Below are 55,406 nucleotides of genomic sequence, written 5' to 3'. Positions count from 1 at the left end.
GTTGAGGCGGCGTTGCAGCTTGCGGATCTCGACGCGCATCGCGATGCGGAGCTTCGCATCGAGGTTCGACAGCGGTTCGTCGAACAGGAACACCTTTGGCTGCCGGACGATGGCGCGGCCCATCGCGACGCGCTGGCGCTGGCCGCCGGATAGCTGCCTCGGCTTCCGCTCCAGCATCGGGGCGAGCTCGAGGATGCGCGCAGCCTCCCCGACGCGGGTCTTGATCTCGGCCTCCGCCATGCCGCGATTGCGCAGGCCGTAGGCCATGTTGTTGTAGACGCTCATATGCGGATAGAGCGCGTAGTTCTGGAACACCATCGCGATGTCGCGATCGGCCGGCTCGATCTGGTTGACGACGCGGCCGCCGATATCGATCTCGCCGCCGGTAATGGTCTCGAGCCCCGCGACCATGCGCAAGAGCGTGGACTTGCCGCAGCCGGAGGGGCCGACCAGCACGCAGAACTGGCCGTCGCCGACATCGACGTCGACGCCCTTGATGGCCTCGAAGCCGCCGGGATAGGTCTTGCGGACGTTGCGCAGCGTGACGTTTGCCATCAGGTTTGCTCTTGGGATCTACTTTTCCGTCTCTACCAGTCCGCGCACGAACAGCTTCTGCATCGCGACGACGACGAACACCGGCGGCAACATCGCGAGCACCGCGGTTGCCATCACGACGGGCCACTCGGTCAGCGCGTCGGTGGTGGTGATCATCTTGCGGATGCCGACCTGGATGGTCTGCATGTCGTCGCGCGTGGTGATCAGCAGCGGCCAGAGATACTGGTTCCAGCCGAGGATGAAGAGGATCACGAACAGCGCCGCCATGTTGGTGCGCGACAGCGGCAACAGCGTATCCCAGAAGAAGCGGAACGGGCCGGCGCCGTCGATGCGCGAGGCCTCCAGCAATTCATCCGGCACGGTCATGAAGAACTGCCGGAACAGCAGCGTCGCGGTGGCGGAGGCGATCAGCGGCAGCGACAGGCCGGCGTAGCTGTCGAGCATATGCAGATCGGCGACGATCTTGTAGGTCGGATAGATGCGCACCTCGACCGGCAGCATCAGGGTGATGAAGATGATCCAGAAGATCGGCATCCGGAACGGAAAGCGGAAATAGACGATCGCGTAGGCCGAAATGATCGAGATCGCGATTTTGCCGACCGCAATCATCAGCGCCATGATCAGCGAGTTGAGCATCATGTTGCCGACCGGCTCGCGGGTCGAGCCGCTCGTGCCGACAAAGATGGTCTGGTAGTAGGTCTCGAAGAAATGCCCGCCCGGCAGCAGCGACATCTGCCCGTTGGCGATGACCGCATTGTCCTGGGTCGAGGCGACGATCGCGAGGTAGACCGGGAATGCGACGATCGCGATCCCGATCCACAGGATGACGTGGGCGACGTAGCGGCGGATGCCCTCTTCCTCGACCATCAGTAGGTCACCTTGCGTTCGACGAAGCGGAACTGGATCGCCGTCAGCACGATCACGATCGCCATGAGGATGACCGACTGCGCCGCCGAGCTGCCGAGATTGCCGCCGAGCAGGCCGTCGGTATAGACCTTGTACACCAGCGTCTCGGTCGCCTTGCCGGGACCGCCGCGCGTCATCGTGTCGATGATGCCGAAGGTGTCGAAGAAGGCGTAGACGATGTTGACGACCAGGAGGAAGAAGATGGTCGGCGACAGCAGCGGGAAGGTCACGGTCCAGAACCGCCGCATCGGGCGGGCGCCGTCGATCGCGGCCGCCTCGAGCACGCTCTTCGGAATGCTTTGCAGGCCGGCGAGGAAGAACAGGAAGTTGTAGGAGATCTGCTTCCAGGCCGCGGCCAGGATGATCAATAGCGCCGCCTGGTCGCCGTCGAGCAGCGGATTCCAGTCGATGCCGAGGCCGCGCAGGTAGCGCGACAGCACGCCGAGCGAGGGGTGCAGCATGAAGATCCAGAGCACGCCGACGACCGGCGGCGCCACCGCATAGGGCCAGATCAGGAGCGTGCGGTAGAGCGTGCCGCCGCGCAGCGGCTTGTCGGCCATGACCGCGAGCAGCAGCGCGAAAGACAGCGACGAGAAGGCGATCGCAAAGGAGAACGCGAACGTCCGGACGATCGCGTCGAAATAGGCAGCTTCCTTGAGCAGCTCGAGGTAGTTCTCGAACCAGACGAAACTGGTCGAAAGGCCGAAGGCGTCCTGCAGCAGGTAGGACTGGATCACCGCCTGCGCGGCCGGCCAGTAGAAGAATATCAGGACGACCGCGAGCTGCGGAGCAACCAGCGCATAAGGCAACAGCTTTGATTGGAAAATCGACTGCTTTTGCATGGTCGCTTGAAAATGGCAGGCCGCATGATGCGGCCTGCCGGGGGCGTTAGTCTAGCTTATCATCTCAGCGTACGGCGGCTTTTTCAAACTGCCGCAGCATCGTGTTGCCGCGCTCGACGGCTGAGTCCAGCGCCTGCTTGGCGGTCTTCTTGCCGGCCAGCGCCTGCTCGATCTCCTCCGACCAGAGGTCGCGGAGCTGCACCATGTTGCCGAGGCGCAGGCCGCGGGAATTCGCGGTCGGCTCCTTGTTGGTCAATTCGAGCAGCGGCGTCTCGAGATAGGGCTGGTCCTTGTAGAAGCCCTCGGCCTTGGCCTTCTCATAGGCGGCCTTGGTGATCGGCAGGTAGCCCGACGCCTTGTGGATCCAGACCTGGCGGTCGGTGTCCGAGAGGAAGGTCAGGAATTTGGCCACGCCCTTGTATTCCTCGGCCGACTTGCCGCCCATGATCCAGAGCGAGGCGCCGCCGATGATCGAGTTCTGCGGCGCGCCCTTGACGTCGGGATAATAGGGCATCGGCACGGCGGTGAAGTTGAACTTGGCCTGTGCCTTGACGTTGCCGAAGAAAGCCGACGAGGTCAGGTAGATCGGGCATTCGCCTGACGTGAAGCGGCCCTCGCCGGTGTTGGTGCGGCCGGCATAGTCGTAGGTCTTGTCCTTCTGCAGCTCGACCAGGTTCTCGAGGTGCTTGAGCTGCAGCGGGCCGTTGAACTCGAGCACGGTGTCGAAGCCGTCGAGGCCGTTGGCCTTGCTCGACAGCGGCACGTTGTGCCAGGCGGAGAGTTGCTCGAGATTGACCCAGGTGACCCACGAGCCCGAGAAGCCGCAGGTGGCGTGGCCGGCAGCCTTCAATTTCTTGGCGGCGTCGAACACTTGCGGCCAGGTCTTCGGAATCTCGACATTGGCCTTCTTGAGCTCGTCGAGGTTGATCCACATCACCGTGGACGAGGAGTTGAAGGGGAACGAGAGCATCTCGCCCTTCGAGGTTGAGTAGTAGCCGGTGATCGCCGACAGGTACGCCTTCGGATCGAACTTCTCGCCGGTCTCGGCCATCAGCTTGTAGACCGGTTTGACGGCGCCGGTGGCGGCCATCATGGTCGCGGTGCCGACCTCGAACACCTGCATGATGTGCGGGGCATTGCCGGCGCGGAAAGCGGCGATGCCGGCGTTCATGGTGTCGGGATAGCTGCCCTTGTAGGTCGGGATGACCTTGTAGTCGCCCTGCGCGGCGTTGAAGTCGTTGGCCAGTTTGACGATGACGTCGTTGTTGGCGCCGGTCATCGCGTGCCACCACTGGATTTCCGTCACGGCGAGCGCCGGGGAGGCGCTGAACGCCATCGTGACCGCCAATGCAGCAGCCGCACCGAATTGTCGAAGTGCCATCAAGAAAACCTCCCTTGGGCCGTCAAAAATGTGCGCCTGCGCTAGCAGCGCCACATGACGTTCACATGACTTGTGTAAGCGGCCCAAACGAAAGCGGCAAGCGCAACAACATGGAAGCAGGAAAATAGGCGAAGACGCGCGGGCAAGCCGGGCCCGTTCGCGGCGCACCGGCGTGCCCACGCCGCAGTGCGGCATAGCTTGATGCGTCCGGGTTTGGCCTCAGCGCTTGCGCTGAGGCCCGCAGACCACACCCTTGTCAACCAGGGCGTCGATTTCGCTCTTCGAGTAGCCGAACTCGCCCAGCACCTCCGCGGAGTGCTGGCTGAATTTCGGCGGCACCCGCCGCAGGCTCGGCTTGGTGCGGTCGAGCCGGATCGGCGAGGCGACGCCCTTGTACCAATCCCTCTCGATGACGTCGCCGCGATGGATGGTGTGCGGATTGGTCAGCGCCTGGTCGATCTTCTGCACCGGGCCGGCGGGCAGGCCGGCCGCGAGCAGCCGATTGCACAGCGGCTCGGCCTCGAACTGGCTGAACACCGCAGCAAGCTCGGCGCGCAGCGCGTCGCGATTGGCGATGCGGTCCTTGTTGCGGGCAAAGCGCGGATCGGTGCCGAGCTCCGGCTTGCCGATCTCCTTGGCCAGCTTGCGGAAGGCGCCGTCATTGCCGACGCCGATGAAGATGTTGTCGGTCTTGGTCGGGAAGATCGCATAAGGCACGAGGTTGGGATGCTCGTTGCCGGTGAGCGACGGCGGCTTGCCATGCATGAAATAGTTCGCGGTGTGCGGATGCATGATCGCAAGCCCGGTCTCGTATAGCGTGGTTTCGAGAAATTGGCCGAGCCCGGAGCGCTGCCGCTCCGACAGCGCCATCAGGATGCCGATCGCGGCATAGAGGCCGGTCGTGATGTCGACCAGCGGCACGCCGATACGCATCGGACCGCTCTCCGGCGAGCCGGTCGCGGCGATCATGCCGGTCATCGCCTGGATGATCGCGTCATAGCCGGGATTGCCGCCGCGCGGACCGTCGGCGCCGAAGCCGGAAATCCGGCAATGCACGAGGCGCGGGAATTTCGCGCGCAGCACGTCGTTGCCGATGCCCCATTTGTCGAGCGTGCCCGGCTTGAAATTCTCGATCAGCACGTCGGCGGTCTCGAGCATCTTCATCAGCACCGCGCGGCCGCCCTCGGAGGCGAGGTCGAGGCCGATCGAACGCTTGTTGCGGTTGATGCCGACGAAATAGGCCGCGTCCTCCTCGTGGAAGGGAGGGCCCCAGTCGCGCACTTCGTCGCCCGCGGGCGGCTCGACCTTGATCACGTCAGCGCCGTGGTCGGCGAGGATCTGCGTGCAATAGGGGCCGCCGAGCACGCGCGTGAGATCGATCACGCGCAGTCCGCTCATCGCGCCCGTAGCCGCTGGGGTATTCATGGAGGCAACCTTCGCTCAGATGGATCGTTGGATGGGCCCCCAGAGCTAACGGTGTTCGGGCGAGGCAGCAATGGCGTGGCACGCACGGCCGCATGCCGCCAGAACGCAAACGGCCCGCCGTGACGGCGGGCCATTCCGTGTCGCGGATTTTCTTAAAGCGTTGGATCAGACGACGCTCAGCTTGACGTCAACATTGCCGCGGGTCGCGTTGGAGTAGGGACACACCTGGTGGGCCTTCTCCACCAGCGCCTCCGCTTCGGCGCGGGGCACGCCGGGGAGCGAGACGGCGAGGTCGACCGTGAGGCCGAAGCCGCCGGCCGAGCGCGGGCCGATGCCGACCGTCGATGTCACCGAGGCGTCGGCGGGAACCTTGGGGCCGCCCTGGGAGGCCACGAACTTCATGGCGCCGATGAAGCAGGCGGCATAGCCGGCCGCGAACAGCTGCTCGGGGTTGTTGCCGGCGCCGCCGCCGCCACCGAGCTCCTTCGGAGTGGTGAGCTTGACGTCGAGCGCGCCGTCGAGGGTCGCCGCATGGCCGTCGCGGCCGCCGGTTGCCTTGGCGCTGGTCTTGTAGAGCACGTTCACAGACATGGTGGTCTCCCTTGGGCTTGGTTTCGATGGATTATGTATTGCATGCAATTAGATTGTGCGCAATATAAATTATCCGGCCTCACATTTAATTGTTCGCAATTGAATCCGCGGTCCCATGGCCCCACAATGACCCGCGAATGTGTCAGGTTTGACGAGATGACGATGGTCAGGAAACAAACGGCGGCCGATCAGGCGCTGCGGCTGGATAACCAGATTTGCTTTGCGGTCTATTCGACCGCGCACGCGTTCAACCGCGTCTACAAGCCGCTGCTCGACCGGCTCGGCCTGACATATCCGCAATATCTCGTCATGCTGACGCTGTGGGAACGCGACGGCGTCGCGGTCAAGGACATCGGCGAGCGGCTGTTCCTCGACTCAGGCACGCTGACGCCGCTGCTCAAGCGACTGGAGGCGGCGGAATTGATCAAGCGGACCCGCAGCACCGCGGACGAGCGCCAGGTGCTGATCGCGCTGACGCCGCAGGGCCACGCGCTGCGCGAAAAGGCCAAGGCCGTGCCGCAGTCGATCCTCGCCGCATCGGCCTGCTCGGTCGGCGAATTGCTGGGGATGAAGAACGAGATCGTCGCGCTGCGCGACCGGTTGAATGCGGTGTTGGGGGAGTAGGGCTTCGCTCCTCAGAAGTGCTTCTTCGAGAACGCGCGCCCCGAGCCAGACTTCAGATATTTCTCAAAAGCGACGGCGCGTGCTTCGTCGTCGAATGCAAAGTAGGTCCGGATCCGCCAAGGTCTGTACTTGGACGTGTGCGGCACCTCGCCCGCATTGTGCTTCGCCAGGCGGGCTCGCAGGTCGTCAGTAATCCCAACATAGAAATGCTCGGAATCGAGACTTTCGAGAATGTAGACATATTTCATGGAGTGCCCTCCCGGAGGGAGGATACCCGATCGCCGTGTGGAAGTCAGAGAGGGCTTGCCTCAGCCCGCCGTCGCCCTTCGGGCTATGGCGGGGCAGCCTTCGCTCACTTCGCTACGAGGGACTTCCCGGGCTTGCCCAGCCGAAGCTCGCGAAGCGAGCGAAGGCTGGTGGAGCCAGGCGGGATCGAACCGCCGACCTCTTGCATGCCATGCAAGCGCTCTCCCAGCTGAGCTATGGCCCCTTAAGTCTTCAGTCTGGGCGCGATTATTCTATCCCGCCCAGCCCCCGAGTCCTAGGCGACTCGTGGGGCAGCACCCTTCACCACAGATCGGCGACGATCTCAAGTCTCTTCGTCGCCTCCGACGTCACCAATGATGTCGGTGACGTCCTCATCGCCCTCTTCCTCATCGGCAATGAAGGTCGAATCGTCGTCGTCATCGTCGTCGATGGTCTCATCGACCTCGATATCGTCCTCGGATTCGGGAACCTGGGCCTTGACCTTCCCGGTGTTCTCCTCGGCATCGGCCTCCTCGAGCGAGACCAATTCTTCGGCTTCCGCGGGCTCCGGCATGTCGGCGGCGGTCGACGGCGAACTCACGGTCGCGCCACGGCCCCGCGGCGGGGCTACCGGCGCGATCGGCACGACCTCGCCGGTGTAGGGCGAGATCACCGGATTCTTGTTCAGATCGTAGAACTTCTTGCCCGTAGTCGGGCAAATGCGTTTGGTTCCGAGGTCGGACTTGGCCACGTGGTGATCCCAGAATTTTCCTGAAAAACGGTGCTTCACTTGGCTAGTTGAGCGGCCGCTGTCAATAGCGGTTTTAAGCGCATTTGACGGGCGCGTGACGCGGTGTTGCCTATGTGATACCTGCCGCGGCGCGAGAGGACACAATCTTGACCCATTCAGACGGCCTTGCCGACACCCCAACCCCGCTGGAAGCCCGCGCGAGCGGCCCTTTGGCCGGCAAAGTCCGCGCTCCCGGCGACAAGTCGATTTCCCACCGCGCCCTGATCCTGGGAGCGCTGGCGGTCGGCGAAACCCGCATTTCCGGCCTCCTCGAGGGCGAGGACGTGCTCAATACCGCCAAATCCATGCGCGCTTTGGGTGCCAAGGTGGAGCGGACCGCCCCGTTTGCCTGGACAGTTTCGGGCGTCGGCGTCGGCGGCTTCGCCGAGCCCGCCCAGCCGCTCGATTTTGGCAATTCCGGCACCGGCTGCCGGCTGGTGATGGGAGCGGTCGCCGGATGCCCGATCACGGCGGTATTTGACGGCGACGCCTCGCTGCGCTCGCGGCCGATGCGCCGGATCCTCGACCCCCTCGAACTGATGGGCGCGCGGGTCCAGGACATCCGCGAGGGCGGCCGCCTGCCGCTGACATTGAGCGGCGCCCGTTATCCGGTGCCGATCGTCTACAAGACGCCGGTTGCCTCGGCGCAGATCAAGTCCGCGGTGCTGCTCGCGGGGCTCTCCGCCCCCGGCATCACCACCGTGATCGAGCAGGAGGCAAGCCGCGACCATACCGAGCTGATGCTCAAACATTTCGGCGCAGAGATTTCGTCAGTGCAGGAAGGCAGCCACGGCCGCCGGATCACGCTCAACGGCGAGCCCGAACTGCACGGCGCCGAAGTCGTGGTGCCCGCCGATCCCTCCTCGGCGTCATTTCCCATCGTGGCGGCGCTGATCGTCGAGGGCTCCGATGTCGTGTTCTCCGACGTGATGACCAACCCGCTGCGCACCGGCCTCTTCACCACGCTGCGCGAGATGGGCGCCTTCATCGAGGAGAGCGAGGTCCGCGGCGATACCGGCGAGCCGATGGCGCGCCTGCGCGTGCGCGCCTCGAAGCTGCGCGGTGTCGAGGTGCCGCCGGAGCGCGCGCCGTCGATGATCGACGAATATCTCGTGCTGGCGGTCGCCGCGAGCTTTGCCGAGGGCACCACGATCATGCGCGGCCTCAAGGAGCTGCGCGTCAAGGAATCCGATCGGCTGGAAGCGACCGCGGACATGCTGCGCGTCAACGGTGTCAAGGTCGAGGTCGCGGGCGATGACCTGATCGTCGAGGGCCACGGCCATGTGCCCGGCGGCGGCCTCGTCGCCACCCATATGGACCATCGCATCGCGATGTCGGCGCTGGTGATGGGCCTGGCCTCGGACAAGCCGGTCAAGGTCGACGACACCGCTTTCATCGCCACCAGTTTTCCGGATTTCATCCCGATGATGCGCGGGCTCGGAGCGGAGTTCTCATGATCATCGCCATCGACGGTCCCGCCGCCTCAGGCAAGGGCACGCTCGGCAAGCGGCTCGCCCATCACTACGGCTATCGCCATCTCGACACCGGCGTGATCTACCGCGCGGTGGCCTATGCACTGATGGAAGCCGGTGCCGACCTCAACAATGAGGCGTTGGCAGTCGCCGCGGCGCTCGAGCTCGATCCCGAGAAATTCGGCAATCCGGTGCTGAAGACGCAGAAGGTCGGCGAGGGCGCATCCGTCGTCTCCGCGTTTCCCAGCGTGCGCGAGGCGCTGGTCAATTTCCAGCGCCAGTTCGCCGCCGATCCGCCCGGTGCGGTGCTCGACGGCCGCGACATCGGCACGGTGATCTGCCCGCATGCCGACGTGAAGATCTTCGTCGTTGCCGATCCCAGGGTGCGGGCGCGGCGGCGGACGCTGGAGGCACGCTCGCGCGGCGAGAATGCCGACGAGGAAGCGGTGCTCGCCGACATCCTCAAGCGCGACGAGCGCGACAAGAACCGGCCGATCGCGCCACTGCGCGCCGCTCCGGACGCCCATACGCTGGACAATTCCAATCTCGATATCGAGGCCGGCGTGCGCGCCGCGATCGCGATCGTCGAGCAGGTTCGCGCCAGGCGCTGATCGAGCGCGGGCAGGGAAAACAACCAGGACAAGAAAAAGCGCGATGACGAGGTCATCGCGCGCCGAATCCGGTCCGGACCCGTTCGATCAGTTCTTCGACCAGTAACGGTCGAACGGCAGTTCCTGCTCGGCCATGGTCAAAAGCGGCTGCGCCGCCTGGGCCGATGCGGGGTGCCCGGTCGAGACCGCGCCGGGCATCGCGGCAACGGCATTTCCGAGCGTCAGGACGGCAATCGCCGCCAGCACCATAAAGTTTTTCATTGGTAGTCCCCCCTGTTTTTGAACGGTGCCATTGTATGGGGCGTCGCTTAAGGGCGGGTTCCGAGGGCGGTCTCCTGCGGGCATTTCGCGCGACGCGGTCAACAACACGTTGAGATGCCGGATTTGCGGCGCCGTCGACGGCGCGATTAGCCTTAAGCGCCCGTAAATCGGGCATTTCTGCTTGCCCAAAATGGGCCCGGGAGCTATATCAGCGCCGTCCGGGCCGCCATCGATCATGTCGTGGCTGTCCGAGCGGGCCGGCGACGGGTTTGACTGCTTTCAAACGAAACCGACGCCGTATCTGGAGGAACGCCCGCTCCCGGTCTTGACGTCGATATTCTCGTTTCAGGTCCCGGATAAAATCAAACGTACCGAACGTGCAGTCATGCTGCCGGTCCGCTGTTGCGCCTCCCGCAACGAGCGGTCGTCAGGGTTTGCGGAACTCTGACACTTCACGCGCGGTGCGCCCATCAACCCGAACGGCCGGCAAGATCCCGCACCTGGAGAACAAATGGCTTCGAATACTGCTGCTTCCTATAATCCGACCCGCGACGATTTCGCCGCGATGCTTGATGAGTCCTTTGCCGGCGGCAACCTGCAGGAAAGCTCGGTCATCAAGGGCAAGGTGGTTGCTATTGAGAAGGACATGGCCGTCATCGACGTCGGCCTGAAGACCGAAGGCCGCGTCGCGTTGCGCGAATTCGCCGGCCCCGGCCGTGAAAGCGATCTGAAGGTCGGCGACACCGTCGAGGTGTTCCTCGACCGCATCGAGAATGCGCTCGGCGAAGCCGTGCTGTCGCGCGACAAGGCGCGCCGCGAGGAGAGCTGGGGCAAGCTCGAGAAGGCCTTCCAGAACAACGAAAAGGTCAACGGCGTCATCTTCAACCAGGTCAAGGGCGGCTTCACCGTCGACCTCGACGGTGCGGTGGCCTTCCTGCCGCGCTCGCAGGTCGACATCCGTCCGATCCGCGACGTCGCGCCGCTGATGAACAACTCGCAGCCGTTCCAGATCCTCAAGATGGACCGCCGCCGCGGCAACATCGTGGTGTCGCGCCGCACGGTTCTCGAAGAGACCCGCGCCGAGCAGCGCCAGGAGCTGGTGCAGAACCTCGAAGAGGGTCAGGTGATCGACGGCGTGGTCAAGAACATCACCGATTACGGTGCGTTCGTTGATCTCGGCGGCATCGACGGCCTGCTGCACGTCACCGATATCGCCTGGCGCCGCGTCAACCATCCGACCGAGGTGCTGACCATCGGCCAGACGGTGAAGGTCAAGATCATCAAGATCAACCACGAGACCCACCGCATCTCGCTCGGCATGAAGCAGCTCTTGGATGATCCGTGGCAGGGCATCGAAGCCAAGTACCCGCTGGGTGCCCGCTTCACCGGCCGCGTCACCAACATCACCGACTACGGTGCGTTCGTCGAGCTCGAGCCGGGCATCGAAGGCCTGATCCACGTCTCCGAGATGTCGTGGACCAAGAAGAACATGCACCCCGGCAAGATCGTTTCGACTTCGCAGGAAGTCGAAGTGCAGGTGCTCGAGGTGGATTCGGTCAAGCGCCGCATCTCGCTCGGCCTCAAGCAGACCATGCGCAATCCCTGGGAAGTCTTCGTCGAGAAGTTCCCGGTCGGTTCGGTGGTCGAGGGCGAGGTCAAGAACAAGACCGAGTTCGGTCTGTTCCTCGGTCTCGAGGGCGACGTCGACGGCATGGTCCATCTCTCCGACCTCGACTGGAAGCTGCCGGGCGAGCAGGTCATCGACAACTTCAAGAAGGGCGACATGGTCAAGGCCGTGGTGCTCGATGTCGATGTCGAGAAGGAGCGCATTTCGCTCGGCGTCAAGCAGCTCGAAGGCGACCCCTTCGCCGAGCCGGGCGACGTCAAGAAGGGTGCGGTCGTGACCTGCGAAGTGCTCGAAGTGAAGGAAGCCGGCATCGAGGTGAAGATCTCGGGCACCGACTTCACCACCTTCATCAAGCGGTCCGAACTCGCCCGCGATCGCAACGACCAGCGCACCGAACGCTTTGCCGTCGGCGAGAAGGTCGATGCCCGCGTGATCCAGTTCGACAAGAAGGCCCGCAAGGTGCAGGTCTCGATCAAGGCGCTGGAAGTCGCCGAAGAGAAGGAAGCCATCGCGCAGTACGGCTCCTCCGATTCGGGTGCGACGCTCGGTGACATCCTCGGCACCGCGCTCAAGAACCGCGGCGAGAACAAGTAAGCGTTCGCTCAATACACGCGATCAATCAGGCCCCGGCGCAAGCCGGGGCCTATTTTATTGGGCGCATGTAGCCCGGATGGAGCGAAGCGAAATCCGGGGGTCTGCATCCGCGGTTCATACTGCCCCGGATTGCGCGGAGCCTGTCATCGGGCGCGCATTCGCGCGACCCGTTGGCTCCATCCGGGCTACGAAAATGCGAGCCTTGTTTTCTTCATATTGCGTCGCAATTGATGTATTTGACTAAGCCAATAGTGACGCTGCGATTGCAAAACGCCGGGCGCGCATTTCAGGAGAAATTCGATGTCGCTGGATTCAGACGTGATCGTCGATCGCCGCAGGATTCGCCGCAAGCTGACGTTCTGGCGTGTCACCGCCGCCGTCGTTGCGATCGCCGCCATTGTCGGCGTCGGCGTGATCGCGGCTGGCGGGCGCGGCTCGCTCGCCACCTCCGGCTCGATCGCGCGCGTCACGATCGAAGGCCTGATCCGCAGCGACCAGACGCGCGTCGAGGCGCTGGAGCGGCTCGAGAAGTCGCAGGCCGCCGCCGTCGTCCTGCACATCAATTCGCCCGGCGGCACCACGGCGGGCTCCGAGCAGCTCTATGAATCGCTGGTGCGGCTGAAGGCCAAGAAGCCGCTCGTGGTCGTGGTCGAGGGATTGGCAGCTTCGGGCGGTTACATCACCGCGATCGCCTCCGATCACATCGTCGCCCAGCAGAGCTCGCTGGTCGGCTCGATCGGCGTCCTGTTCCAGTTTCCCAACGTCTCCGAGCTGATGAAGACCGTCGGCGTGAAAATGGAAGAAATCAAATCTTCGCCGCTGAAGGCCGCACCGAACGGCTTTGAGCCGACGAGCCCCGAAGCGCGCGCCGCGATCGACTCGCTGGTGAAGGACTCCTATGCCTGGTTCCGCGGCCTGGTGAAGGAGCGGCGCGGCATGGACGACGCGCTCCTGGACAAGGTCGCTGATGGCCGCGTCTTTACCGGCCGGCAGGCGGTCGATCTCAAGCTGATCGATCAGCTCGGCGACGAGAAGACCGCGATTGCGTGGCTGGTCGCCGAGAAGAAGGTCAAGGCCGACCTTCCGGTGCGCGATTACAAGCTCAATCCGCGCTTCAGCGACCTGACCTTCCTGCGTACGGCGACATCTGTGACGCTCGACGCGTTCGGCCTTGGTGCGATCGCTCGGCGGATCGAGCAGGGCGGTATGGTCCAGGCGGTCGACCGCTTCGGGCTCGACGGCATGCTGGCCTTGTGGACCCCCGCCGGAACCAATTGAGCGGTGCAAAGCGTGTCTTTTGGGCGCTTCCCGCTTTGCGGGAGTTGCCGAATGCCCCGTTCGGGCTATTTGTCACGCGCTTTCGCGACGCCCAAAATTGATTTAGCGTCTTGACAGTGCAAGCCATTTTCACGGAAATGGACTTCCGCAAGATCCCGGATCCCACTCTCGATGATCAAATCCGAACTTGTTCAGCGCATCGCCGAGCACAACCCGCACCTTTACCAGCGGGATGTCGAAAACATTGTAAACGCGATTCTCGATGAAATCGTCGCCGCCTTGGCGCGCGGCGATCGCGTCGAACTGCGTGGTTTTGGTGCGTTCTCGGTAAAGCACCGGCCGGCCCGTGCTGGCCGCAATCCCCGCACCGGCGAGCATGTGCCGGTCGATCAGAAGAGCGTGCCGTTCTTCAAGACCGGCAAGGAAATGCGTGAGCGCCTCAACCGCGACGGCGCCGAGGCGGATGCGCCCAAGGTCGACGCGCCAAAGGCCGACGCGTAAGCGCTGCGTCCACCGTTGCCGTGCTGCGGGTCATGCGCCCGCTCTAGCTCCATCGCTATGAGAGATGGTCATGCGAAAGTTCTTCACGGCGCTGGTCGTCATCCCGCTGGGGCTGATCTTCATCATTTTCGCGGTCGCCAACCGTCACTGGGTGACGGTCTCGTTTGATCCCTTCAATTCCGTGACGCCGACGGTCGCGGTCACGCTGCCGCTGTTCGTCGTCATCATCGCGGTGGCGATCCTGGGCGTCATCGCCGGCGGGATCGCGACCTGGTTCCGGCAGCGGCACTGGCGCCGTGCAAGCAGGCAGGGCGAGGCCGAGGTCCGCCGGCTGCGGGCCGAGGTGGACGAGCTCAGGGCTGCCGCCGCCACCTCCCGGGGCGACGCGCAGCGCCTTCCGGCGCCGGGCCGGCCTGGTTTTTACGGGGCTGCCGGGCGAGACAAGCATGGCGCGACGTTGTAGAACCCGCCCCGTCGGACCGGAGTTGCCCGGTTTCGGCTGTCCGAAACCCGTGTTGAGAGACCATGTCCCTGCTCGTCAAAATCTGCGGCCTGTCCACGCGCGAGACGCTCGACGTCGCGCTCGAGGCCGGCGCTGACATGGTCGGGTTCGTGTTCTTCTCTCCGTCGCCACGCCACATCAGCCTCGAGACCGCCCGTGAGCTCGGCAAGCAGGCCAAGGGCCGCGCCGTGAAGGTCGCGCTGACCGTCGACGCCGACGACGCGACCCTCGAAAACATCGTCGAGACGTTGCGGCCGGATATCCTGCAATTGCACGGCAAGGAGACCACCGCGCGGCTGCGCGACATCAAGCAGAAGTTCGGCCTGCCGCTGATGAAGGCGCTGCCGGTCGAGACCGCAGCCGACCTCGCGCCGCTGCCGGGCTATGCCACCGTCGCCGATCGCATCCTGTTCGACGCCCGTGCGCCGAAGGAGGCCACGCGGCCGGGCGGCCTTGGCGCGCCATTCGATTGGCACGTGCTGGAAAATCTCGACCTTGCTTTGCCGTACATGGTCTCCGGCGGGCTCAGCGCCGACAACGTCGTGGAAGCCGTCCGCGTCACCCGCGCCGGCGGCGTCGATGTCTCGTCGGGCGTCGAGCGCACGCCCGGCGTCAAGGATCCCGAGCTGATCCGCGCCTTCATCCGCGCCGCGCGCGCAACCCAAGAACTGATGGTTCGATGAATCAAAATCTGCCCAATTCCTTCCGCAGCGGGCCCGACGAGCGCGGGCATTTCGGCATTTTCGGCGGACGCTTCGTCGCGGAAACGCTGATGCCGCTGATCCTCGACCTGGAGAAGGCCTATGCCGAGGCCAAGGCCGATCCGGCGTTCCAGGCCGAGATGGACGGCCATCTCAAGGACTATGTCGGCCGTCCCTCGCCGCTCTATTTCGCCGAGCGTCTGACCGAGCATCTCGGTGGTGCGAAGATCTACTTCAAGCGCGAGGAGCTCAACCACACCGGCTCGCACAAGGTGAACAACGTGCTCGGCCAGATCATGGTCGCGCGCCGCATGGGCAAGAAGCGGATCATCGCCGAGACCGGCGCCGGCCAGCACGGCGTTGCAACCGCGACGCTGTGCGCGCGGTTCGGGCTCGAATGCGTGGTCTATATGGGCGCGGTGGACGTCGAGCGGCAGCAGCCCAACGTGATCCGCATGGAGATGCTGGGCGCCAAGGTGGTCCCGGTGCAGTCGGGAGCGCGAACGCTGAAGGATGCGATGAACGACGCGCTGCGCGACTGGGTCACCAACGTGCACAACACGTTCTATTGCATCGGCACGGTTGCCGGTCCTCACCCCTATCCAATGATGGTGCGCGACTTCCAGTCGATCATCGGCCACGAGACGCGCAAGCAGATGGAGGAGGCCGAGGGCCGGCTGCCGGATTCGCTGGTCGCCTGTATCGGCGGCGGCTCCAACGCCATGGGCCTGTTCCACCCGTTCCTGGACGATCCCTCGGTCGAGATCTTCGGCGTCGAGGCGGCCGGCCACGGATTGACCCAATTGCATGCGGCGTCGATCGCCGGCGGCCGCCCCGGCGTGCTGCACGGCAACCGCACCTATCTGCTGATGGACGAGGACGGCCAGATCACAGAAGCGCATTCGATCTCGGCGGGCCTCGATTATCCCGGCATCGGGCCAGAGCATTCCTGGCTGCATGAGGTCGGCCGCGTGACTTATCTGTCGGCGACCGACGATGAGGCGCTTGCGGCATTCCAGCTCCTGTCGCGGCTCGAAGGCATCATCCCGGCGCTGGAGCCTGCGCATGCCATCGCCAAGGTGATGGAGCTCGCGCCGAAGCGGCCTCGGGATCACCTGATGGTGGTCAACCTCTCCGGCCGCGGCGACAAGGACGTGCCGCAGGTCGGCGACATCTTGAAGGGCAAGAAGAAGTGACCACCCGTATCGACGCACGTTTCGCCGAGCTGCAAAAGCAGGGGCGCTCCGCCTTCGTCACTTTCGTGATGGCCGGCGATCCCGACCCGAAGACCTCGCTCGACATCGTCAAGGCGCTGCCGAAGGCCGGTGCCGACATCATCGAGATCGGCATGCCCTTCACCGATCCGATGGCCGATGGCCCGTCGATCCAGGCCGCCGGCCTGCGCGCGCTCAAGGGTGGCATGACCCTCAGGAAGACGCTGGAGATGGTGCGCGGCTTCCGCAAGGATGACGACGCCACGCCGCTGGTGCTGATGGGCTACTACAACCCGATCTACATCTATGGCGTCGACAAGTTCCTCTCCGATGCGAAGGCCGCCGGCGTCGATGGCCTGATCATCGTCGACCTGCCGCCGGAGGAAGACACCGAGCTCTGCATCCCCGCGTTGAAGGCCGGACTGAACTTCATCCGCCTGGCAACGCCGACGACCGACGACAAGCGGCTGCCCGCGGTGCTCGCGAACACCTCGGGCTTTGTCTATTACGTCTCGATCACCGGCATCACGGGAGCGGCGGCGGCCGACGCCAAGTCGGTCGCTGAGGCGGTGGCCCGGATCAAGCGCCACACCGCATTGCCGGTCTGTGTCGGCTTCGGCATCCGCACGCCGGAGACGGCGCGGGCGATCGCCGAGAATGCCAATGGCGCCGTGGTCGGCACCGCGCTGGTTGATGCCCTCAAGGGCAGCCTCGACGCCGATGGCCGTGCCACGGCCAGGACCGTGACCGCGGTGGCGGACCTCGTCGCCTCGCTGGCCCAGGGCGTCCGGGGCGCCAGGCAGGCCGCTGAATAAGCCACAATTTGCGGCAACATGGCCGCCGACGGCGGCTTGTCGGGTATCGCCCGGCCCGCCATATATCCACCTGATGCGGCACCGATCCGCATGTCGGAGCGAACCATGAACTGGCTCACCAACGTTGTCCGGCCGAAGATCCGCAACATCCTGCGCCGCGAGACGCCGGAGAACCTCTGGATCAAGTGCCCCGACTCCGGGCAGCTCGTGTTCTACAAGGATGTCGAGGCCAACCAGTTCGTCATCCCCGGCTCCAACTACCACATGCGCATGGGCGCGGTGGCGCGGCTGAAGTCGATCTTCGACAATGAGACCTGGTTCGACGTCGCGCTGCCCGACGTCACCGCCGATCCACTGAAATTCCGTGACGAGCGCAAATATGTCGACCGCATCAAGGATGCGCGGACCAAGACCGGGCTGAACGATGCGGTCAAGGTCGGCTACGGCAAGCTCGAAGGCGCCGGCGTCGTGGTCGCGGTGCAGGATTTCGATTTCATGGGCGGCTCGCTCGGCATGGCCGCGGGCGAAGCGATCGTGCGCGGATTGGAGCTCGCGGTTGAGAAGAAGTCGCCCTTCATCGTGTTCGCGGCGTCCGGCGGCGCGCGGATGCAGGAAGGTATCCTGTCGCTGATGCAGATGCCGCGCACCACCGTCGGCGTGCAGATGCTGCGCGAGGCCAGGCAGCCCTATATCGTCGTGCTGACCAATCCGACCACCGGCGGCGTCACCGCCTCCTATGCGATGCTGGGCGACGTGCATATCGCCGAGCCGGGCGCGCTGATCGGCTTTGCCGGCGCGCGCGTGATCGAGCAGACGATTCGCGAGAAACTGCCCGAGGGCTTCCAGCGCGCCGAATATTTGAAAGAGCACGGCATGGTCGACATGGTCGTGCATCGCCACGACATGCGCCCGACGTTGGCACGGCTGTGCCGCCTGCTGACCAAGTCGCCGGCGCTCGATACCGCGTCCAAATCCGCCGCAGGCGTCGCGAGCCCGGCCCAGATCGTCACGGCTCCGGAAACGGTGCCGGCCGCGCCGCACGCGTGAACGCATCAGCCGCCAGTCCACAACCCTCGTTCGAGGCGTTGATCGCGCGGCTGTCGGCGCTGCATCCTGAGCGTATCGACCTCAGCCTCGACCGCATGCACGGGCTGATGAAGCGGCTCGGCCATCCCGAGCGCAAGCTACCGCCTGTCATCCACGTCGCCGGCACCAACGGCAAGGGCTCGACGATCGCCTATTTGCGCGCGATCCTGGAAGCTGCCGGCCTGCGCGTGCATGTCTTCACCTCGCCCTATCTGGTGCGGCTCAATGAGTGCTACCGGTTGGGGGCCGTCGGCGGCGGCAAGCTCGTCGGCGACGACGAACTGCGCGCAACCCTCGAACATTGCGAACAGGTCAATGCAGGGAACCCCGTCACCATCTTCGAGATGGAGACCGCGGCGGCGTTCTGCCTGTTCTCAAAACATCCGGCCGACGTCGCGCTGCTCGAGGTCGGGCTCGGCGGCCGGCTCGATTCGACCAATGTGGTCGAAACTCCGCTCGCCTCCGTGATCGCGCCGATCAGCATGGATCACATGGAATTCCTCGGCGATACGCTGGCCTCGATCGCCGCCGAAAAGGCCGCGATCATCAAGCGCAAGGTGCCGGTGATCTCTGCCGAGCAGGCGCCGGACGCGATGGCCGTGGTCGAGGCCGCGGCCCACCGCTTGCGCGCGCCGCTGCATGCCGCGGGCCAGCAATGGCATGTCAGCGTCGAGCGCGGCCGACTGGTCTATCAGGACGAGCGCGGCCTGATGGATCTCGCCGCGCCAAAGCTGTTCGGCCGTCACCAGTTCGACAATGCCGGGCTGGCGATCGCGACATTGCGCGCCATCGATGCGTTCAAGCTCAACATGTCAGCCTATGAGGCCGGCATCGTCGGCGCCGAATGGCCGGCGCGGATGCAGCGGCTGGCGTCGGGCGCGCTGGTCTGCCAGGGGCCGCAGGGCTCTGAGGTCTGGCTCGATGGCGGGCACAATGCGGAAGGCGGCCGCGTCGCGGCAGCCGCGCTCGGCGACCTCGAGGAGCGCGTGTCGCGGCCACTCGTCGTCATCGCCGGCATGATGGGAAACAAGGATGCCGGCGCCTTCCTCGCCAATTTCGCCGGGCTGACCCGCCACATCATCGCGGTCCCCGTGCCCGGCCGTGACAACGGCATGCCGCCGGATCGACTGGCCGATGCCGCGCGTGCGCTCGGCATGCGCGTCGAGATCGCAAGCGGCGTCGACGCCGCGCTGCAGCGGCTCGCCACGCTCGCCTACGAGATTCCGCCGCGTATCCTGATCACCGGGTCGCTCTATCTCGCCGGCCCCGTGCTCGCCGCCAACGGCACGCCGCCTGCATGATCAATCTCGTGTCCCGGGTAGGTACGAGGAGCAACTGAGATCATGCGTTTTGCCGCGATCGCCGACGTCCACGGCAACTATCTCGCACTCGATGCCGTGATCGCCGACATCCGCGCGCAGGGCATTGCCGACATCGTCGATCTCGGCGACATGGCGAGCGGTCCGCTCGACGCGCGGCGCACGATGGATGCGCTGATGGCGCTCGATGCCGTGCACGTGCTCGGCAATCACGACCGCTACCTGATCGACCGTCCGCCGGAGAAGATGGGGTCGTGGGACCGGCCGGCGCATGCGCAGCTCGACGCGCGGCATCTCGACTGGCTGCGCACGCTGCCGGCGACGCGTGTGTATCGCGACGAGGTCTTCCTCTGCCACGCGACACCCAAGGATGACGAGACCTACTGGCTGGAAACCGTGCTGCCGAGCGGCGAGGTCTGCATGGCTTCGCTTGAGACGATCGAGGCGAAAGCCGCAGGTGTCACGCACCCGCTGATCCTCTGCGCCCACAGCCACATCACGCGCGCGGTGCGGCTTCGCGACGGCCGGTTGATCGTCAATCCCGGCAGCGTCGGCTCGCCCGGCTATCGCGACGTCCATCCCTATCCGCACGTCGTCGAGGCAGGCTCGCCCGACGCGCGCTATGCGATCCTCGAACGGATCGACCGCGCCTGGCACGTCACATTCCGCCACGTGCCATACGACCACGCGGCAATGGCGGCGCTGGCGCGGCAGAACGGCAAGCCGGAGCTGGCATCGGCGCTGGCGACGGGGTGGATCAGGTAGGCTCGTCGCTTGTAGCCCGGATGCAGCGAAGCGAAATCCGGGGCAATCTGTCCGCGGCAGCAGCTTCCCGGATTTCGCTGCGCTCCATCAGGGCTACGGATCAAAACAAAACGGCCGGCGATGTGCCGGCCGTTTCGCAAATCAGCAAATTTGAAGCGGATCAGACCGCAGCGGAAATCCACTGCTGCAGTTTGGCCTTCGGCGCGGCGCCGACCTGACGCGACGCCATCTCGCCGCCCTTGAAGATCATCAGGGTCGGGATCGACATCACGCCATATTTAGACGCGGTCTTCGGGCTCTCGTCGACGTTGAGCTTCACGATCTTGACCTTGTCGCCCATCGCGCCGGAAATCTCGTCAAGGGCCGGGGCGATCATGCGGCAGGGACCGCACCACTCGGCCCAGAAGTCGACGACCACCGGCCCGGTCGCCTTGAGCACTTCGGCTTCGAAATCGGCGTCAGAAACCTTGCCAACGGCCATGGGATACCTCGTTCGGTTGAAACAAAGGGACGCCTGAGAATCGCGCCCCGGGAGCATGGGGCAAACCTATGAACGCGGTCTTGCCGGGTCAAGCTTGGTCACGCTGACATGATCTTATGCCAGGGTGGCGTCCAGCGCGGGGGCGGAAATCTCCATCATTTCAGGTGTTTCCGTCCATAGCAGCGCGGCGCGGACCGGCAGCTGGGGATAAAGCTTCGACAGCACCGCCCGGTACAGCGCGAGCTGCCGGACATAACCCTTCGGCGCATCGGCGGCGGTTTGGGGCGGGGCGTGGTTGGTCTTGAAATCGACGATCAGGACCTCCGTGGGCGTCACCACGAGACGGTCGATCTGGCCCGAGACCAGTGCCTTCGGCTGGCCCGGCAGGGCCAGGCGTCCGACGATCGAGACTTCGGCCCGGCTGCCCGGCGCAAACACCGCCGCGAAGCGCGCATCCGCGATCAGGCGGAGCACCTGTTGGGCCAGCGCTGCGCGCTCCTCCTCGCTCCAGCCGTCGGCATTGCGGGCGAGGTAGAACAGCGCAGCATCGCGGCGCCGCTCGGCGGCGACATCGGGGAGCGACTGCAGCAGGCGGTGCACCAGCGTGCCGCGTTGCAGGGCACGAGCGCGCAGCGTGACGGATTCGCCGGTCCGCACGTGATGGCGGTCGTCATCGGCAGGATCCGACGGACGTAGCAGGCCCGCCGCGGACGCTTCCGGCGCGGCTGGCACGCGCAGCCACGTCGGCAGCGCGATGGCTGGCGCCGTCGCCGCCGCCGCCGGGGCGCCCGTGACGGCAGCGCCGTCCTCGGGACGCGAATATCGCTTGATCTTGCCGGCCGGCGTCTCCAGCCCCTCGAGCTTGAGCCCGGAATTGGCGAGGCCTTTTGTGATCAGGTCGTACCAGGAGGATTTTCGCACCGTGTTCATGTTGCCGGGCATGCAGCCGCCGACAACCAGGCGATCGGCCGCGCGGGTCATCGCGACATAGAGCAGGCGGCGATATTCATCCTCAGTGTCGCCGAGCATCGCCTTGCGCGCGTCGGCGACGACGGGTGGGTCCTCCGCCTTCTTGCCTGCCCACACCATGACGCCGGGGGCATGTGGCGCGGCATTGCCCTGCGGCAGATGGATCAGCCGCAGGCGCTGCGTGTCCGATGGCGAGGTCGTGGTATCGACCATGAAGACGACAGACGATTCCAGTCCCTTGGCACCGTGCACGGTCATGACGCGGACCTCGTCGCGCGAGATCTCCATGTCGCGCTTCACCTCGGTGTCGGCGGCGCGCAGCCAGGCGACAAAGCCCTGCAGCGAGGCCGGCGCCTTGCGCTCGTAGCTCAGCGCGAGCTCGAGGAATTCGTCGAGCGCGTCATTGGCCTCGTGCCCGAGCCGCCGCAGGATGCGGGCGCGGCCGCCGTCGCCGCCGAGCAGCCAGGCGTAGAAGGCGAACGGCGTCTCGCTGGCAAAGCGTCGTTCGCATTGCGCGAGGCGGCCGAGCGCGGCGGCGAGGCGCTCGTCGGTTGCTGCCTGCGCGCTGAGCGCCTCGCGCAGTGATCCCCGGCGCTGCCAGGCGAGCTTGAACAAATCGTCGTCGGTGAGGCCGAACAGCGGGCTCTTCAAGGCCACCGCAAGCGCGAGGTCGTCCTGCGGCAGCAGCAATGCGTCGGCGAGGTTCATCAGGTCGATGATCGCGATGTGCTCGGTGAGCTTGAGCCGGTCGGCGCCGGCGACCGGAATGCCGGCATGCTTCAGCGCCTGGATCACCGCATCGAACGCGTTGCCGCGCCGTCGCACCAGGATCAGCATGTCGCCATAGCGCAGCGGCCGCCGCGCCCCGGCGCTGCCGGTCATGGTGCCGCTGTCGACCAGCCGCTTGATCTCGGCCTGGATCCGCTTTGCCAGCTTCACTTCCGGGCTTGTCACCGACACGCCGTCGAACGGCGCGCGCCAGCCCTCGATGTCCTGCCGGTCGTCGGCAACCGCGAGATCCCACAGCTCGATCAGGCTGGGACCTGCGTCGGCCATCGCATTGTGGATCGGGTAGCCGTTCTCGACCGCATGGATGCTGCGAAAGATCTCCTGCTCGCGGAACACATGGTCGACCGAGTGCAGGATCGTGGATCCCGAGCGGAACGAATAGGTGAAGGACACAGGATCGAACTTCAGCCCGGCATCCTCGAACCGCCGCTTCAGCTCGCGGCGGCGCAGGTCGAATTCGCGCGGCGCCGCGCCCTGGAACGAGAAGATCGACTGCTTCTCGTCGCCAACCGCGAACACGGTGCGCACCAGGCCGTCGCGCGCGCCGGCGCCGGATGTGAACTCCGAGATGATATGCGCGACGATGTCCCACTGCCGTGGGCTCGTGTCCTGCGCCTCGTCGATCAGCACATGGTCGACGCCGCGGTCGAGCTTGTAGTGAACCCAGCCGGAGGAGACACGGTCGAGCATCTCGAGCGTCTTGTCGATCAGGTCGTCATAGTCGAGCAGGCCCCGCTCGAGCTTTTCGCGGCGGTAATGCGCCGCAGCCGCCGTCGCGATATGGAGCAACGCCTCGGTGCGGTCGCGCACCGTCACCGCGCGGCGACGCTCGATCAGGGGCAGGATGCGGCGGATTTCCGCCTCGAACAGGCGGCCGATCGTGGGATTGCTGTCGCAGAATTTCTTCGTCACCACCGACTTGCGCGGCGTGCGTTCGGCGTTGGTCAGGAACACGGCAAGATAGGCGTCGAGCTGCGCGGCGCCGGTGAACGCCACCGCTTCGCGCAACCTTGCCGCCTGGTCCTGGTCCGACTTGCTGCCGGTGTCGAGGACCTCGGCGATCTCCTCCCAGCCCGCGCGCCTGAGATAGGGGCCATCGACGATCTCGCGCTCGACGTCCTCGATGCGATCGTCGGGAGATACCCCGAGCGCGGCCGACAGTTGCGCGGCGGCGGCGGCCGCGTTGCCGGCGGTATCGGTCCAGGCCATGAAGTGATCGCGGCTCAGGCAGGCCTCGCGCACCACTTCCTTGAAGGTGACGTCGGCGGCGTTTGCCATCGCCGTCCTCAGCGCGCGGCCGATTGCACTATCGGGAATGCGCGAGGCTTCGAGGAACACCGCGAGATTGGCGCGCTCCATCATCTCGTTCTGGTCGCGGTCATCGAGCACGGCAAAGCGCGCCGGCACGTTGGCCTCGAACGGGAACTGCTGCAAGAGCCGCGTGCACAGCGCGTGGATGGTCTGCACCTTCAGCCCGCCCGGCGTCTCCAGCGCGCAGGCGAACAGCGTTCGCGCATCGCGCCTGAGCCGCGCAGTCGGATGCGGGATGCCGGCCTCGCGGATCGCGGCATCGAGCGCGGCATCATCCAGTGTCACCCAGTGCCCGAGCGTCGTGAACACGCGCTCGGCCATGTTGGCGGCAGCCGCCTTGGTGAAGGTGATGCAGAGGATCTTCTCCGGCGGCACGCCCTCGAGCAGCAGGCGGATCACCCGTTGCACAAGGACGTGCGTCTTGCCCGAGCCGGCATTGGCCGAAACAAAGGTCGACGCCTTCGGATCGGACGCGCGCGCCTGCGCGTCGCGCACCGCAAGCGGGATGGGACGGGGCGCCTTCACCATTCCTCGATCCCCAGGCCGCCGGCCGCGGACCATTCCTTGATGCGGGCCAGGTCGTCATAGGTGCCGTAGCGGTTCGCCCACATCGACAGGTTCAGCGAGGTGTAGGCCTGCTTCTCGTCGTCGAAGGCGCGGATTAGGGCCTCGAGCTTGCGCAGCGCGCCGTCGGCGGCTTCATCGGGCGGCTGCGGCGTATCGTTCGGGCGGATCTTCAATTCCAGCGAACGCTCTTCGCCGGGCGGGTTGTTGCCGCTGAGCCTGACATAGACGAGCTCGCCGACCGAGGAATCAGCGGAGATGTCGGCAAAGCCGCCCTCGCGCAGGATCGCGGCCTCCAGCGTGAGCTGCGGCGACAGGCCCATGCGCACCTGTTTTCCGGTCGGCGGCTGCCCGGTCTTGTAATCGAGCAGCGCAAAGCTGCCGTCGCGGCGCCGCTCGATGCGGTCGGCGCGCGCAGAGAGGACGAAGGTGCGCTCATTGTCGAGAGGAATGCCGATCTCGCCCCTGATCTCGGCCTTGATTCCGTCGATGTTGCCGCGCCGCGCCGTCTCCCATTCCGCAAACCACGTCGCGATCCGCTGGAAGCGCGGCCACCACAGCGCGCGCGCCTCCGGGCGCTCCATCAGCGGCGCGAAATGCTTGGCGCCGATCTCGCGCAGCGTGCGCATGGTGTCGTCGGGCAGCGCATCGGCATAGGCTTGCGTGAATTCGCCGAGCGCCTCGTGGATCGCCGAGCCGCGATCGGCCGCCGACAGCGGCATGTCGACGGGATCGAGCGGATCGAGCCTCAGGATGTAGCGGGCGTAGATCGTGTAGGGATCGCGCAGCCAGTCCTCGATCGCGGTCACCGACATCTTCAGCGGCCGTGTCGCGCGCGGCGGGCGCGGCTCCGGCTGATCGATCGGCTTGACCTCGTTTGGCCGGTCGAGCTCGGCGGCATACTGCACGTAGATGTCGCCCGCCGTTTTCGCGACCTTCCAGCGCGCGTCGCCCGCGACCGCTTCCAGCCGATGCAGGAAGCGCGAGGCGACTGCCGGCGCGCCGCCGACCTTGGCCGCGTGGGTCAGGATCACCTCGTCATGGCCGAGCAGCTGCGCGAAGTCGTGCGCGGAGAGGCCGATGCGCCGCTCGGGAAGATCGAGCCCGAGCTCATGCCGCATCGGCCGGCTCAGCCAGGGATCGATCCGCGGCGCCGGCGGCCACACGCCCTCGACCAGGCCGCCGAGGATGACGCGATCGGATTCGGTCAGCCGCGCCTCGAGCTGGCCGAAGATGTTGAGTTGCGCGTGGGAGGATTCCGGCCGCCGCACCATGCGGTCGGCGAACGCGGCCTGAAACACCTCGGGATAGTCGGCAAGCGGCGTCATCAGCCCGCTCGGCTGCTGTTTTGCAAGGAGATCATCGAAGGCGGATGCCAGCGCGGCACCCGCGCGCTCCTCGAACACGACGGCGATGCCATGCTGGTCTGAAGACAGCGCCAGCAGCGCGTCGCGATGGCGCGAAGCCAGTTCAGCGAAATCATACGGTTTTGATGACGCCATGCTTTCGAGCGGCGCCAATGCGGCCTGCAGCTTCGCGATCAGGGCCTGCGCCCCGTTGAGGTCGTTCTCCCGCAAGCGCGCGCGCTGCTCCTGCGCATGCAGCGAGGAGGTTTCGCCGCTGTTGAGCTTCACGAGCTCGGCACGGAAGCGCTCGAAATCCCGCGCCAGCCCACCGGTGCCGGCCTGCGGCCGCGTGCCGCGCAACAGCGCAATTTCGAGCACTTCGATCGCGCGTTTCAATGCGCCTTGCGCGCCGCCGAGCCGGAACAGCGGATGTTTCAGCAGCGCCAGCAATGTCGGCGGCTCCAATCCATTGGCGGCCGCCTCCGCGGTCAGCCGGGCGAACACACCGGCCGGCGTCTCGATCAACGCGTCACCGCCGGAATCGTCGAATTCGAGATTCCAGCGCGTCAGCGAGGCCATCACGCGGCGCGCCAGCGCGCGGTCCGGCGTCACCAACGCGGCCGACTTACCGAGATGCCGCGCCTCGCGCATCGCGACCGCGATCGCGAGCGCCTCCATTTCGGGATTGGGCGCCTCGACCACGGCAAGGTTGGTCATGCCAGCGGAAATACGTTCGATGATTTCCGGCCGCTCCAGCCGGTCGTGCCACTGCGCGGTCGCAGTCGACGGCCGCATCGTTTCCGACACCAGCACGTCGCGGCCGTGCGGCGCCGCTTCGGCGAGGCTCTCCACATCGCCACGCCTGATGCCGAAGCGGTCGAGCAAAGCGTGCATCGCGAATTGCGGATGGTTCGACGAAGGCGGCGTGGTGAACCGACCCTCCGCATTGCGTTCGCCGCCAATCGTCCGCCAGGATTCCTCGTCGAGATCGGTGTCGAGCCCGGGCAGCACCACCGCGCCGTTTCGAAGCTTCGCCACCGCGTGCAGGAATTTTGCGGTTGCCGGCATCGAGCCGGTCGAACCGGCCGCGATCACGGGACCTGCGTGATGCGCGGTCAGCCGCGTTGCTTCGGCCTCGATCAGGAGGTCGCGCCGCGCCGCCGGCTCGATCCGGCCGATCTCCTTCAAGTAGTTCGGCCACGCGTCGCGCGCGATGCGCAGGAATTCGAGCGAATGCTGCCAGTATTTGTCGAGCTGGTCCGGCACCAGCCGGTCGAGTGCGCGCCAGTCGACGCCGCGCGTGACCATGTCGTCCATCAGCCGCGCGAGGTCGCCGGCCAACTGCAGCGTGGAGGCCGGGCCACCGACCACCAGCGGCGACGACACCGGCGTCTTCGCCCAGGCCGCCACCAGATGCGCGAGCGTCAGCCGCCGCTCGAGCTCGCCGAGTTTCGGCGGAATATCGAGCGGGACCACACCGCCATACTCGTCCGACGGGTCGGCGAAGGCGAGCTCGTCCTCATCGATGTCGCCGAGCGCGACAATGCGCGGCAGCACCGCGGCATCGGCATCGAGCACGTCGAGGAATATCTCGCGCGCCAGCCGCCCGGCGCGCCGGGTCGGCAGATAAAGCGTCGCATTGGCGAGATTGGCCGGCTCCTTGCGCGCCTCGAATCCTTCGACCAGCCGGCCGTCGACCAACGCGGAGATGACGGTGCGCAGGAACGGCGCAGAGACGGGAACGCTGAAAACGCGCATGGGCTGCCTGATTCGGAATCAGGCGCCACTATAAGGAGCGGCGACCGCCATTAGCCACCCCTGTCATCGTCAGCCGGCTCGGCGTTGTCGCTTGCATGGCCGCCTGCGCCGGTCAGCCGACCAGCGCAGCGGCTGACGGCATCCAGAAACCATCGCAGCGCAGGATCGTCGGCCGCGCGTCTTGTATGGACGAGGTCAATTGCGAAGGCGGGGATGTCGAAGGGCGGCGGGACGACGGCAATTGCGGCGATGTCGGTGAAACGCCGGGCCACGCGTTCGGCCAGCGTGGCGACGAGGTCGGTGCCGGCCACCACGAAAGGAACAGCCACGACATGCGCAAGCGTCATCGCAACCCGTCGCTTCAGCCCATGGCGGGCCAGAAGGCCGTCGATCACGCTCGGCAGGCCGTCGCCGCCGGCCGCCGAGAACAAGGCGTGCGGCAAGGCCGCGTAGTCCTTGAGGTTCAGACCCGCAGAGCCCCGCGCACGGGTCGCGTCGCGGATGCAGACAAAACGCTCAACGAATAGCCGATGCCGAAGGCAGCGCGGCGAATCCGCCAGATGGCCGCCGATCAGCGCGTCGAGCTCGGCGCGCTCCAGCTTCGCCAGAGCAGATGTCGCATCGGTGAGCGGACGCACGGCGAGGTCGATACCCGGAGCTTCCCGGCGCAACAGACGGGTCAGCTCCGGCACAACGACGAGATCGCCGTAATCGGTCGTGGCAATCGTGATGCGCCGTTGCGCGGTGGACGGATCAAAGCCCTTGTCGGGCGCGAGCACGCCCCGGATCTGCCGCAACGCATCCCCGATGGGTCCTGCGAGTGCCAGCGCCTTTTCGGTCGGCTGCATGCCGGCGCCGGCGCGCAGGAACAGCTCGTCCGCAAACAGCGCCCGCAATCTCCGCAACGCGCTGCTCATCGAAGGCTGGGCCAGGCCGATGCGCTCGGCCGCGCGCGTGACGTGGCGCTCCTCCATCAAGGCCTCGAAGGCGACCAGCAGGTTGAGATCGACGGCGGATAAATTCATAGTAGCAATAATGCTTATAGTAATAATCGATTTCAACAATGAATTGGTCGTCCCTATGCTTTGCCGCAGGACATAACGACGGGGCGGAGTGGCATGGGCCGATTCCTCGCAAGGCTGATGCCGCACGGGCCGACATTGCTGATCATCGGGGTCTTCGCCGGGCTGGCTTTCCCGGCCCTGGCGGACGCCGTGCGCCCGCTGATGGCGGCCACGATCTTCGTTCTCGTGCTCGGGACCTTCCTTCGGGTCGATGGCGGAGCCTTCCGACAGGCGTTGCGGCGGCCGCTGGTGTCGCTGCTGTTGCCCACGCTCGCCATGGTGGCCTGTCCGCTGCTGGTCGGCCTCGCGGCGCAAGGCAGCGGATCTCGGGCGGAGTTGACGATCGCGCTGGTGCTTTCGGTTTGCGCTCCGCCCTCGAGCGGCACGGCGGCGGTCGCGCGAATGCTGCGGCTCGATGCGACCATCCCGCTTGCCGTTACGCTGCTGTCGATGGCGCTGGCGCCGATCACGGTGCCGCTGATCGCGGCATGGTTCGCAGGCCTCGCGCTCGACCCGCTTGTTCTGGCGGCAAGGCTAGCGCTGCTGGTCGGCGGCGCGGGCGCGACGGCATTGCTGCTTCGTCGCTACGCCAGCGAACGATTGGTGCAGCATTCGCGCGCCATTGACGCCGCGGTGCTCGCCGCGCTGTTGCTCTTTGCCATTTCGACGATGGCCGGGGTGCGTGCGCAGATCGAAGCGCAGCCTGTGGCCGCGCTCACCTGCATCGGCCTTGCTTTCGCCTGCAATCTCGGCCTGCAAGTATTCGGCGCGTTGCTGATGCCGGGCGGGTTGACCGAGCGGCTGTCGACCGGTCTCACTCTCGGCAACCGCAATGTCGGGCTGGTCTGGTCGGCGATGGGCACGGCAGTGTCGCCAATGACGGTCCTGTTCTTCGCGGCGACGCAATTCCCGATCTACATGACACCGCGCTTGATCGAGATGCTGGTTCGGCGCATGCGAAAGGAGAATTCCGCACCATGAGCGCCATGATCCTGACCGAAGAGCTTGCCGTCCGTTTTGCCCGCGTCGCGCTCGGCCATGTCGGGCGCGAATACCCCAACAAGCCGGACCATGTGCTGGCCGGGCCGCAGGACGCGCGCACGCCGCGCGAACTGCATCCCGTCTTCTACGGCAGCTATGACTGGCATTCCTGCGTCCACAGCTACTGGATGCTCGCCCGTTTGCTGCGTCGTTATCCGCGATGCGAAGTGGCGGATGATATCCGTGCCCTGTTCGACGCGCAGTTCGTTGCAGAGAAAATCGCGGTCGAATGCGCCTATCTGGCGGCCCCGACGGCGCGCGGCTTCAAGCGGCCCTATGGCTGGGGTTGGCTGTTGAAGCTCGCAGCGGAACTCTCTCAGCTCGAGGAGCCACGCTGGCGCGCGCAACTAGCCCCGCTCGCCGAGATGTTCGCGCAACGCTTTCGCGACTTCCTGCCGCTCGCCAGCTATCCGGTGCGCGTCGGCACCCATTTCAATACGGCCTTTGGGCTTCGCATGGCCGCGGATTACGCCACAGCGACGCGGGACGGCGAGTTCGGCATCTTGTTGCGGGACACGGCACTGCGCTGGTACGGCGCGGATGAGGATTGCCCCGCCTGGGGCGAACCAAGCGGCGACGACTTCCAGTCTTCCGCGCTGATCGAGGCGGAGTGCATGCGTCACCTGCTGACGCCTGATGCGTTCCTGCCCTGGTTCGATCGCTTCCTGCCCCGGCTTTCGCGGTGCGAACCCGCGACGCTGTTCCGGCCCGCCACCGTCACCGATCGCACCGACGGCAAGATCGCGCATCTCGATGGGCTCAATCTCAGCCGCGCCTGGTGCTGGCGAGCCTTGGCCGAAGCGTTGCCGGAGGACGATGCCCGCCGCCCGATCCTGCAGGAGGCCGCGCGGCGCCATCTCGATGTCGGCCTGCCCCACATTGCCGGCGACTATATGGGCGAGCACTGGCTGGCGAGCTTCGCCGTTCTCGCCATCGACGATGATCGTTGATCTCTAGGCCACGCTCTCGAGGAAAGCCTCTTCCGCGGCCTGGACCGCGTCGGGAGTTCCGACATGCATCCAGACGCCATCGAGGCGCAGGCCGAACAGCCGCTCCTGCTCGTTGGCGCGGTCGAACATCTTGGTCAGCGAGAACTCGCCTTTCGGCGCATCGGCAAACTGCGCCGGCGACATGATGGCCGCGCCCGCATAGACGAACGGCACCACCTGGTGCTCGCGCCGCTTGCGCAGCGCGCCATCAGGCATCATCGCGTAGTCGCCGCGGCCGCCATAGCCGATGCTCGATGTGGTCGGTGCCATCAACAGCAGGATATCCATCCGCGCGGGATCGAAGGTCTCGGCGAGCCGCGTCAGGTTGGAGCGCACGCCGTCGATCCACATCGTGTCGGCGTTGAGATGGAAGAACGGCGCGTCGCCGAGCAGCGGCAGCGCCTTCACGACCGCGCCGCCGGTGCCGAGCACCTGGTCGCGCTCGTCGGAGATGATCACGCGCGGGCGGCTGCGGGTCTTGACGTGTTCGATGATCTGGTCGCCGAGGTAGTGCACGTTGACCACAGCTTCGGTGACACCGGCGCCGGCGAGCTTGTCGAGCACGTGGTCGAGCAGCGGCTGGCCCGCGACGCTGACCAGCGGCTTCGGCATCGTGTTGGTCAGGGGGCGCATGCGGACGCCGAGGCCTGCGGCGAGCACCATGGCTTTGTGGGGGGTAACGGGCATTTTCCGGACGGTCTCGGTCATCATCTCTCCGCGCCGCCGATCATACCACGGCGATTCGGCAAGCACATCGATCAGACGCCATAGTCATCGGACATGACGGCCGTAAGACGGCAAAGGGCGATGGAAGGCTAAGCGTCGGCGGCTTGCGTGCCGCGCTTGGCCGTTTTCTTCTTCTTGTCGCCTTGTTTCAGGAAATTGACGCCGATCTGGTCGCCATTGACCCATGCCAGCTCGCAGCGGCGATATGCCAATCCTGTGGACGACAGCAGAAGGAAAAATTCTTTCAGGTGCAGGCCCTCGACCGAACCCTCGACGGTGAGCTTGGCGCCGGTCTCGGACACGTCCTCCATGACGCAGTCGCGCCGCCAGGTGCCGTCGATGCCCATCATGTGAGCCGCGAAGCCGCGCTCAAATGTGACCCGATCGCCCCTGCGACGCTCCGACGGCATGTTTGGTCCCGCTCCAAATCCGGCCGCCCCAAGAACGGAGCAGGGCCTGGATCAGCTTAGGCGGTCGTTGGCTAACAACCCGTAAACTACGGTACCGGAGGAGGGACGTTGGCGGCGTACCAGTCGCGGAACTCGGCCAGCGCCGGATGGGCCAATGACCGATTGAGGTAGGTCCAGATCCGCGGCAGGTGCTTCAGGTATTGCGGTTTGCCGTCGCGCCGGTTGAGCCGCGCGAAAGTCCCGAGCAGCCGCGTGTTCCGCTGTGCCGACATGATGGCGTAGAGCTCGGCGAGGCCGGCCGGATCGAAGCTCTCGTCGGTCGCACGCCGCGCCTTGATGTAGCGGGTCAGAAGCGACAGCTCGAGCTGCTCGGGGATGTCGAGCCGCGCATCCTGCAGTAGCGACACCAAATCGTAGGCGCCAGGGCCGAGCAGCGCGTCCTGGAAATCGATGATGCCGACGCGCAGGATCCCAGTGCGCTCGGCCAGCCAGATGATGTTCGGCGAATGGAAGTCGCGCATCACCCAGGTCCGCGGCGCGGCGGCGGGCTTTTGCAGAATGGTGCGCCACATCGCGAAGAACTCGGCGCGGAGCTGGTCGCTCGGCTCGACGCCGCGATCGGGCATGTACCATTCGAGCATCAGCCCGATCTCGATCAGCCAGGCGTCGATATCGAACACCGGCATATCGTAGGTCGTCTCAGCCGTCAGGGGCAAATGTTCAGGCAGCACCTCGCGATGCAGGGCCGCCAGCATGTCGGTCGCCGCCTCGTAGCGCTCGGTCATCGGGCGCGGCGGATCGCCTTCGATGACACCGGCGTTGCCGAAATCCTCGGTGATGAGGAAGCCGGATTCGAGATCGCTATGCCGGATCGCAGGCGCCGAGAAGCCGTGCTTGCGCAGGCCGTTGCCGATCGCGACGAACGGCCTCACATCCTCGGCGAGATGCACCGCCGCGCTGTACGACTTGCCGTCATAGATCGCCGGACCGTCGGGGCGCCGCGGCGAGTTCATCAGGATGACGCTGCCGTCGGCGGTGCGCAGCCGCGCATAGGAGCGCGTCGAGGCGTCGCCGGGCATGCGCTCGCGCCTGGCGTCGATATAGCCTGACTTGTCGAGGAACTGGCGCAGCAGCTGCAGCCGCGTGACCTTTGCCGCGGCCCTGCCGTGACCGGTGATCTCCGCCGCGCGCGCGGTCGATCCCAGCGCCGGGCGATGGCTGAAGGCGAAATCGATGCGGTCGGCGGGCAGCGCGTCCGGTGCGCGCTCCGGCCACTCGATCAGCGCCACGATGTCCTCGGGCAGCGGCGACAGCCCGATCTCCTCGAGCTCGCTCGCATCGTTGATTCGGTAGAGGTCGGCATGAACCAGCGGAAACGACGGCAGGTCGTAGGTCTGCGCCAGCGTGAAGGTCGGGCTCGGCACCTCAAGCGTATCGTCGTCGGCGAGATAGCGGATCAGCGCGCGCGCAGCCGCGGTCTTGCCGGCGCCGAGATCGCCCGACAGCGTGATCACGTCGCCGGCGCCGATCAGCAGTGCGAGATCGGCCATCAGCTCGGCTGTCGCGGTTTCGTTCGCGAGTGCGACGGAGAATGTGGTGGAGGCGATCATTCCGCGGCGTTGCGATGCGCGGTCTGGTCGATCGGGAAGTCGCAGGTCACGGTCGTGCCCTTGCCAACGGTCGAATCGACGCGCACCCGCCCGCCATGCAGTTCGACAAAGGAGCGCACCAGCGACAGGCCGAGCCCGGCGCCGCGATGCCGCGAGCCGTGAGAGTGGCTCTCGAACCAGTTGAAGACCTTGTCCCGCATCTCGGGCGGAATGCCGGGGCCGGAATCGGTGACCGCGAACACGACGCTATGCTCGGTCCGCCGCGCGCTGATCGTGACGGTGGCGTCATGCGGCGAGAAGCCGACGGCATTGGCGAGCAGGTTGTAGAGCACCTGCACCACGCGCCGCTCGTCGCCGACGAAGCCGCCGATGTCGGGCTCGACATCGACCTTGAGCGCGATGCGGTCGGTCGCAAGCCGGTCCTGGATGCCTTCGGCGGCGTCTTCGATTGCCTTGCCGATATTGACCGGGCCGAGCTCGAGCTTCATCGCGCCGGCGTCGATGGTCGCGAGATCGAGGATGTTGTTGGTCAGCGCCAGCAGCGCGTTGGTCGATTTGGTGACGTAGTCGAGATATTCGGCCTGCTTCGGCGTCAGCGGGCCGGTCGAGGGGTCGCTGAGGAAATGCGCGAAGCCGATGATGGTGGTCAGCGGCGCGCGCAGCTCATAGGAGACGTGGTGGACGAAGTCCACCTTCATCTGGTCGGCGGCTTCCAGCGCCTCGTTGCGCTCGCGCAGCGCGCGCTCGACATTCTCGGTATCGGTGATGTCCTGGAACGTCAGCAGCGTGGCGCCGTCGGGCAGCGGCATCGTCATGCAGTCGAGCACGCTGCCGTCCTTGCGCTCGAGCTTGAGCGCGACCTGCGCGCGGTTCTCGATCGCAGTGATGGACTCCCGCAATGTCCGCCAGGTCAGCGCATCGTCAAAGAGCGGCTTGCACAGCGCTTCCACGGTCTCGATATGCGGTCGCTCGCGCAGCGCGTCGGGCGACAGTTTCCACAGCTTGGCGAAAACCGGATTGAACAGCTGCGCGCGGCCGTTGCTGCCGAACACGGCGACTGCCTCGGCCAGATTGTCGAGGGTTTCGCGCTGCACCCGCGTCAGTCCGTCGAAGCGGCGCGCAAGATCGAGGCTTTCGGTGACGTTGTCGAACAGATAGGTGACGCCGCCTTCGAGGTTCGGCGTGGTGACGACGCTGACCGCACGGCCGTCGGGCAGGAACCAGGTGTAGGTCTCCGATTCGACCGCGCGATAGGCCTCGTGCAGCTTGGCCTTCCAGGCGCGGAAGTCCGGCTGCTCCGGCAGTTTGCGGTTGGCGCGCAGGCGGTCGAGGATGCTCGAATCGTCCGGATTGCTGTCGAGGAAGGCCTGGTCGAGGTCCCACAGCCGCCGGTAGGATTCGTTGTAGAAGGAGAGCCGCCGGTCGGCATCGAACACGGCGACGCCGGAGGAGAGTTGGTCGAGGGTGCGCCGGTGCGCCTCGACCATCCGCGTCATCGCAGCGCGCAGCGCCGCCGCCTCGCTGGCGTCGATCGCGATGCCGGCGCTGCCGCCGTTCAGCTTGAGCGCCTGCACGTCGTAGATCCGCCGCTCGCCGCTGACGACGATCGGCAGGCGCGCGGCATAGCTTGCATTGTCGTTGAGCGCCCGGGCCATGTCGGTGCGCTGGTCACTCTCGAGCAGTTCGAGGTTGCGATGGAGCGCGTCGGTGAAGCTCTTGCCTTCGGTCGCGCGGACATAGGCGCTGTTGGCGTAGCGCAGATTTCCTTCGAGGCTCTTGGCCCAGATCGGCCAGGGCGCGGCCGCGGCGAAGTCGCGCAACAGCTCGGTCTCCTCCTGCAGCGTCTTGTAGCGCAGGTTCGATTCGGCGAGTTCGCGGCGCAGGCCGCCGAGCTCGCGGATCCGCACGATGGCCTGTCCCCCAATCGCGCGGCCCATCGCCTCGATGGCGCGGCCGGCCGATGTCGAGAGGTTGAGCAGGAACGCCTCGCCCTTCTCGCGCAGCGCGTCGACCGCGTGATCCATTTGCAGCGCCGGCTCGGGCGGCAGCCAGGTGCCGAAGGCGAGGATGCGCTGCGGGGACCCTTCCTGCGACATCACGAGCGAGATGTCGCCCGAGATCTGCGGGCGGTTGTCGCCGGCGTTCCAGGAGATCAGCACCTGCGGCTCGGCGAACAGCAGCGCGCGCAGGCGGTCGGATTGCGCCTGCAGGTCAGCGATCTCGGAGCGCAGCTGCCCGTCGTTCCGGGTCGCGCGCACGCGGGTGCGCATCAACAGGATCGCGGCGACGACGGAAAAGCCGACCAGCGCCATCGAGGTCGCGAGCACCGCGACCTCCTGGTGATTGAACCCGAACAGGTCAGTAATCGCCTGCGCGAATGGAAGCTCGGAAGCGAGGGCGGAACCGGCCGGGAGCAGCACCGCGGAGGCGAGGCCGATCATGCCGTCGCGCGCCAATGAGGTGCATGACAGCAGGGTTCGACGCATCGCCGCGACTACGCCCGACATGGTTTGCCCCAGAACGCACAACTCCCGAACATGATCCGGACCCCGAGGGCCGCGGCAGCACAATGCTGATACCGGCTTTCCGGCACAATCATGCCCAAGCAAGACGATAAAGCCCGGCGAAGACCCTCCGCCGTGCTCGAATCAAAAGAGAATAGTCCCATCGGGACTCGGCGAGTAAGAGTCCAGACCGTGAACGCAGAATCGGCTGTGAAAAAATGCGTGATGCCGCGCCTGACCGTGCGGATTTTACGCGAATGCGTCCGTATTTGTGTGGATGGTGCCCTAGCGCCCGGTCGAGCCGAAGCCGCCGCTGCCGCGCTCGGTCGCCGTGAGCGCGGCAACCGGAACCAGCTGCGCCTGGGTGACCGGTGCGATCACCATCTGCGCGATGCGCTCGCCGCGCTTGATCGGAAACGGCGCGGCGCCGTGATTGATCAGGAGCACGTTGATCTCGCCGCGATAGTCGGCGTCGATCGTGCCCGGCGAGTTCAGCACCGTGACGCCGTGCTTGGCGGCAAGGCCGGAGCGCGGCCGTACCTGCGCCTCGAAGCCGGCAGGCAGCGCGATCGTCAGTCCGGTCGGAACCATCGCGTATTTTCCGGGCGGCAGAATCAAGGGCGTCTCCGCCGGCACCGCGGCGAGCAGGTCGAGCCCGGCGGCGTCGGCGGTTTGATAGGCCGGCAGCGCAAGCCCTTCACCATGCGGCAGCTGACAGATCTCGACCTTGATCATGGCACTCACGATGTTGTCCCCACGGTCCTTGCAATGCGCGACACCAAAGCGGCCGCGACCTCTTCCTTGGTCATGACCGGCCAGGAGTCGATACTGACCTCCTTGCCGTCGCGCGACAGCAGGTGAACGGTATTGCGGTCCCCGCCCATCACGCCTGATGCAGGCGAGACATCGTTGGCGACGATCCAGTCGCAGCCCTTGCGGGCGAACTTCGCCTTGGCATTGTCGATCAGGTGCTCGGTCTCGGCGGCAAAGCCGATCACGAGCGGCGGACGCTTGTCCTTGAGCTTGGAGATCGTCGCCAGGATGTCGGGATTCTCGACGAGCTGCAGCGGCGGCATGCCGGCGGCGGTCTTCTTCAGCTTCTGCGCGCCCTCATTGGCGACGCGCCAGTCGGCGACCGCCGCGGCGAAGATCGCAACGTCGACCGGCAGCGCCGCCTCGACCCGGTGCAGCATGTCACGCGCCGATTCCACCCGCATCACGGAAACGCCCGGCGGATCGCGCAGATCGACCGGGCCCGACACCAGCACAACATCGGCACCGGCGGCCCGCGCCGCAGCGGCAATGGCAAAGCCCTGTTTGCCGGAGGAGCGGTTCGCGATGTAGCGCACCGGATCGATCGCCTCATGGGTTGGGCCCGCGGTGATCAGCACGCGCTTGCCGGCGAGCGGGCGCGGCTGCGGTGGCCGCAGCATGTGGTCGGCGGCGGCGGCGATCTCGGTCGGCTCGGCCATCCGGCCGACCCCGGCCTCGCCGGCTTCTGCCATCTCGCCGGCATTGGGGCCGACGGTGTGGACGCCGTCGCGACGCAGCTGCAGCACGTTGCGGCGGGTCGCCGGATTGTTCCACATCAGCGGGTTCATCGCCGGCGCGAGCAGGGTCGGCTTGTTGGCCGCAAGCAGGATGGCGCTGGCGAGGTCGTCGGCGTGGCCCTGCGCCATCTTGGCCATCAGGTCGGCGGTGGCCGGCGCCACCACGATCAGGTCGCAGTCGCGCGCCAGGCGGATGTGGCCGGCATCGAACTCGCTCTCGGCATCGAACAGGTCGGTGTAGACGTGCTCGTGCGACAGTGCGCTGGCGGCGAGCGGGGTGACGAATTGCTGGGCCGCCTTGGTCAGCACGCAGCGGACCTGGATGCGCCGCTCCTTCAGCCGCCGGATCAGGTCGAGCGCCTTGTAGGCGGCGATCCCGCCGCCGATGATCAGGGTGATACGCGGCTCCCCGGCCGCACTGGCTGCGCGCGGCGTGGGGGAGGGGCCTTCGGCAAGCGCCGCGACTGGCGTCTCCAGGGGCTCGGCACGGCCCTCAGCGAGCTCGCGCAGGATGACGCGGACCTCCTCCTCCACCGAGCGCCCGTTTTTGGCGGAACGCAGCCGCAGATAGGCCTTCAGCGTGTCGTCGAGTTTGCGGATGGTCAGGCTGGCCATGGCATGCCCTCAGATGTGATAGCGATGCTATCACGCATGTGCATGCACTGCAATCATAGCTGACGGATCGCGATCAGGATTCCGATGAAGGTCGCGGCGATGATCCAGAGCGCCACGGTGCGCCAGCGGTTCTTGCGGCCCTCGGTGCGGGCCATCGCGGCGATGGTCTCGGGCGACAAGGTGATGCCTTCCCGGCTCATCTTCTCCAGGTTCTCCAGCACCGCGACCGCGCGCGAGGCGATCGCCGGCAGGCCTGCCACCACGCGGCCGAGCTCGCCCGCGCCGGCCATGGCGCCCTGGATGCGGCCTAGCGGGCCGAGATTCTGCGTGATCCATTCACGCACCACGGGGTCGGCAATCTTCCAGATGTCGAGCTTCGGATCGAAGCCGCGCGCCACGCCTTCGACCACCACCATGGTCTTCTGCAACAGGATCAGTTCGGGCCGCGTCTGCATGTCGAACAGGCCGGTCACCTCGAGCAGCAGCGTGAGCAGCTTCGCCATCGAGATTTCCTCGGCGGTGCGATTGTGGATCGGCTCGCCGATGGCGCGGATGGCTTGCGCGAAATTCTGCACCGAATGGTGGCCCGGCACGTAGCCGGCCTCGAAATGTACCTCCGCCACGCGGCGATAATCGCGGGTGATGAAGCCGAGCAAGATCTCGGCGAGGAAGCGTCGCTCCTTCAGCCCGAGCCGTCCCATGATGCCGAAATCGACCGCGACCAGCCGGCCGGCCTCGTCGAGGAACAGATTGCCGGGATGCATGTCGGCATGGAAGAAGCCGTCGCGCAGCGCGTGGCGCAGAAAGCTCTGGATCACCTTGCGGCCGAGGTCGGGCAGGTCGACATGCGCTTCCGCAAGGCGCGCATGGTCGTTAAGCGCGATGCCGTCGATCCACTCCATCGTCAGCACGTTGTGGGTGGTGCGGTCCCAGTCGACCGCGGGCACGCGGAAATCCGGATCGTCGCGCGTGTTCTCGGCCATCTCGGAGAGCGCGGCGGCCTCGAGCCGCAGATCCATCTCGATCGCGACCGAGCGAGACATCGTGTTGACGACCTCGATCAGCCGCAGCCGTCGCGCCTCGGCGGAATGTGCTTCCGCGTTGCGCGCGACGAAGAAGAAGTCGCTGAGATCGCGGTGAAAGCGCGCCGCGACGTTGGGCCGGAGCACCTTCACCGCAACCTGGCGACGCACGCCGTCGCGCTCGATTTCGCCGCGATGCACCTGTGCGATCGACGCCGCGGCAATCGCCGGCCCGAGGCTGGCAAAGGCCTGCGGCAGCGGGCGTTCCAGCGATTGCGTGATCACCGCCTCGGCTTCGCTTTGCGAGAACGGCGGCAGCCGGTCCTGCAGGCTCTCGAGATCGCGCGCCATCACCACGCCGACCACGTCGGGCCGGGTGGCGAGGAATTGTCCGAGTTTGAGATAGGCTGGCCCAAGCCGCGTCAGCGCGCGCGACAGCCGCGGGCCTGATTTGGCACCGGCACGTTCGACCAGCCGCGCCAGCTTCAGCGCAAGTTGTCCGGGCGGCGGCACCAGCGAGGGATCGACGACGCCGAACACGCCCTCGCGCGCAAACACGAAGCCGGCGCGGGCGAGGCGCGCAATGTGGGTCAGTGCAGAGATCACAAACGCCAGCCCGAATGCAGCGCCACGATGCCGCCGGAGAGGCTCTGCCACTTCACGCGCGAAAAGCCCGCGGCGCCGATCATCTCGGCGAACGCGTTCGGGCGCGGGAATTTGCGGATCGACTCGACGAGATATTGATAGGACTCGGCATCGCCGGTGACGGCGCGGCCGAGCGGGGGGATCACCTTGAAGGAGAACAGATCATAGAGCCGGTCGAGACCGGGGACGTCGACGGTGGAGAATTCCAGGCACAGGAAGCGGCTGCCGGGCCTGAGCACGCGATAGGCCTCGCGCAAGGCGAGGTCGATCCGCGGCACGTTGCGGATGCCGAAGGCGATGGTGTAGGCGTCGAAGGAGCGATCCGCGAAGGTGAGCGCCTCCGCATTGCCCTCGACGAAGGAGACGCAGTGGTCGAGGTGCTGCTTCCTTGCGCGCTCGCGGCCGACCTCGAGCATATCGCCATTGATGTCGCAAACGGCGGCATGGAAGCCGGTGCCCGCCGCCTTGGCCGCGCGGAAGGCGATGTCGCCGGTGCCGCCGGCGACATCGAGCAGCGCGAACGGTGTATCGCTCTTCGGCGGGTCGAGCGCGGTGATCATGATGTCTTTCCAGACCCGGTGCAGGCCCGCCGACATCAGATCGTTCATCAAATCGTAGCGCGATGCCACGCTGTGAAACACGTCGTTCACCAGCGTCTGCTTCTCGCCCAGGGGGACGTCCCTGAAGCCAAAATGGGTGGTTTGATCCGGCCGATCCATCAACTCTTACTCCTGGCCGGACCATAGCGCGGCGGCCGCAATGGCGCTATCACGTCACTTCCAAAAGGTGAATGCCTGCTATGCCGGAATTACCCGAAGTCGAGACCGTCCGCCGCGGCCTGCAGCCGGCCATGGAAGGGTCGAAAATCGTCAAGGCCGAAGCCCGCCGAAAAGACCTGCGGTTTCCCTTTCAAAAAGACTTTATCGCCCGCCTCGAGGGCCAGACCGTCACCGGGCTCGGCCGCCGCGCCAAATATTTGATGGCGGATCTCACCTCGGGCGACGTGCTGCTGATGCATTTGGGCATGTCGGGCTCGTTCCGCGTGCTCAAGGATGAGGCCAAGGCAACGCCGGGCCAATTCCACCATCCGCGCAACGAGGATCGCGCCCATGACCATGTGGTGTTCCACATGTCGTCGGGCGCGTCGGTCGTCTTCAACGATCCGCGCCGCTTCGGCTACATGAAGATCATCGCCCGCAAGGCGCTCGAGGACGAGCCGCTGCTGAAGGGGCTGGGGCCGGAGCCGCTCGGCAATGAGTTCGATGCGACGATGCTGGCGCGATCCTGCCACAATAAGAAGACCAGCCTGAAGGCGGCGCTGCTCGATCAGCGTGTGGTGGCAGGGCTCGGCAACATCTATGTCTGCGAGGCGCTGTTTCGCTCGCATTTGTCGCCGCGGCGATTGGCCGCGACGCTGGCCACGAAGAAGGCAGAACCGACCGACCATGCAAAGCGGCTGGTGGATTCGATCCATTCGGTGCTCAACCAGGCGATCAAGGCCGGCGGCTCCTCGATCAGCGATCATCGGTTGACCAACGGTGAGCTCGGCTATTTCCAGCATTCATTCCAGGTCTATGATCGCGAAGGCGAGACATGCCGCACCCAGGGCTGCGGCGGCATCGTCAGACGTTTCGTCCAGAACGGCCGCTCGACGTTCTGGTGCCCGAAGTGCCAAAAATAACAACAACGGAGGAGGCGTCATGAGCGGCAACTGGCGCGACCGCGCGGCGACAAGTTTTGAGTGTCAGAAGCAGCCGGCGACCGGCAGCCGCGGCATGGTGGTGAGCAATCATCCGTTGGCATCCAGCGCGGGTGCCGAGATGCTGGCCGCCGGCGGTAACGCCATCGATGCGGCGATCGCGACCCTGTTCACGCTCACCGTGGTCGAGCCGATGATGGTCGGCATCATCGGCGGCGGCATGGCGCATATTCGCCTCGCCGACGGCAGCCACCGCTTCATCGACGGCCAGAGCACGGTGCCGAAGGCGGTGCGGCCGGACACCTACACCTCAAAGCCCGGCTCGGCGCATGACGTGTTCGACACCGTCGGCAACGAGAACCTGAACGGGCCGAAGGCGGTCGCGGTGCCGGGCTCACTGAAGGCCTGGTGCGAGACGCTCAGCCGTTTCGGCACCATGAGCCTTGCCGACGTGATGCAGCCCGCGATCAAGCACGCCGCGCGCGGCTATGCGGCGACGCCCTATCTGCACGAATGCATCAGCGACGGCGCCGAGGAGATGCTGAAGGACAAGCCGATCTCGGCGATCTATCTGCCGAACGGCACGCAGCTCGAGCCCGGCGAGCGCGTGATGCAGGCCGAGTATGCCGAGACGCTGAAATACATCGCCGAGCATGGCGCGGATGCGCTCTATCAGGGTCCGCTCGGCGACATCCTCGTCGACTACATGAAGAAGAACGGCGGCTTCATCGCGCGTGAGGATCTCACCACTTACACAACGGTCGAGCGGCAGCCGATCCGCGCCGACTATCGCGGCTGGGAAATCCTCGGGCCGCCGCCGCCGGCCGCGTCCGGCGTGCATATCACGCAAATGCTCAACATCCTCGAAGGCTACGACATCACCGGCCTCGGCTACGGCTCGGCCGAGACCATCCATTATCTCGCCGAGGTGCTGAAGATCGCATTCGCCGATCGCGAGGCCGCGAGCGGCGATCCCGCCTACGTCAACGTGCCGGTGGAGCGGCTGACCTCGAAGGCCTATGCCGATGAGCGGCGTCGCGCGATCGACCCGGATCGTGCGCAGGCCTGGGGTGCCGGTGTGACGCAACTGGAGAGCGCGCACACCACGCATATGACGGCGGCGGATGCGATGGGCAACGTGGTCGCGACCACGCAGACCATCAACAATCTGTTCGGCGCCAAGATCCTGATCCCGGGCCTCGGCACCGTGCCGAACAACTACATGAACCTGTTCGATCCGCGGCCGGGGCATGCGCTGTCGCTGGCGCCGGGCAAGCGCGTCACGACCTCGATGTCGCCGATGATGGCGCTGCGCGACGGCAAGCTCGTCTACGCGCTCGGCCTGCCCGGCGGAAAGCGCATCTTCCCGAGCGCGATGCAGGCGCTGATCAACCTGATCGACCATGGCATGACGCTGCAGGAGGCGGTCGAGGCGCCGCGGGTCTGGACCGAAGGCAACGCGCTCGAGGTCGAGCAGGCGGTGCCGGAGAGCGTTCGCGCCGCGCTCACCGCGAAGGGCCACAAATTGCAGGCGGTGTCGACGGTGGCTGGCGGCATGAATGCGATCCAGTTCAACGACGACGGCACGATGTCCGGCGCAGCCTGCTGGCGCGCCGACGGTACGCCAATCGGGATTGCCGGCGGCCTGGCGCGGGCAGGGGTCCGGTTTGCATTGAGGTGATTGGGGATCGCGCCCGCCGTTAGGAGGTCGTCATACCCGCGAAAGCGGGTCTCCAGTACACCGCGGCTTATCGGCTCAATCGTAACTGTCTCCGGAATACTGGATCGTCCGCTTTCGCGTACGATGACGGCTCGAACTTACTTCCGCACGCAGATCACGCGGACCACGGCGGTCTTGGCGTCGGCCGACCCGCCCGATGCCCTGACGCCTTGCGCCTTGAGGAAATCCCGCACCGTATTCGCCGACACCAGTGCCGCTTGCGCCGGAGGTGTCACGTTCGCCGGGCCCGCGACCAGCACCGGCTTGAGCAGCGCGATGCCGGCGAATTTGCCATCGTTGTCCTGCGCGGGCGCGCCGGAGAAGCCGACCGCGGGTGGCGGCGACAGTGCCGTGTCGCCACTGCCGAGCTGCGCCACCGACGCCTTCACGCTGGTCGCCGCCGCGCCGCCGCCCTGGTTCTGCGGATCGGCGATCCCGGTGACGTCGAGCGCCGTCTTGGTCGCGCTATCGGTGATGTTGAGCGGCTTCAACCCGTGCGCGCCATAGATGCGCAGCAGCGCGAGGTCATGCTCCTTGTCCTCGGCGACCCGCTCGGCATTGCCGTAGCCCGGGATCGTCTGCGCGATGCATTCGTCGGTCACCAGGCGATCGGTGACGATGGTGCCGTCCTCGCTGACCACGACGCCGGTGCCATATTCCACCGTCTTGCGCGGCGGCGGGCCCACGGCCTGCGCGCCTGACGGGAACGCGTTGAACGCGCTCGACATCGCGATCACGACCGGCTCGACGGTATTTTCGGTCGCCTGATCGTAGAGGATGGTCATGATGCGTACCTCGTCGCCCCTGAAGGTGCCGCGCAAATAGAACTTCTTCAGCCCCTGCAGGCCCGACAGCACGAAGAAATCCGGCGTCACCACGGTGTAGTCGACGGTGCGGCCGGCCGGCTCCTTTTTCTCCCGCTCGGCGAGTTTGGCGGTGGTCGGATTGGCCTCCTTGCGCCGCGTCAGCAGCACCTGGATCGTGCCGGTCGGCGACGTCCACCTGGCGCCACCGGCATCGCTGGTCAGCTGCGGCACGAGTTTGCTCGGAATTCCGAGACGGGCACCCGTCGCCGGCTCGGTGACGATTCGCCAGCCGACGCTCTCCTGCCGTTTCCGCGCGGTGTCCGCTAGCACGCCGCGCTCCTGCGGATTGAGCACGCCGGTCGGCTTGCCGCCGCGGTTCTTCTGGAATTCCTTGATGGCATTGACCATGCGCTCGCTGACGTCGCCGGTGATCGCGCCGTTATATTCGCCGACCCAGGCGAGGTCGGATTGCAGCGCCAGCCGTTCGGCCTGCGCCATCGCGTTCGCGGTGTCCTCCGGCTTCTGCAGCGCGGGGCGGATCGGCACGGTCGTCACCGTCTTCGGTTTGGCGCCACCCGTCGCCGGCGGCGTCATCTGGGCCTGCGCGGCACCCATGGTCACAACCACCAATGTTGCCGAAAGCACCGATCTCATGACAAATCCGGGGAGAATGACTGAGGCCATTGACGTCCGCGCAATTAAGCACATCTGCTTGGTCGGCAACAACCGCGCCGGGGTTCAGGATACCCTCATCCTGAGGAGGCCGCGAAGCCGCCGTCTCGAAGGATGGCCACGGGCGAGATCAGGGCCTCGTGCTTCGAGACGGCGCGACGCGCCTCCTCACCATGAGGGTATAGAGATTCAGGAATTGATAGAGCGATGCTGAGTGCCGACGAACTCGAACGCTACGCCCGCCACATCGTGTTGCGCGAGGTCGGTGGCCCCGGCCAGAATGCGCTGAAGCAGGCCTCCGTGCTCGTCATCGGCGCGGGCGGGCTCGGCGCGCCGGCGCTGATGTATCTCGCCGCGGCGGGTGTCGGCACGCTCGGCGTCGTCGATGACGACATCGTGTCGCTGTCCAACCTGCAGCGTCAGATCATTCACGCGACGCCTGACGTCGGCAAGCGCAAGGTCGATAGCGCTGCCGAAGAGATCCACGCGCTCAATCCGCATGTGGAGTTCAAGGCGCACGCGATGCGGCTCGATGCGACAAATGCGATGTCGCTGCTCGCCGCCTACGATCTCGTGCTCGACGGCTCCGACAATTTCGAGACCCGCTATCTCGTTTCCGACGCCTGCTATCTCGCCAAGAAACCGCTGATCACGGCGGCGCTCGGCCAGTTCGACGGTTCGCTGACCACGATCCGTGCGCATGAGAAGAACGAGCGGGGCGAATTGAACCCGACCTACCGCTGCCTGTTCCCGGAGGCGCCGCCGCCCGGCACGGTGCCGGCCTGCGCCGAGGCCGGCGTGATGGGCGCACTCGCCGGCATATTGGGATCGATGATGGCGCTGGAGGCGATCCGCGAGATCGTCGGCTTCGGCGAGAGCCTGGTCGGACGTCTGCTGATGGTGGATGCGCGCGCGATGCGCTTTGAAACCTTGCGTTACGCGCGCGACCCGCAGAACCCGCTGAACGGTGATGCCCCCACCATCACCGATCTGAGCGGGCACCTGTCTTAGGAGGCCTTCGCGGGTTTCGGAAGAAATAAGAAGGTTCGTAGCTCAGATGAAGCGAAGCGCAATTCCGGGTCTTCTGACCGGCATCGAGAACCCGGATTTCGCTACGCTTCATCCGGGCTACGCATCCGGCCGCGAGTCACAGCATGCTCGGCAGCACGCGATCCGGCGGCTTGTGGTTGTCGAGGAAGGTTTTGATGTTGATGATCACCTTCTCGCCCATCTCGACGCGGCCTTCGATGGTGGCCGAGCCCATATGCGGCAGCAGCGTCACCTTGCCCTGCTTGGCGAGCCGCACCAGCTTCGGGTTGACCGCGGGCTCATGCTCGTAGACGTCAAGCGCCGCGCCGCCGATCTCGCCGGCTTCGATCAGCTTGATCAGTGTATCCTCGTCGATCACCTCACCGCGTGAGGTGTTGACGATATAGGCCTCTTTCCGGATCAGCTTCAGCCGTCGCGCCGAGAGCAGATGGAAGGTGGCCGGCGTGTGCGGGCAGTTCACCGAGATGATGTCCATCCGCGCCAGCATCTGGTCGAGGCTTTCCCAGTAGGTCGCCCCCAATTCCTCGGCGATCTGCGGCGGCACCGGGCGGCGGTTGTGATAGTGGATCTGCAGCCCGAAGGCGCGGGCGCGACGGGCCACCGCCTGGCCGATACGGCCCATGCCGACGATGCCGAGCCGCTTTCCGCCGATGCGATGGCCGAGCATCCAGGTCGGCGACCAGCCCGCCCAGTGCTTGCCGTCGGTCAGGATCGTGGCGCCCTCGATCAGCCGCCGCGGCACCGCGAGGATCAGCGCCATGGTCATGTCGGCGGTATCTTCGGTCAGGACCTTCGGTGTGTTGGTCACGGTGATGCCGCGCGCATGCGCTGCGGCCACGTCGATATTGTCGACGCCGTTGCCGAAATTGGCGATCAAGCGCAGCTTGCAGTCAGGCTGGTTGATCACGTCCTCGCGGATCAGGTCCGTCACCGTCGGCACCAGCACGTCGGCGGTGCGCGCGGCTTCGGCGATCTGCTCGGGGGTCATCGGCGTGTCGTCGAGATTGAGTCGGGCGTCGAACAGTTCGCGCATCCGGGTCTCGATCGAGTCCGGCAGCTTGCGGGTGACGACGACGAGAGGCTTTTTCTTCACCGACATGTCCTGCTCTCACGAGACGCGCGGCTTGCCAAAGTTCAAGCCGTTCAGACCTCATTAACCCGGTTGTTCGACACTGCTGATAGCCGCGCTGTCCCGGCGTTTCCTTCGCGTTTCCTAGGGTTCCCCGAGACTTACCTTGGATCGACAAGGGAAGATTCGGGCGTTCTGGTTCTAGAAGCGTTCCGTCCTCTCTAGCAGAAGGCCGGGCCAACACAAGAACCCCTGGGGCTCACGCTCCGGGGGACGGGGGCTGGGGGTTCGGGGACAGGTTGTTTGGGTTTGCAACTCGTCGAATGCGGGTTGGTTTTTCTCGACAGGAGGCGAGTTGATGGTGGCGTTCTGGCGTTTCGGTTCATTGGCGGCGCTGGTCGGCTGCATGTTGGGTGCGTCGATCATGCCGGGACATTCGGCCAAGGACACGAGCCCGACCACCAGCGGCCTGCCGATCCCGCGCTATGTCAGCCTGAAATCCGATCATGTGAACGTCAGGGCCGGCCCGACCAAGGACAATGACGTCGCCTGGGTCTACACGCGATCCGGCCTGCCGGTGGAAATCACCGCCGAATTCGAGAACTGGCGCCGGGTGCGCGATTCCGAGGGCGCAGAAGGCTGGGTCTATCACTCCCTGCTGTCGGGCCGCCGCACCGCGGTCGTCACGATGAAGAACAAGGACGATCTCGCGTCGCTCTACGACCGTCCGGACCCGACCAGCGCCGTTGCCGCCCGCCTGCAGGCGGGTGTGGTCGCCCAGGTCAAGAAGTGCGCCAACAGCTGGTGCCGCGTCACCGGTACCGGGTTCGACGGCTGGATCGAGCAGCAGCGCCTGTGGGGCGTCTACGCCGACGAGAAGGTGGATTGAGGGCCGCCGGTGCGAAAGGTCGCGCCGTCTGAAACGACAATGGCCGGGACGAAGCCCGGCCATCACGATCGAAATCAGCGGTAAAGCGATCAGCGCTTCTTGCGTAGCCGCACAACCATGTCGACGCGAGCGATCTCGTAGCCTTCCGGCACGTCGGGCATCTTGTTCAGCACGAGGTTCGGATCGGGAATATCGACCAGCTCGTGATTGTGCTCGAGATAAAAGTGGTGGTGCGCCGAGACGTTGGTATCGAAGTAGGTCTTGGTGCCGTCAACGCTGACCTGGCGCAGCAGCCCGGCGTCGGTGAGCTGGTTGAGGGTGTTGTAGACGGTCGCCAGCGACACCGGAACCTTGGCCAGCGTGGCTTCCTCGTACAGCATTTCCGCGGTCAGATGGCGGGCGCCCTTGCCGAACAGCAGCCAGCCCAAGGCCATGCGCTGACGGGTCGGCCGCAGGCCGGCAGCCTGCAACATCTCGTTGACGTCATGCCACGGGCAACCGGTCAGGGCCGGGTGGTGCCCAGCGCCCCGTGCGGCCGGGTGCACGGCGTCATCGCTCAAAACCGTTACTTCGTCGCTCATGTCCACTCTATGCACGAAACTCGGGCTATATTCCTCTTAAATATAAAAGACCCGGCAGCAGATGCAAGTTTTTCGCAACTAGAACGGATCCAAGGTAAAGCGGGAACCCCATGGAGACGCACCGATTTATCCCCTGAATGCCGCTTTGCCGCCCTATTATGCCTATGTTAGAGAGCGCGCGGACCACATATGCGCTTTCGGCAGGACGGTTGCCGAGTGTGCACCCAGGTAGCGCCAATGTGCGGGACAACATAGGTCCCGTGGGAAAACGGGTCCGGTTCAGGCAAGAGCGCTTCATCGGGACATTTGAGAGGTGGGAAGAGGATGCTGGATCGCCGCAGCGGTTATGAATACGAGGATTTGCTGGCTTGCGCCCGGGGCGAGCTCTTTGGTCCCGGCAACGCCCAGTTGCCGCTGCCGCCGATGCTGATGTTCGACCGCATCAGCGAAATTTCGGAGAACGGCGGCGAATTCGGCAAGGGCCTGGTGCGCGCCGAGCTCGATGTGAAGTCGGATCTCTGGTTCTTCGGCTGCCATTTCAAGAACGATCCGGTCATGCCGGGTTGCCTCGGGCTGGACGCCATGTGGCAAATGGTCGGCTTTTATCTCGGCTGGATCGGCGGCGAAGGTCGCGGTCGCGCGCTCGGGCTTGGCGAGCTCAAGTTCTCCGGGCAGGTGCTGCCGCACGCGCGCAAGGTTGTGTACAACATCGATATCAAGCGCGTGATGCGGTCAAAGCTCGTGCTTGGAATCGCCGACGGGTGGCTTTCCATGGACGACGAGATTATTTATCGCGCCAAGGACCTGAAGGTCGGATTGTTCAAGCAGGGCACGGCGCCGTCTTGAGCAGGATGATCATGCGGCAACATAACGGCAGGGCGAGGCGAACATGAGGCGGGTTGTCATCACGGGGATGGGCATTGTCTCGTCCATCGGTAACAACACCCAGGAAGTGCTTGCGAGCCTCCACGAGGCGAGGTCAGGCATCACGCGTGCGGAGAAGTACGCGGAGATGGGCTTCCGCTCGCAGGTGCAGGGTGCGCCGACGATCAATCCGGCCGAGGTGATCGACCGCCGCGCGATGCGCTTCCTCGGCGAAGGCGCGGCGTGGAACCACATCGCCATGGAACAGGCGATCCAGGACGCCGGCCTTGAACCGTCAGAAGTCTCCAACATCCGCACCGGCATCATCATGGGCTCCGGCGGTCCGTCCGCGCGCACCATCGTGGAATCCGCCGATATCACCCGGACCAAGGGGCCCAAGCGCGTCGGCCCGTTCGCGGTGCCGAAGGCGATGTCGTCGACGGCATCGGCCACGCTTGCGACCTGGTTCAAGATCAAGGGCGTGAACTATTCGATCTCGTCGGCCTGCGCGACCTCGAACCATTGCATCGGCAATGCCTATGAGACGATCCAGTACGGCAAGCAGGACATCGTCTTCGCCGGCGGCTGCGAGGAGCTCGACTGGTCGCTGTCGGTGCTGTTCGACGCGATGGGCGCGATGTCCTCGAAATACAACGACACGCCGGCCACCGCGTCGCGTCCCTACGACATCAGCCGCGACGGTTTCGTGATCGCCGGCGGCGCTGGCGTCGTGGTGCTGGAGGAGCTCGAGCACGCCAAGGCGCGCGGCGCGCGGATTTACGGCGAGGTGGTCGGCTATGGCGCGACCTCGGACGGTTACGACATGGTGGCGCCGTCGGGCGAGGGGGCCGAGCGCTGCATGCGCATGGCGCTGGAGACTGTGAAGACGCCGATCGACTACATCAATCCGCACGCCACCTCGACGCCGGCCGGCGATCCGCCGGAGATCGAGGCGATCCGCAAGGTGTTCGGCACCGGCGACAAGTGCCCGCCGATCTCGGCGACGAAAGCGCTGACCGGCCATTCGCTCGGCGCCACCGGCGTGCAGGAGGCGATCTATTCGCTTCTGATGCTCAACAACGGCTTTGTGTGCGAGAGCGCGCACATCACGGAGCTCGACCCGGTCTTCGCCGACATGCCGATCGTGCGCAAGCGGATCGACAATGCCAAGCTCGGCACCGTGCTGTCGAATTCATTCGGCTTCGGCGGCACCAACGCCACGCTGGTGTTCAAGCGGCTGGATGCGTGATTTCGTCTTTGCCTCTCCTCGCTCGCGGCGAGAGGTCTGCAGGCAGCGAGTGGTGACTTTGCAACGATCCGACATGGGGTGGGCATGATTATCGAACCGCGCGTGCGAGGCTTCATCTGCACGACGGCACATCCCGTTGGCTGCGCCAGAAATGTCCGCGACCAAATCGCCTATGTTCTTCGCCAGGGCCCCGTTCCGGAGTGCCCCAAGCGCGTCGCCGTGCTGGGATGTTCGACGGGTTACGGCCTCGCCAGCCGCATTGTTGCGACCTTCGCCGGCGGAGCGGACACTATCGGCGTGTCATTGGAGCGCGAGCCCACGGCAACCAGAACCGGCAGCGCCGGCTGGTACAACAACCGCGCATTCGAGATCGAGGCCGAGAGGATCGGACGATCTCCGCTCACTTTGGAGGGCGACGCCTTCTCCGACGAGCTGAAGAAGACCTTCATCGATCGCGTGCGCGAAAAGTTCGGACAGCTGGACCTGCTGGTCTACAGCATGGCGGCACCGGTTCGGACGGATCCAGTCACGGGCAAGACCTATCGCTCGGCAATCAAGCCGCTCGGCGCGCCCGTCGACATCAAGACCCTCAACACGGAAACCGGCGAGGTGTTCGAGACGACGCTGGCGCCGGCGAGTGAGGATGAAGCGGCCGCTACCGTCGCGGTGATGGGCGGCGATGACTGGAAGCGCTGGATCGATCAGCTCGCGGACGCCGGCGTTTTGGCGCCGGGCTTCCGGACGCTCAACTACACCTATGTCGGCAGCGAACTGACTTGGCCGATCTACTGGAAAGGCACGCTGGGTCGCGCCAAGGTCGATCTCGACCACAAGGCGGAAGCGATCCGGGGTCGGCTCGGCCAGGACGCCGCCCGCGTGGTGGCGCTGAAGGCCGTGGTCACCCAGGCGAGTTCAGCCATCCCGGTGGTGCCGCTCTATGGCACGGTGCTGTTCAAGGTCATGAAGCAACTCGGGCTTCACGAAGGCTGCATCGAACAGATCGATCGCCTGTTCCGGACACGCCTTGGCCCGGCTGCCGAAGTTGACGAGGCGCAGCGCCTCAGGCTCGACGACTGGGAGCTCTCGCCCGAAGTGCAGGCCGAGGTGTCGCGACGGTGGCCGCTGCTCTCCACCGAAACGCTCGGCGAATTGGCGGATCTTGCAGAGTACAAGACCCAGTTCCTTCGCCTGTTCGGATTTGGCATTGACGGCGTCGACTACGCGCAGGACGTCGATCCTCGCGTCGTCCCGGCTTAGGCCAGCTCGTAGCCCGGATAGAGCGAAGCGAAATCCGGGGGCTCTTTCCACATCTACTTTGTCCCGGATTACGCTTCGCTCCATCCGGGCTACATGTTGTCAGCCCGCCGCGATCTTCTCCGTGCGCTGGAATGCGGGCCGCGCCGCGCAGCGGTCGAGATAGGCGTCGAATGACGGCCGCGGCGGCACCATCTTGAACACCCGCACTGCGTAATTCAGCCCGGACCCGATCGTGATGTCGGCAGCGGAGAACTGATCGCCGAGGATCCAAGGTCCCTTCTGCAGCGCTGTGTCGAGCACGTCGAATACCTGGTCCGCGCTGCCCCACGCCGCCATGCGTGTGGGGACCTCGAGCTTGGTGAAGAGCTGGATCAGCGCCGGCTCGATGCAGCTCGGCGAGAAGAACAGCCATTGCAGATATCGGGCGCGCTTGGGATCATCGACGGCGGGCGCCAATCTGGTCTCCGGATAGCGGTCGGCGATGTAGGCGCAGATCGCAGCGGACTCGGCCAGCTGCGCGTCGCCGTCGGTCAGCGCCGGCACCTTGCCCATCGGATTGATCTTCAGATAGTCCGGCGCCTTCTGCGCGCCGGTGTTGATGTCGGTCAGCACCCGTTCGTAGGCGAGACCGGATTCTTCCATCAGCCAGATGGCGGTGAACGAGCGCGAGCGCGGCGACCAATAGAGCTTGATCATGGGGGCGAACCTTTCATCGTCGTGGGACGAACTGTCCAGTTCATCGCGCGTTTGCCACGGATTGGCAACGCACTATGGCTAGGACGAACGGGCACCGCGCTTATCGACATGTTGGTCAACTTTGTTTCGCGCACCCAACGCGCGGCCGCCTAGGCGCTGTTCGCCCGCTTCCATCGATAGTACTTCATCATCAGCCCGTTCAGCGGATTGACCTTCTCCTCCTCGAACACAAACCCTTCGCGCTCGTACCAGCGCCAGGCCCTTTCGTTGCCGCGTGCACAGCGCAGCCAGATCTCGTCAGGCAGCAGCTGGCGCGTGAAGCCGAGCAATAATCGTCCGACGCTCTTGCCCTGATAGGCCGGCGCGACGAAGAGCTGGTCGAGGTAGTTGTCGGCGAGATGCAGCGCCAGCATGCCGGTGATCGTTCCCTGATCGTCGACGACGAACAGGCTCCAGCCCCTCTCGACCTCCTGGCGCAAGCGTGCGCGCAGATCGGCCAGCAGCACGTCGCTAGCCTCGGCCAAGCCGGTCGTGATCCAGCTCTCCATCCAGACGCGGGCGACCTTGTCATATTCGTCCGGCCGGGGGGCGGATGGTCGTCATCGGAAATCCTTACCGCGGTTCGCCGTCGTGAGCGCTAATTCTCCAGCCGGCAAGAGAAAGCCCCCGCGGCGCGCGCGGGGGCTCGATCGCAAAATTGTGCCGGATCGCGTCTTGGGCTGCAAGCCCGGTTGGCTTCCACGCCGAGCGAACCCGCCATTGCCGCCGCGTAACGCTCGGTGACAGCCTTCCAGTTCACTGTATTCCACCACGCCTGGAGATATTCAGCGCGGCGACGGCTTGCGCAAGGCCCGGCTGATTACCGAACAGATTGGCCGCTGAAGGTACGCGTGCGGCCAAGATCCCAAGCCATTTTCGATTGAGCGTGGGAGCGCGCGTTCACGAGGCTTTCGGCGGCAGGCTTTGCCGGTGAGGTTGATTGGGTCGAGGGGCAGGTTATGATGGCTATCACGCGTGCCGGAATTGTACCGATTGGAAAGGAAGGGGACTCGTCGCGTATTCGCCGATTCGTCGCGACGAGGCGTTCAGCCATTTGATCGACAGTCAATGTCGTGAAACGGATGGGTGTGTGCGCGGATGCCGAGGAGTGGGTGGAAATCGCCGCGGGCGGTGTCAGTTGGAAGCAATGCCGAAAAGCTGCTGTCCGCTGGCCGCACCCCCATGCTCATATTGGCGTTGGCCCTCGCCATCGCGGTCGGCGGCAGACTGGCGGCTGCGCAGCACGCCGGCGACCCGCACGATGCCGCCTCAAAATCCGAGGTCGCCCCTCACCCCTTCGAGCCCGCGGGCGTGCCGGCGATCGCGCACATTCCACCGCGGCGCGAGCTGACCACAGATGGTCAGATCATCCCTAAGCTGCACCAACTTACCTTAGTCGCAAAAAAAGCGGCGGACGGGAGTCTAACTTACGACGGTACCATCCCGGGGCCGACCATAGAAATCTACGAAGGGGACAAGGTCGAATTGACGCTTGTCAATGAACTCGATCTTCCCGTGAGCGTCCATGTGCACGGCGTGCACTACGACATTGATAGCGATGGGACGAGGATGACCGGCTCCTTCGCGCCGCCAGGGGGAAAGTACCTCTATCGGTGGACTGCCGCGCCCGGCACCGCTGGCTACTGGCACTATCACGACCACGTCGTGGGGCCTGGCATGGATGGCGTGCGGGGTATCGAGCAGGGCTTGTATGGGGCGCTTATCGTGCGCAAGCCGGGCGATCGGCTGCCCGACAAGACTTTCGTGCTGGTGATGCAAAGTGTGTGGTTCAACAACAAGCGATATCCCAGCACACCGCTGCTAGAGGCCAAGCTTGGGGAGCGGGTTGAGTTCGTCGTGATCACGCATGGCTCTCGGTTTCACACCTTCCATATCCACGGGCACCGCTGGCTGGACCCGGGCACGAACCGCATCATCGACACTTTCACCCAAAACGCCGGAGAGAGCACCGGCTTTCAGGTCGTTGCCGGGGAAGGTGTCGGTCCGGGCGCCTGGATGTACCATTGCCATGTGCACGACCATCTAGAGGATGGCATGCTAGGCTTCTTCGTTGTGCGTCCATAGACACGCTGGGAGGAGAAATCATGAAGCTGAGGTTCAGGAATTTGGATGCTTCGCTAATCGCATTTGGATTCGCTTTTGCCACGGCTTGCGCTATGGCACAGAGCGGTCCCACCCTGAGCATTACATCGCCGAAAATGGGAGAGGCTATCGCCGGCGACAGCGTTACAGTTTCCTGGGAAGGAACCGGAGTGAAGATCGTACCAGCTGCGGACGCCAAGGTACGGGAGGAAGGGCATTACCACCTGTTCCTTGATCGAGAGGACTTCCGATCCGGCGCAGAGATCCCCCGAGGCATGGAGAACGAGGGGATCTACCACACGGCGGCAAATCGTCTGGAACTCAAAGGATTGAAGCCAGGGTCCCATAAGGCGATTGTGGTTTTAAGTTACAACAACCACGTGCCGTGGGAGCCTCTCGTGACCGCAACGGTGGCGTTCACGACGAGATAGATGAAAGTTGCGTTTGGGAGGCGCCGGGATGTGCTTCCCCGTCAGCCCTGCACCCGTCCGCCGGATTTCGGAGGCGTTGCTGCGTCAAGCGCGAGAAGAAGCCCGGGAGACCCCGGGCTTCTTTCTGGTTGGCTAGAGCATTTTCCGACCTGGTGGAATCGGAAGGGATTCCCTTTCGGGGCAAATCGTGATTCACCCAGAGGGCTGGTGATGGAGGCCAGCCCTCATGGCTAAACCCCTCTCGCCGGACCTTCGCCTTCGCATTGTTCGAGCCGTGGAAGATGAGGGCATGAGCTGTCGAGGTGCCGCCGGCCGGTTCGGCGTGGCTCCGTCGACAGCGATCGAACTGGTCAGCGAGTGGCGAAGCACCGGCGCCTGTGAGGCGGCGGCGCAGGGTGGCGACCGGCGTTCAGCTCGGATCGAAGGGCATGCTGCAGAGATCCTCTCCCTGGTCGAGGCTACGCCTGACATGACGCTGGCCGAGATCGCCGGCCATCTCTTCAAAGTCCACGGCGAGCGTTTCGTGCCCAGCGTGGTCTGGCGGTTCTTCGATCGCCGCAACATCACGTTCAAAAAAAACATCGCACGCCAGCGAGCAGAATCGGCCGGACGTGGCCGCTGAACGCGCGGCGTGGAAGGCATCTCAGCCTGAGATCGACATCCACCGGTTGGTGTTCATCGACGAGACCGGAGCCTCCACCAAGATGGCGCGGCTCTATGGCGACTGGCATGACAGCACCGATGGTCCTTGATGGCCCCATGGATGGTTCGGCGTTCGAGG

52 protein-coding genes, 1 tRNA gene and 1 pseudogene (1 of these 54 running past the window's edge) are annotated in these 55,406 nt (G+C 65.4%); 26 read left to right on the top strand and 28 right to left on the bottom strand.

All coding sequences use genetic code 11. The annotated features are described in order from the left end of the window. The 6 genes from ACFFWD_RS41005 to ACFFWD_RS40980 form a co-directional block, all read right to left on the bottom strand. Positions 1-555, bottom strand: the 5' portion of a protein-coding gene (locus ACFFWD_RS41005) for a sn-glycerol-3-phosphate import ATP-binding protein UgpC (protein ID WP_376975084.1). It extends 528 nt beyond the left edge of the window; 555 of the gene's 1,083 nt are visible here — the first part of the coding sequence; it begins with the start codon at positions 553-555; the stop codon falls past the left edge of the window. Positions 556-573: 18 nt separating this feature from the next. Beyond that, positions 574-1,422, bottom strand: coding sequence for a sn-glycerol-3-phosphate ABC transporter permease UgpE (ugpE, locus tag ACFFWD_RS41000; protein ID WP_376975083.1), 849 nt, complete (start codon positions 1,420-1,422; stop codon positions 574-576). Further along, positions 1,422-2,303 carry a sn-glycerol-3-phosphate ABC transporter permease UgpA gene (ugpA, locus tag ACFFWD_RS40995; RefSeq protein ID WP_376975082.1) on the bottom strand — a complete coding sequence of 294 codons (882 nt, stop codon included), beginning with the start codon at positions 2,301-2,303 and terminating at the stop codon, positions 1,422-1,424. The genes ugpE and ugpA overlap by 1 nt, the downstream gene beginning before the upstream one ends. Before the next feature lie 64 nt (positions 2,304-2,367). Further along, positions 2,368-3,684 carry a sn-glycerol-3-phosphate ABC transporter substrate-binding protein UgpB gene (gene ugpB / locus ACFFWD_RS40990; RefSeq protein WP_376975081.1) on the bottom strand — a complete coding sequence of 439 codons (1,317 nt, stop codon included), beginning with the start codon at positions 3,682-3,684 and terminating at the stop codon, positions 2,368-2,370. A gap of 219 nt (positions 3,685-3,903) precedes the next feature. Further along, the gene (locus tag ACFFWD_RS40985) at positions 3,904-5,109 is read right to left on the bottom strand and encodes a CaiB/BaiF CoA transferase family protein (RefSeq protein ID WP_376975080.1); all 1,206 of its coding nucleotides are present in this window, start codon (positions 5,107-5,109) and stop codon (positions 3,904-3,906) included. 165 nt (positions 5,110-5,274) lie between these two features. Next, positions 5,275-5,700: an organic hydroperoxide resistance protein gene (locus ACFFWD_RS40980; RefSeq protein WP_376975079.1), complete on the bottom strand. Its 426-nt coding sequence runs from the start codon at positions 5,698-5,700 to the stop codon at positions 5,275-5,277. Positions 5,701-5,862: 162 nt separating this feature from the next. On the opposite strand from ACFFWD_RS40980, the gene ACFFWD_RS40975 reads away from it, so the two are divergent. After that, complete coding sequence (locus ACFFWD_RS40975; RefSeq protein ID WP_376975078.1) at positions 5,863-6,324, top strand: MarR family winged helix-turn-helix transcriptional regulator; 462 nt, start codon at positions 5,863-5,865, stop codon at positions 6,322-6,324. A gap of 11 nt (positions 6,325-6,335) precedes the next feature. On the opposite strand, the gene ACFFWD_RS40970 is transcribed toward ACFFWD_RS40975, so the two are convergent. From ACFFWD_RS40970 to ACFFWD_RS40960, 3 genes are all read right to left on the bottom strand, one after another. Further along, positions 6,336-6,572 (bottom strand): GIY-YIG nuclease family protein, encoded by a 237-nt coding sequence (locus ACFFWD_RS40970; protein WP_376975077.1) that lies wholly within the window; start codon positions 6,570-6,572, stop codon positions 6,336-6,338. A 166-nt stretch (positions 6,573-6,738) separates the two neighbouring features. Continuing rightward, positions 6,739-6,814 (bottom strand) — tRNA-Ala (locus ACFFWD_RS40965). Between the two features lie 99 nt (positions 6,815-6,913). Beyond that, entirely contained in the window at positions 6,914-7,321 is a 408-nt protein-coding gene (locus tag ACFFWD_RS40960; protein WP_376975076.1) for a TIGR02300 family protein, read from the bottom strand. 146 nt (positions 7,322-7,467) lie between these two features. Here ACFFWD_RS40960 and aroA point away from each other — a divergent pair, with 146 nt between their 5' ends. Both aroA and cmk read left to right on the top strand, forming a co-directional pair. Then, positions 7,468-8,817, top strand: a complete 1,350-nt coding sequence (aroA, locus tag ACFFWD_RS40955) for a 3-phosphoshikimate 1-carboxyvinyltransferase (protein WP_376975075.1) — start codon at positions 7,468-7,470, stop codon at positions 8,815-8,817. Beyond that, entirely contained in the window at positions 8,814-9,443 is a 630-nt protein-coding gene (gene cmk, locus ACFFWD_RS40950) for a (d)CMP kinase (RefSeq protein WP_376975074.1), read from the top strand. Before aroA ends, cmk begins: the two co-directional genes overlap by 4 nt. An 87-nt stretch (positions 9,444-9,530) precedes the next feature. On the opposite strand, the gene ACFFWD_RS40945 is transcribed toward cmk, so the two are convergent. Next, entirely contained in the window at positions 9,531-9,704 is a 174-nt protein-coding gene (locus tag ACFFWD_RS40945; protein WP_376975073.1) for a hypothetical protein, read from the bottom strand. Positions 9,705-10,215: 511 nt separating this feature from the next. Between ACFFWD_RS40945 and rpsA the strand changes: the two genes are divergently transcribed. The 10 genes from rpsA (at position 10,216) to ACFFWD_RS40895 (ending at position 20,106) form a co-directional block, all read left to right on the top strand. Next, positions 10,216-11,925 (top strand): 30S ribosomal protein S1, encoded by a 1,710-nt coding sequence (gene rpsA / locus ACFFWD_RS40940; RefSeq protein ID WP_376975072.1) that lies wholly within the window; start codon positions 10,216-10,218, stop codon positions 11,923-11,925. Between the two features lie 300 nt (positions 11,926-12,225). Continuing rightward, positions 12,226-13,203, top strand: a complete 978-nt coding sequence (gene sppA, locus ACFFWD_RS40935) for a signal peptide peptidase SppA (RefSeq protein ID WP_376975071.1) — start codon at positions 12,226-12,228, stop codon at positions 13,201-13,203. A 171-nt stretch (positions 13,204-13,374) separates the two neighbouring features. Beyond that, positions 13,375-13,704 carry an integration host factor subunit beta gene (locus tag ACFFWD_RS40930; protein ID WP_376975070.1) on the top strand — a complete coding sequence of 110 codons (330 nt, stop codon included), beginning with the start codon at positions 13,375-13,377 and terminating at the stop codon, positions 13,702-13,704. Positions 13,705-13,774: 70 nt separating this feature from the next. Next, on the top strand, positions 13,775-14,167 hold the full coding sequence (locus tag ACFFWD_RS40925) for a LapA family protein (protein ID WP_376975069.1): 393 nt from the start codon (positions 13,775-13,777) through the stop codon (positions 14,165-14,167). A 62-nt stretch (positions 14,168-14,229) separates the two neighbouring features. Beyond that, positions 14,230-14,889 carry a phosphoribosylanthranilate isomerase gene (locus ACFFWD_RS40920; protein WP_376975068.1) on the top strand — a complete coding sequence of 220 codons (660 nt, stop codon included), beginning with the start codon at positions 14,230-14,232 and terminating at the stop codon, positions 14,887-14,889. Then, complete coding sequence (gene trpB / locus ACFFWD_RS40915; protein WP_376975067.1) at positions 14,886-16,103, top strand: tryptophan synthase subunit beta; 1,218 nt, start codon at positions 14,886-14,888, stop codon at positions 16,101-16,103. Before ACFFWD_RS40920 ends, trpB begins: the two co-directional genes overlap by 4 nt. Further along, on the top strand, positions 16,100-16,936 hold the full coding sequence (trpA, locus tag ACFFWD_RS40910) for a tryptophan synthase subunit alpha (RefSeq protein ID WP_376975066.1): 837 nt from the start codon (positions 16,100-16,102) through the stop codon (positions 16,934-16,936). Before trpB ends, trpA begins: the two co-directional genes overlap by 4 nt. Before the next feature lie 105 nt (positions 16,937-17,041). After that, positions 17,042-17,983, top strand: coding sequence for an acetyl-CoA carboxylase, carboxyltransferase subunit beta (gene accD / locus ACFFWD_RS40905; protein ID WP_376975065.1), 942 nt, complete (start codon positions 17,042-17,044; stop codon positions 17,981-17,983). Then, on the top strand, positions 17,980-19,323 hold the full coding sequence (locus ACFFWD_RS40900; RefSeq protein WP_376975064.1) for a bifunctional folylpolyglutamate synthase/dihydrofolate synthase: 1,344 nt from the start codon (positions 17,980-17,982) through the stop codon (positions 19,321-19,323). The genes accD and ACFFWD_RS40900 overlap by 4 nt, the downstream gene beginning before the upstream one ends. Before the next feature lie 42 nt (positions 19,324-19,365). Beyond that, complete coding sequence (locus ACFFWD_RS40895) at positions 19,366-20,106, top strand: metallophosphoesterase family protein (RefSeq protein ID WP_376975063.1); 741 nt, start codon at positions 19,366-19,368, stop codon at positions 20,104-20,106. 160 nt (positions 20,107-20,266) lie between these two features. Here the strand turns inward: ACFFWD_RS40895 and trxA are convergent, their stop codons facing one another. The 4 genes from trxA to ACFFWD_RS40875 form a co-directional block, all read right to left on the bottom strand. Beyond that, positions 20,267-20,587 carry a thioredoxin gene (gene trxA, locus ACFFWD_RS40890; protein WP_171712798.1) on the bottom strand — a complete coding sequence of 107 codons (321 nt, stop codon included), beginning with the start codon at positions 20,585-20,587 and terminating at the stop codon, positions 20,267-20,269. Between the two features lie 114 nt (positions 20,588-20,701). Then, the gene (gene addA / locus ACFFWD_RS40885; protein WP_376975062.1) at positions 20,702-24,184 is read right to left on the bottom strand and encodes a double-strand break repair helicase AddA; all 3,483 of its coding nucleotides are present in this window, start codon (positions 24,182-24,184) and stop codon (positions 20,702-20,704) included. Beyond that, entirely contained in the window at positions 24,178-27,324 is a 3,147-nt protein-coding gene (addB, locus tag ACFFWD_RS40880; protein WP_376975061.1) for a double-strand break repair protein AddB, read from the bottom strand. The genes addA and addB overlap by 7 nt, the downstream gene beginning before the upstream one ends. A gap of 50 nt (positions 27,325-27,374) precedes the next feature. Continuing rightward, positions 27,375-28,475, bottom strand: coding sequence for a LysR family transcriptional regulator (locus ACFFWD_RS40875; RefSeq protein ID WP_376975060.1), 1,101 nt, complete (start codon positions 28,473-28,475; stop codon positions 27,375-27,377). Between ACFFWD_RS40875 and ACFFWD_RS40870 the strand changes: the two genes are divergently transcribed. Beyond that, positions 28,443-29,369 carry a bile acid:sodium symporter family protein gene (locus ACFFWD_RS40870; protein WP_376975059.1) on the top strand — a complete coding sequence of 309 codons (927 nt, stop codon included), beginning with the start codon at positions 28,443-28,445 and terminating at the stop codon, positions 29,367-29,369. The two genes, ACFFWD_RS40875 and ACFFWD_RS40870, sit on opposite strands and share 33 nt — an antisense overlap. Next, positions 29,366-30,379 (top strand): DUF2891 domain-containing protein, encoded by a 1,014-nt coding sequence (locus ACFFWD_RS40865; RefSeq protein WP_376975058.1) that lies wholly within the window; start codon positions 29,366-29,368, stop codon positions 30,377-30,379. The genes ACFFWD_RS40870 and ACFFWD_RS40865 overlap by 4 nt, the downstream gene beginning before the upstream one ends. 3 nt (positions 30,380-30,382) lie before the next feature. On the opposite strand, the gene ACFFWD_RS40860 is transcribed toward ACFFWD_RS40865, so the two are convergent. From ACFFWD_RS40860 to ubiE, 8 genes are all read right to left on the bottom strand, one after another. Further along, the gene (locus ACFFWD_RS40860; RefSeq protein WP_376975123.1) at positions 30,383-31,105 is read right to left on the bottom strand and encodes a nucleotidyltransferase family protein; all 723 of its coding nucleotides are present in this window, start codon (positions 31,103-31,105) and stop codon (positions 30,383-30,385) included. Positions 31,106-31,233: 128 nt separating this feature from the next. Continuing rightward, on the bottom strand, positions 31,234-31,554 hold the full coding sequence (locus ACFFWD_RS40855) for a PilZ domain-containing protein (protein WP_376975057.1): 321 nt from the start codon (positions 31,552-31,554) through the stop codon (positions 31,234-31,236). Positions 31,555-31,640: 86 nt separating this feature from the next. After that, entirely contained in the window at positions 31,641-33,164 is a 1,524-nt protein-coding gene (gene tsaE, locus ACFFWD_RS40850; protein ID WP_376975056.1) for a tRNA (adenosine(37)-N6)-threonylcarbamoyltransferase complex ATPase subunit type 1 TsaE, read from the bottom strand. Next, on the bottom strand, positions 33,161-35,671 hold the full coding sequence (locus ACFFWD_RS40845) for a sensor histidine kinase (RefSeq protein WP_376975055.1): 2,511 nt from the start codon (positions 35,669-35,671) through the stop codon (positions 33,161-33,163). The genes tsaE and ACFFWD_RS40845 overlap by 4 nt, the downstream gene beginning before the upstream one ends. 282 nt (positions 35,672-35,953) lie before the next feature. Next, positions 35,954-36,403: a dUTP diphosphatase gene (gene dut / locus ACFFWD_RS40840; protein WP_376975122.1), complete on the bottom strand. Its 450-nt coding sequence runs from the start codon at positions 36,401-36,403 to the stop codon at positions 35,954-35,956. A gap of 5 nt (positions 36,404-36,408) precedes the next feature. Further along, positions 36,409-37,833: a bifunctional phosphopantothenoylcysteine decarboxylase/phosphopantothenate--cysteine ligase CoaBC gene (coaBC, locus tag ACFFWD_RS40835; RefSeq protein WP_376975054.1), complete on the bottom strand. Its 1,425-nt coding sequence runs from the start codon at positions 37,831-37,833 to the stop codon at positions 36,409-36,411. A gap of 53 nt (positions 37,834-37,886) precedes the next feature. Continuing rightward, positions 37,887-39,461, bottom strand: a complete 1,575-nt coding sequence (ubiB, locus tag ACFFWD_RS40830) for a 2-polyprenylphenol 6-hydroxylase (protein WP_376975053.1) — start codon at positions 39,459-39,461, stop codon at positions 37,887-37,889. Further along, positions 39,458-40,219, bottom strand: a complete 762-nt coding sequence (gene ubiE, locus ACFFWD_RS40825; protein WP_376975052.1) for a bifunctional demethylmenaquinone methyltransferase/2-methoxy-6-polyprenyl-1,4-benzoquinol methylase UbiE — start codon at positions 40,217-40,219, stop codon at positions 39,458-39,460. Before ubiE ends, ubiB begins: the two co-directional genes overlap by 4 nt. A gap of 80 nt (positions 40,220-40,299) precedes the next feature. Between ubiE and mutM the strand changes: the two genes are divergently transcribed. Both mutM and ggt read left to right on the top strand, forming a co-directional pair. Next, a complete protein-coding gene (gene mutM / locus ACFFWD_RS40820) occupies positions 40,300-41,181 on the top strand; it encodes a bifunctional DNA-formamidopyrimidine glycosylase/DNA-(apurinic or apyrimidinic site) lyase (protein ID WP_376975051.1) in 882 nt (293 codons plus the stop codon). 19 nt (positions 41,182-41,200) lie between these two features. Continuing rightward, positions 41,201-42,880 (top strand): gamma-glutamyltransferase, encoded by a 1,680-nt coding sequence (gene ggt, locus ACFFWD_RS40815; protein ID WP_376975050.1) that lies wholly within the window; start codon positions 41,201-41,203, stop codon positions 42,878-42,880. A 137-nt stretch (positions 42,881-43,017) separates the two neighbouring features. On the opposite strand, the gene ACFFWD_RS40810 is transcribed toward ggt, so the two are convergent. Continuing rightward, positions 43,018-44,379 carry a serine protease gene (locus ACFFWD_RS40810; RefSeq protein ID WP_376975049.1) on the bottom strand — a complete coding sequence of 454 codons (1,362 nt, stop codon included), beginning with the start codon at positions 44,377-44,379 and terminating at the stop codon, positions 43,018-43,020. Between the two features lie 225 nt (positions 44,380-44,604). Between ACFFWD_RS40810 and ACFFWD_RS40805 the strand changes: the two genes are divergently transcribed. Next, positions 44,605-45,408 carry a HesA/MoeB/ThiF family protein gene (locus ACFFWD_RS40805; protein WP_376975048.1) on the top strand — a complete coding sequence of 268 codons (804 nt, stop codon included), beginning with the start codon at positions 44,605-44,607 and terminating at the stop codon, positions 45,406-45,408. A gap of 136 nt (positions 45,409-45,544) precedes the next feature. On the opposite strand, the gene ACFFWD_RS40800 is transcribed toward ACFFWD_RS40805, so the two are convergent. Next, complete coding sequence (locus ACFFWD_RS40800) at positions 45,545-46,546, bottom strand: 2-hydroxyacid dehydrogenase (RefSeq protein WP_376975047.1); 1,002 nt, start codon at positions 46,544-46,546, stop codon at positions 45,545-45,547. Positions 46,547-46,877: 331 nt separating this feature from the next. Here ACFFWD_RS40800 and ACFFWD_RS40795 point away from each other — a divergent pair, with 331 nt between their 5' ends. Next, positions 46,878-47,405 (top strand): SH3 domain-containing protein, encoded by a 528-nt coding sequence (locus tag ACFFWD_RS40795; protein ID WP_376975121.1) that lies wholly within the window; start codon positions 46,878-46,880, stop codon positions 47,403-47,405. 89 nt (positions 47,406-47,494) lie between these two features. Here the strand turns inward: ACFFWD_RS40795 and irrA are convergent, their stop codons facing one another. Continuing rightward, positions 47,495-47,986, bottom strand: coding sequence for an iron response transcriptional regulator IrrA (irrA, locus tag ACFFWD_RS40790; protein WP_376975046.1), 492 nt, complete (start codon positions 47,984-47,986; stop codon positions 47,495-47,497). 324 nt (positions 47,987-48,310) lie between these two features. Between irrA and fabA the strand changes: the two genes are divergently transcribed. The 3 genes from fabA (at position 48,311) to fabV (ending at position 51,356) form a co-directional block, all read left to right on the top strand. Further along, positions 48,311-48,832, top strand: a complete 522-nt coding sequence (fabA, locus tag ACFFWD_RS40785) for a bifunctional 3-hydroxydecanoyl-ACP dehydratase/trans-2-decenoyl-ACP isomerase (protein WP_376975045.1) — start codon at positions 48,311-48,313, stop codon at positions 48,830-48,832. 43 nt (positions 48,833-48,875) lie between these two features. Beyond that, the gene (gene fabB, locus ACFFWD_RS40780; protein WP_376975044.1) at positions 48,876-50,099 is read left to right on the top strand and encodes a beta-ketoacyl-ACP synthase I; all 1,224 of its coding nucleotides are present in this window, start codon (positions 48,876-48,878) and stop codon (positions 50,097-50,099) included. Positions 50,100-50,183: 84 nt separating this feature from the next. Continuing rightward, positions 50,184-51,356, top strand: coding sequence for an enoyl-ACP reductase FabV (fabV, locus tag ACFFWD_RS40775; RefSeq protein WP_376975043.1), 1,173 nt, complete (start codon positions 50,184-50,186; stop codon positions 51,354-51,356). A gap of 99 nt (positions 51,357-51,455) precedes the next feature. Here the strand turns inward: fabV and ACFFWD_RS40770 are convergent, their stop codons facing one another. The 3 genes and pseudogenes from ACFFWD_RS40770 to ACFFWD_RS40760 form a co-directional block, all read right to left on the bottom strand. Beyond that, a complete protein-coding gene (locus tag ACFFWD_RS40770; RefSeq protein WP_376975042.1) occupies positions 51,456-52,052 on the bottom strand; it encodes a glutathione S-transferase family protein in 597 nt (198 codons plus the stop codon). Between the two features lie 149 nt (positions 52,053-52,201). After that, the gene (locus ACFFWD_RS40765; protein WP_376975041.1) at positions 52,202-52,600 is read right to left on the bottom strand and encodes a GNAT family N-acetyltransferase; all 399 of its coding nucleotides are present in this window, start codon (positions 52,598-52,600) and stop codon (positions 52,202-52,204) included. A 191-nt stretch (positions 52,601-52,791) separates the two neighbouring features. Further along, a pseudogene (locus tag ACFFWD_RS40760) lies at positions 52,792-52,887 on the bottom strand (Fe-Mn family superoxide dismutase); the annotation flags it as partial. Between the two features lie 386 nt (positions 52,888-53,273). Between ACFFWD_RS40760 and ACFFWD_RS40755 the strand changes: the two are divergent. From ACFFWD_RS40755 to ACFFWD_RS40740, 4 genes are all read left to right on the top strand, one after another. Continuing rightward, the gene (locus ACFFWD_RS40755; protein ID WP_376975040.1) at positions 53,274-54,176 is read left to right on the top strand and encodes a multicopper oxidase domain-containing protein; all 903 of its coding nucleotides are present in this window, start codon (positions 53,274-53,276) and stop codon (positions 54,174-54,176) included. A 20-nt stretch (positions 54,177-54,196) separates the two neighbouring features. Beyond that, on the top strand, positions 54,197-54,625 hold the full coding sequence (locus ACFFWD_RS40750) for a DUF4399 domain-containing protein (RefSeq protein WP_376975039.1): 429 nt from the start codon (positions 54,197-54,199) through the stop codon (positions 54,623-54,625). A 226-nt stretch (positions 54,626-54,851) separates the two neighbouring features. Beyond that, the gene (locus ACFFWD_RS40745; protein WP_376969854.1) at positions 54,852-55,247 is read left to right on the top strand and encodes a helix-turn-helix domain-containing protein; all 396 of its coding nucleotides are present in this window, start codon (positions 54,852-54,854) and stop codon (positions 55,245-55,247) included. After that, complete coding sequence (locus ACFFWD_RS40740; protein ID WP_376975038.1) at positions 55,237-55,377, top strand: hypothetical protein; 141 nt, start codon at positions 55,237-55,239, stop codon at positions 55,375-55,377. The genes ACFFWD_RS40745 and ACFFWD_RS40740 overlap by 11 nt, the downstream gene beginning before the upstream one ends. The last annotated feature ends 29 nt before the right edge of the window (positions 55,378-55,406 follow it).

It is taken from the genome of Bradyrhizobium erythrophlei (assembly GCF_042430365.1).
In the GTDB taxonomy this organism is placed as follows: Bacteria; Pseudomonadota; Alphaproteobacteria; order Rhizobiales; family Xanthobacteraceae; genus Bradyrhizobium; species Bradyrhizobium erythrophlei.
This window is presented reverse-complemented; position numbering and strand designations above follow the sequence as displayed.

What these genes read in the sequence shown, in the direction of transcription:
- mutM (WP_376975051.1), top strand. Translation starts at nt 40,300, where the DNA reads ATGCCGGAATTACCCGAAGTCGAGACCGTCCGCCGCGGCCTGCAGCCG.
- irrA (WP_376975046.1), bottom strand. Translation starts at nt 47,986, where the DNA reads ATGAGCGACGAAGTAACGGTTTTGAGCGATGACGCCGTGCACCCGGCC.
- ggt (WP_376975050.1), top strand. Translation starts at nt 41,201, where the DNA reads ATGAGCGGCAACTGGCGCGACCGCGCGGCGACAAGTTTTGAGTGTCAG.
- ACFFWD_RS40810 (WP_376975049.1), bottom strand. Translation starts at nt 44,379, where the DNA reads ATGAGATCGGTGCTTTCGGCAACATTGGTGGTTGTGACCATGGGTGCC.
- ACFFWD_RS40980 (WP_376975079.1), bottom strand. Translation starts at nt 5,700, where the DNA reads ATGTCTGTGAACGTGCTCTACAAGACCAGCGCCAAGGCAACCGGCGGC.
- ugpA (WP_376975082.1), bottom strand. Translation starts at nt 2,303, where the DNA reads ATGCAAAAGCAGTCGATTTTCCAATCAAAGCTGTTGCCTTATGCGCTG.
- ACFFWD_RS40805 (WP_376975048.1), top strand. Translation starts at nt 44,605, where the DNA reads ATGCTGAGTGCCGACGAACTCGAACGCTACGCCCGCCACATCGTGTTG.
- ugpE (WP_376975083.1), bottom strand. Translation starts at nt 1,422, where the DNA reads ATGGTCGAGGAAGAGGGCATCCGCCGCTACGTCGCCCACGTCATCCTG.
- accD (WP_376975065.1), top strand. Translation starts at nt 17,042, where the DNA reads ATGAACTGGCTCACCAACGTTGTCCGGCCGAAGATCCGCAACATCCTG.
- ACFFWD_RS40975 (WP_376975078.1), top strand. Translation starts at nt 5,863, where the DNA reads ATGGTCAGGAAACAAACGGCGGCCGATCAGGCGCTGCGGCTGGATAAC.
- fabB (WP_376975044.1), top strand. Translation starts at nt 48,876, where the DNA reads ATGAGGCGGGTTGTCATCACGGGGATGGGCATTGTCTCGTCCATCGGT.
- ACFFWD_RS40895 (WP_376975063.1), top strand. Translation starts at nt 19,366, where the DNA reads ATGCGTTTTGCCGCGATCGCCGACGTCCACGGCAACTATCTCGCACTC.
- ACFFWD_RS40855 (WP_376975057.1), bottom strand. Translation starts at nt 31,554, where the DNA reads ATGCCGTCGGAGCGTCGCAGGGGCGATCGGGTCACATTTGAGCGCGGC.
- ACFFWD_RS40755 (WP_376975040.1), top strand. Translation starts at nt 53,274, where the DNA reads ATGCTCATATTGGCGTTGGCCCTCGCCATCGCGGTCGGCGGCAGACTG.
- addB (WP_376975061.1), bottom strand. Translation starts at nt 27,324, where the DNA reads ATGCGCGTTTTCAGCGTTCCCGTCTCTGCGCCGTTCCTGCGCACCGTC.
- ACFFWD_RS40930 (WP_376975070.1), top strand. Translation starts at nt 13,375, where the DNA reads ATGATCAAATCCGAACTTGTTCAGCGCATCGCCGAGCACAACCCGCAC.
- ACFFWD_RS40770 (WP_376975042.1), bottom strand. Translation starts at nt 52,052, where the DNA reads ATGATCAAGCTCTATTGGTCGCCGCGCTCGCGCTCGTTCACCGCCATC.
- fabA (WP_376975045.1), top strand. Translation starts at nt 48,311, where the DNA reads ATGCTGGATCGCCGCAGCGGTTATGAATACGAGGATTTGCTGGCTTGC.
- ACFFWD_RS40985 (WP_376975080.1), bottom strand. Translation starts at nt 5,109, where the DNA reads ATGAATACCCCAGCGGCTACGGGCGCGATGAGCGGACTGCGCGTGATC.
- ACFFWD_RS40920 (WP_376975068.1), top strand. Translation starts at nt 14,230, where the DNA reads ATGTCCCTGCTCGTCAAAATCTGCGGCCTGTCCACGCGCGAGACGCTC.
- trxA (WP_171712798.1), bottom strand. Translation starts at nt 20,587, where the DNA reads ATGGCCGTTGGCAAGGTTTCTGACGCCGATTTCGAAGCCGAAGTGCTC.
- cmk (WP_376975074.1), top strand. Translation starts at nt 8,814, where the DNA reads ATGATCATCGCCATCGACGGTCCCGCCGCCTCAGGCAAGGGCACGCTC.
- coaBC (WP_376975054.1), bottom strand. Translation starts at nt 37,833, where the DNA reads ATGGCCAGCCTGACCATCCGCAAACTCGACGACACGCTGAAGGCCTAT.
- ACFFWD_RS40750 (WP_376975039.1), top strand. Translation starts at nt 54,197, where the DNA reads ATGAAGCTGAGGTTCAGGAATTTGGATGCTTCGCTAATCGCATTTGGA.
- ACFFWD_RS40800 (WP_376975047.1), bottom strand. Translation starts at nt 46,546, where the DNA reads ATGTCGGTGAAGAAAAAGCCTCTCGTCGTCGTCACCCGCAAGCTGCCG.
- ubiE (WP_376975052.1), bottom strand. Translation starts at nt 40,219, where the DNA reads ATGGATCGGCCGGATCAAACCACCCATTTTGGCTTCAGGGACGTCCCC.
- ACFFWD_RS40865 (WP_376975058.1), top strand. Translation starts at nt 29,366, where the DNA reads ATGAGCGCCATGATCCTGACCGAAGAGCTTGCCGTCCGTTTTGCCCGC.
- ACFFWD_RS40870 (WP_376975059.1), top strand. Translation starts at nt 28,443, where the DNA reads ATGGGCCGATTCCTCGCAAGGCTGATGCCGCACGGGCCGACATTGCTG.
- dut (WP_376975122.1), bottom strand. Translation starts at nt 36,403, where the DNA reads ATGATCAAGGTCGAGATCTGTCAGCTGCCGCATGGTGAAGGGCTTGCG.
- rpsA (WP_376975072.1), top strand. Translation starts at nt 10,216, where the DNA reads ATGGCTTCGAATACTGCTGCTTCCTATAATCCGACCCGCGACGATTTC.
- ACFFWD_RS40765 (WP_376975041.1), bottom strand. Translation starts at nt 52,600, where the DNA reads ATGGAGAGCTGGATCACGACCGGCTTGGCCGAGGCTAGCGACGTGCTG.
- ACFFWD_RS40860 (WP_376975123.1), bottom strand. Translation starts at nt 31,105, where the DNA reads ATGCCCGTTACCCCCCACAAAGCCATGGTGCTCGCCGCAGGCCTCGGC.
- trpB (WP_376975067.1), top strand. Translation starts at nt 14,886, where the DNA reads ATGAATCAAAATCTGCCCAATTCCTTCCGCAGCGGGCCCGACGAGCGC.
- fabV (WP_376975043.1), top strand. Translation starts at nt 50,184, where the DNA reads ATGATTATCGAACCGCGCGTGCGAGGCTTCATCTGCACGACGGCACAT.
- sppA (WP_376975071.1), top strand. Translation starts at nt 12,226, where the DNA reads ATGTCGCTGGATTCAGACGTGATCGTCGATCGCCGCAGGATTCGCCGC.
- tsaE (WP_376975056.1), bottom strand. Translation starts at nt 33,164, where the DNA reads ATGATCGCCTCCACCACATTCTCCGTCGCACTCGCGAACGAAACCGCG.
- addA (WP_376975062.1), bottom strand. Translation starts at nt 24,184, where the DNA reads ATGGTGAAGGCGCCCCGTCCCATCCCGCTTGCGGTGCGCGACGCGCAG.
- ugpB (WP_376975081.1), bottom strand. Translation starts at nt 3,684, where the DNA reads ATGGCACTTCGACAATTCGGTGCGGCTGCTGCATTGGCGGTCACGATG.
- ACFFWD_RS40925 (WP_376975069.1), top strand. Translation starts at nt 13,775, where the DNA reads ATGCGAAAGTTCTTCACGGCGCTGGTCGTCATCCCGCTGGGGCTGATC.
- ACFFWD_RS40745 (WP_376969854.1), top strand. Translation starts at nt 54,852, where the DNA reads ATGGCTAAACCCCTCTCGCCGGACCTTCGCCTTCGCATTGTTCGAGCC.
- ACFFWD_RS40970 (WP_376975077.1), bottom strand. Translation starts at nt 6,572, where the DNA reads ATGAAATATGTCTACATTCTCGAAAGTCTCGATTCCGAGCATTTCTAT.
- ACFFWD_RS40845 (WP_376975055.1), bottom strand. Translation starts at nt 35,671, where the DNA reads ATGTCGGGCGTAGTCGCGGCGATGCGTCGAACCCTGCTGTCATGCACC.
- ACFFWD_RS40945 (WP_376975073.1), bottom strand. Translation starts at nt 9,704, where the DNA reads ATGAAAAACTTTATGGTGCTGGCGGCGATTGCCGTCCTGACGCTCGGA.